We start from the raw sequence: 55,779 nt of genomic DNA on the forward strand, positions 1-55,779 counted from the left end.
TTGTGCTTTTCCCTCAGCCCGCCCATTGCAACGACTTTCGTGCAAAAATGGCGGTTTAAAGGTTCGGCGTTTCCTGATCGTCGACTGTAAACCTTTCATTGACACTATTTTCAAGAATAAGGCGGTCCGCATGGGACAGGTTGAAACTTCAGAATGGTTAAAAATGCTAAGACGTATGATCCGAGCGGCAGGCCGCCGGGTAGCCAACGCCGATGAACATGAACTGGCCGACTTGGTCAGCCTTCGCGATCAACTCGACCAATCAATCAAGCACGCCATTAAAGGGCAACGCTCCGCCGGTCGCTCCTGGGCGCACATTGGCCAAGCTCTCGGCCTGTCCCGCCAGGGTGCTTTTCAACGGTATGGCGACCTCGACAAAGAACAATGAAAACCAACATCTTCAAGACGCCGCGCCGTGGCTGGCTTGGCAACAAACCGCTCGGCGCTGACTACATGCCCTCCGTGAACGAACGCGCCCGCCGATTGAAAGCCGCCGTTCGCGAGCAGGACCAGCCCGCCGACAAACGGCAACCACGCTTGCCGGGATTTTGAAAGGATCGAAAAAATGAACTCCGAAATAATGACCCTGCAGGAAGTAAGTGAATATTTCCGAATTGATAAAAGGGTGTTGCGTCGGTATGGTCTCGAAAGGCTTGGAGGGGTACGCCTGGGGCCGCGTTCATGGAGATTTCCACGAAATGAGGTTATGAAGCATGGCGTACAAGAATTCGAACAAAAACAAGGACAAATTCCCGTGGATGGGTCAACGATTCATCGGGAAAAAGAAGGTAAGGAAGTGCTTCGAGACGAAGAAAGAGGCGCTGTTGTGGGAGTCGGAGCGGCTACCGTCACCTGCCGAGCAAAAGACCCTTACGGTCTCCTTGCTTGAATGGGCAACGGAATATTTGAAGCACGCCGAGCAGAATTTCACACGAAAGACCTTTGACGAGAAAAGGATAGCCTTCCGTCAGTTTTTTTCGTGCCTCGGTATCCGTCCCACAGGATCGGTTCATTTATTGACGGCCTACCAAGCCCAAAAGGCTTTGCAGACTCAAACAACAGCACGATCCGGGAACGCCGCTAACAAAGACAGAAAAAATCTTTCCGCTGCCTGGTCCTGGGGAGTCAAGTTTCTCCAGCTTCCAGAGTTGAATCCTTTTTCAAAGGTGGAAAAATTTGCTTCCGAACGGCACGAAAGACATATTCCGACGCTTGATGATTTTTGGAAAGTCTTCCACACCGTTGAGGACGACCAGGACAAGTTGATGCTCTACTGCTATTTGCAGACCGGAGCCCGCCGAGATGAGGTTTTTCGTCTCACTTGGCCTGATGTCGATTTTTTCAGAAAGAGAATTCGCCTGTCTTGGCGAAAGAACAAAATCGGTGAATGGCGCTCTCAATGGGTCAGCGTCAAAGACGATCTGATTGAATGGCTTTTGCGGCACCGGAAGAAATCGAACGCTTCGCTTGACAACGTATTCGTCAGCTATCGAAGCCTGCCCTATGAATACCGCCAGCACTGGTTGAAAATTTTATGCGAGAAAGCAGGGGTTGAACCGTTTGGTTTCCACGGCATTCGGCACCTTTTCGCGTCAATTCTTGCCGCAGAAAATGTGCCGCTCGTTGAGATTCAATTCATGCTTCGTCATACCAGCTTGGCGACGACTCAACGGTATATTCACAGGCTAAAAAAAGAAAACCGGGAAGTGCTCGCGGCGCTTCCCGGTTTAACTGATTCCGAAAAAAGTACATCAGAAGTACATCAACAACCTTTTCGGAGTGTGGTACATTCAGCTAACTAGCTGAAATATTTGGCGTCCCCAACCGGATTTGAACCGGTGTTGCCGGCGTGAAAGGCCGGTGTCCTGGACCTGGCTAGACGATGGGGACAAGTCCTGATTGCTGTAATGGTGGGTCGTGCGCGATTCGAACGCGCGACTCTCTGCTTAAAAGGCAGATACTCTACCGGCTGAGTTAACGACCCTTTGTTTCGAGAGCCCTTCTCTACCATCCCCGACGTTGATCGTCAAGAGAAAATGTTAGCGCAAAGCATGTTTTTTAACAGAATCAGCGCCACTCATATGCCGCTCCTCCCGGCGACGCATGCCAATTTCTCTAAATTCCTTGTGGTCTGCAAGCGGGTTTGCTAGTACAATCCTTCCAAGTTTGATCTGTACAGGACGGATTCTCGTCCGATGAACATCTGCCAGTGTGTATATTATGGGTTTGTTGACGGGTTCGGCGTCATTGACGCGTTTTTCGGTTATCGGCGATCTTCCCGATTCTTTTTGGGATTTTGCCGCTCAGCGGGTTGCGGCGACAAGTTTCAAGGACATTGACGACACCATGGACGAATACTCCATTGGTTGGGTCTCGGTGGCCGATATGTTTGACGCGGGGTTTGCCTACAGTTCCTACGCCGCCGGCGATTACATCACCCTGACCATGCGCATTGACGAGCGCAAGGTGACGCCTTCGGTGTTGAAGAAATATGTCATGAAAGAAGAGGAACGGGTCAAACGGGAAAAGCAGATTCCACGTTTGAACCGGGCGGCGCGCCTGGAAATCAAGGAACGCGTTCGCGCCGAACTGATCCGTAAATCTCCGCCTGTCCCTTCCACCTATGACCTCTGTTGGAATCTTGCCGACAACACCCTGCTCTTTTTTTCCACCAGTAAAAAAGCGATGGCGCTTCTCGAGGATCTGTTCAAAGAGACCTTCAACCTGTCGCTGATCCTGCAAATTCCCTGGTTGACCGGGTTGCGCATGGCCGAAGGCGAAGCGTTGGAGAAGTATGAGGACATGCGCCCCGCCATTCTGCTGTAATCACACGTGGCAACGCCACTCACGCTGAAAACGATGGAGGAGAGATGAACGGCTCTTTGCTTGCGGCTCTCGTTGTGGTCGCTCTGGTTGTGGTTGTCCTGGCGCTGAAAAACCGGGCTTCGCAAAAGAAAATCAAGGAGCGCGAAACCGACGCCCCCCCTGCAAGCCCAGTGCTGCCGTCGCAGGAACTCCAGCCGGAGGCGGTCGAAGAGCCGGTCGTCGTTGCAGAGGAAGCCGCGACTGCGGAGGCGAGCATTGCGGCCAGCGCCCTGGAAACCGAGCTTGCGCCGGAGGTTGAGGAAAAGGAAATTGCCGAAGAAGCGCCCCCGCAATTTGAACTGGAGTTGGAGCAGGAGCCTGAGACCCAACCGGAGATAATTGCCGCGGAGGAGTTGACATCGGCGGATCTCGAACTGGAACCAGCCCCCCTTGTTGGCGAGGAGCCTTTGGAGATTGTCGAACTGGAAACAGTTGACGTCGAAATCCTGGAGGCTGACACGCTTGAGGTTGCCGAAGAAAGTCTGGTTGCTGCGGAGGAAGCGGAACCAGCTTTTTTTGAGAAGGCAGAAGAGCAAGAGGCGGTGGAGTTCATCTCGGTCGCCGAGGAGGAGGAACCGCTCGCCATTGCGGAGCCAGAGCCGGAGGAGGCGGAAGACGCACCTCTTGCAAAGCATCCCCTGGAGCCGGAACAATCCGAATCGCTGGAGTCTCTGCTTGATGTTTCCGACCTCCTGGCCGAACCGACGCCGGCGGAAGCCGATTTACGCTTGGTCCGCTTGACCCTGGAAGACTATGCGACCCGGTTGAACCAACTGGAAGAGCAGCAGCGAGCCGCCTTGAGCCAGGCAGTTGCGCGGCGAGACGACAAATTGCGGGATCAGTTGCAACGTGAGTTGGTCATCATGAATGATCGACTGGCGCTGCTGGCCGACAGTTATGTGGAGGAAATGGCCTGTTATCAACAGGTGTCGGACGCGCTCACCCAAGTGCGGGCCAAAGTCGGCGGATCGGACATGGATGCGGCCCTTGAGCAGCTCCAACATGGCGAGCCCCAGACGGCTGAAAAATTGCTGGCCGGTTTGAGCGAGCAGGCGCACCCCTTTGCCGCTCAGGCCGCCTATTTGAGCGGCCAGTTAGCCGAATGCCGGGTCGATCTGCAACAGGCCATGGCGCTGTACCGGTCGGCGGTGGAGCGCGAGCCGGAAAATCCGCTCTATCTCCGGGCCGCTGGCCGAACCGCGCGCAGCCTTTATAACTATAAAGAATCGCTGCCGTGGCTGGAATCCTTCGTGCGCCTCTCCCGAGCCGCACAGACGCCCGAACCGCTGGCGCTGGCCTTGGCCCAACGGGAACTGGCGTACACCTATGTGTTGAGCGGCCAGTATCAGAAGGCCGGCCCCCTGTATAAGGAGTCCATGACCGTTCTTGCCCAGCGGCTGGGCCAGGACCATCCGGAGATGGCGACCAGTTGGCGACAGATCGGCGAATTGCAGGAGACCATGGGCGAATACGACAAGGCGGTTTCCCTCTACCAAAAGGCCCTGCACATCCTGGAGAAAAAACGGGGCGCGGATCATCCGGCGCTGGCCGGCATCCTCGACAAGCTGGCGGCCCTGTGCATGGAACTGGAGATGGAGAAACAGGCGGTGCCGCTCTACGAACGGCTGGTGCGCATCCGGGAAAAATCTCTGCGCCCGACCCATCCGCAACTGGCGCTCAGCCTCAACAATCTGGCGGAATCGTATCGCCTCCAGGGGCAGTACGCCGAGGCCGAGGCCTGCTACCAGAAATCGCTCGCCATCAACGAAGCCCTGCACGGCGCCGAACACCCCAGTGTTGCCGCCATCCTTCAGGAACTGGCCAAGCTGTGCCTCAGTCAGCGCAAGCCGGAGGAGGCCAAGCACTATCAGGAGCGGGCCACCGCCATTTTTCAACAGAGCGTCGAGGCCTCGGAAAGGAAATCCGGGGCGGAAGCCTTAACGCTGGAACTTTAATCCTTGCGGCCTCGCGGCCTGTAAGTGAACGGATTACTTCATGGATCTTGTCGATCTCATTCAGGAAAAAAAATTTCTCGGTCAGGAGTTCCTTGCCTGGCTGTGGTTTAAATCGGAAGAACGCGGCGGCTATGTCGCCGTGCCCGGACGGGGCGACGTCCTGGTGGTTTTTGAGAAGCACATGTTGTTGGAATACGGTGAGGGTGACGCCAGCGAAAAGGTAATCTGTCGCGGTCTGCAGACCGAACTGAAAGAAGCCCGCGCCGGCCTGGGTCTGGCCAAAAAGCCGGAACAGGCCCGTCTCCGTCTGGCCTACGGCGATTATGAATTCGGCGTGACCCTGGCGGCCGCGATCTTCGAGTTTCGTAACGTACGTCTGCCCAAAACCGTGGATTCCGCCGACGAGGGCAAAAACGCCGAAAGCATGGAGGGCCGCATCCTGGAGCGGATTGCCCTCTTTGAACAGTTGACCCAGCTGGTGGGCGATCTGTTCCGCATGTTCATCAACATCAGGGCCTCGCACCTCTGGAACGAGGAACTGGTCAAGATTCGCGCCTGGATCGAATCCGGCGCCCATCAGGGATAAATCTTTAACACTACGCTGCACTATGGAATTTGAAACCGTGATCGGGCTGGAAATCCATGCCCAGATGAAGACCAAGAGCAAGATTTTTTGCGGCTGTTCCACCGAATTCGGCGCGCCGCCTAACACCCACACCTGCCCGGTCTGCCTGGGCATGCCGGGTTCGCTGCCGGTGCTCAACCGCAAGGTGGTGGAATCGGCGATCAAGCTGGGGCTGTCCACCGACTCCACCCTCAACCGGGAAAATCGGTTTGCCCGCAAGAATTATTTTTATCCCGACCTGCCCAAGGGCTACCAGATCTCCCAGTTCGATCTGCCCATCTGCGAGTACGGCCGGATCGAGATCGAGGTGGAAGGCCAGCCGGCCAGGACCATCGGCATCACCCGCATCCATATGGAAGAGGACGCCGGCAAACTGGTGCACGACGACCGCGAGCCAGTAAGCTATGTCGATCTCAACCGCACCGGCACGCCGCTTTTGGAAATCGTCAGCGAGCCCGATCTGCGCTCCCCGGCCGAGGCGGCGGCCTATCTGAAAAAGCTGCACGCCATTGTCCGCTACCTCGACATTTGCGACGGCAACATGCAGGAAGGCAGTTTTCGCTGCGACGCCAACATCTCGCTGCGCCCGGTGGGCCAGCAGGAATTCGGCACCCGCACCGAACTCAAGAACATGAACTCATTTCGCAACGTCCAACTGGCCCTGGAATACGAGGTGCGGCGGCAGCGCGACCTGCTGCTCGAAGGCGGCAAGGTGGTGCAGCAAACGCTCCTCTGGGATGCGGACAGGGGCCGCACCGAGTCGATGCGCGGCAAGGAGGAGGCCCATGACTACCGCTATTTTCCGGACCCGGACCTGATCCCGGTGGTGCTGGACGAAGCGTGGATTGAGGCGGTCCGCAAGCAGTTGCCGGAGCTGCCGGACAAACGCCGGCTGCGCTTTGTCCGCGATTTCGAGCTGAGCGACTATGACGCCGAGATTCTCACCGCCTCCCGCGAGTTGGCCGACTATTTCGAGGAGGCCTACCGGGCCTTTGGCAACGCCAAGAAACTGGCCAACTTCATCGGCACCGAACTGCTGCGCGACTACGGACCGGAACGGATCGGCGCCTGCCCGGTGCAGCCGGCGCAGCTGGCCCGCCTGCTGATGATGATCGACGAGGGCAAGATTTCCGGCAAGATCGCCAAGACCGTGTTTGCCGAGATGCTGGCCACCGGCCACGATCCGGAGCAGATCGTCCAGGACAAGGGCTTGACCCAAATGAGCGACGAGGGCGCGCTGGTCGCCTTGGTGCGCGAGATCATCAGCGCCAACCCCGAACAACTGCAGCAGTACCGCGAGGGCAAGACCAAGGTGATCGGCTTTTTCGTCGGCCAGCTGATGCAGAAGACCAAGGGCCAGGCCAACCCGCAGCTGGCCAACCAGCTGTTCCAGCAGGAGTTGAACGCGTAACTCGGCTGTGGACAAGAGCGAGTGGCAAGCAAAGGGCGAGGGCCATCGCCAGCGGCTCCGCGACAAGTTCCTTGCGCAGGGCATCGAGGCCTTCACCGACAGCGAAATCATTGAACTGCTGTTGACCTTTGGCACGCCGCGCGCCGACTGCAAGGAAGCGGCGCGCGCCGCCCTGGCTCAGTTCAAAACCCTGCCCGCCGTGCTCGACGCGGCCCCGGTGCAGTTGCAACAGATCAAGGGCATTGGTCCCAAGAACACCTTTGCCCTGCACTTCATCCAGGGGGTGGCGCGCCGCTACCTCCGGCAGCGCATTGTGGGCAAGCAGTATGTGCATTCCTCCCGCGAGGTGGCCGATTATCTGATCCACGCCATGCGCGGCCTGCAGCATGAGGTGCTGACCGTGGTCTTTCTCGACGCCGCCCATGGAATCATCGATTCCGTTGTGGCGGCCGAAGGCACGGTGACCGTCAACACCGTCTATCCGCGCGAACTGGTCAAGGCCGCCCTGGCCCACAACGCCAGCGCCCTGGTCATCGCCCACAACCACCCCTCCGGCGCCCTCGCCCCGTCCCGTCAGGACGAAGAACTGACCCGTTCGCTGCACCTGATCTGCTCGTTCATGCACATCAACCTGCTCGACCACCTGATCATCGGGGCCTCCGATCAGGTCTACAGCTTTGCCGACCAGGGAATCATGGCCAAGATCCGCGACGACTGCCGCCGCATCCTTGAGCGCGCCGGCTGATGGACCTCGCCGCCCAGGCCGGGCTGTATGTGCACGTTCCTTTCTGCCAGAAAAAATGCGAGTACTGCAGCTTTTACTCCTTCACCCCAAAGTCTGAAGACATTCGCCGTTACCTTGAGGCCGTTCGCCGGCAGATGCGGCAAATGGCGGCCTTGCCCGAGGTGCAGGGGCTCCGCTTTGCCACCGTGTTTTTTGGCGGCGGCACCCCTTCCGTCCTGCCGCCGGAAGTCCTGGCCAGCCTGCTTGCCGACTGCCGCGCCCTGTATGCCTTTGCCGCAGGCCAAACCGAAATCACCATCGAAGTCAATCCCGGAACCATTGATCCAGCCGGCCTGCGCCAGCTGCGCCGGGCCGGATTCAACCGCCTCTCCATCGGCGTGCAATCCCTTGACGACCAGGAATTGCATCAGCTCGGGCGCATCCACACCGGCGTCGATGCCCTGGCCGCTATTGAGTCCGCCCGTCAGGCCGGCTTTGCCCATTGCAGCTTTGATCTGATGTACGGCCTGCCCGGCCAGACCGCCTCCTCCTGGGGGCGCACCCTGGATCGGGCCATGGATTGCGCGCCCCAACATCTCTCGATGTACGAGCTGACCGTGGAAGAGGGCTCCCCGTTTTTCCTCCATCAGCAGCAGGGACGCTGGACGCTGCCCCACGAGGACGAGGTGCTGGCAATGATGGCGATGATCGAAAACCGCATCAGCCGCAGCCCGCTGGCCCGCTACGAAATCTCCAATTACGCGGCGCCCGGCCGGGAATGCCGCCACAACCTCAATTATTGGCGCAACGGCCTCTATCTTGGCCTGGGTCCGGGGGCGGTCTCGGCCATTGGCGGCCGGCGCCTGGCCACTCTGGCCGATTTCGACCGCTACTGCCGACGGTTGACGGCTGGCGAGTCCGCTGATCAGGAGGTGGAGCAATTGGAGGCCGAGGCCGCTTTCCGCGAGACCGTGGTCATGGGGCTGCGGCTGCTCGCCGGCGTTTCAATCAGCGGACTGCGTCGGCGATTTGGCCTGGATCTGCCCGCCTACTACGGCCCGGTGCTCGACCGGCTGCTGACCCAGGACCTGGTCAGGTTAGAGGCCGACTGTCTCCGGCTTTCTCCGACCGGCCTGCCGCTGGCCAATCTGGTCATGTCCCAACTGGTGTGAGCGCGATCTTCCAGGTCTGAAATTCCCTGTGCAGCCAGGACCGCCCCTGCCGCTTTTTGAGCAAATTCACCCATGAATTGCGCCAATTACCCGGATTTCCAGCCTTGCCTTTGTCGGCTTCGCAGGGTAAAAGATACGGTTGAACATTGGTCCGGCGCGCAATTGCCGCGACCAATGCGAGAATCCCGCAGGCGCGGCGGTTCTGGTGTGGAAGAATGATGAAAGCCCCGAGGCGGGTGGAAGGTGGAAACCTCCGCGCCATGGGGCGGCACAGCTGGCGAAGTGGTTGTTTGTCTGTCGGATGGTCGGCCCCATTGGCGCGGCCGGTCCCTATACGTCGTCTTTTCATTCAAACAAGGAGCAGCATTATGGCAGGTTTTGTGTATCAGGATCCCTTCCCTCTCGGCAAAGATGAGACCAAATTCCGATTGCTGGAGGGTTCCGGCAAGTATGTTTCCGTGGCGACCTTTGATGGCCAGGAAGTCCTCAAGGTGGCCCCCGAAGGGTTGAAAGTGATGGCCAACCAGGCGATGCGCGAGGTTTCGTTCCTCCTCCGTCCGGCGCACAATCAGCAGGTGGCGAAAATCTTTGACGATCCCGCGTCTTCCGACAACGACAAGGAAGTGGCGCTGGCCATGCTGCGCAACGCCGAGGTCTCCGCCAACTTCGTGCTGCCGGTCTGTCAGGACACCGGAACCGCCTGCGTAGTCGCCAAAAAGGGCCAGAACGTCTGGACCGGCTGCGACGACGCCGAGCAGATCTCCGCCGGCGTTTACACCACCTACACCGAAGAAAACCTGCGCTATTCCCAGAATGCGGCGCTGACCATGTACGAGGAGGTCAACACCAAGACCAACCTCCCGGCCCAGATCGACATATACGCCACCCAGGGCAGCGAGTACAAGTTCCTCTTTCTGGCCAAGGGCGGCGGCAGCGCCAATAAAACCTACCTCTATCAGGAGACCAAGGCCCTGCTCAATCCCACCACCTTGAAAAAATTCCTGGTGGACAAGATGAAAACCCTGGGCACGGCCGCCTGTCCGCCGTACCACATCGCCTTTGTCATCGGCGGCACCTCTGCCGAGACCTGTCTCAAAACCGTTAAGCTGGCGTCCGCTAAATACCTCGACGCCCTGCCCACCAGCGGCAACGAGATGGGCCGTGCCTTCCGCGACGTCGAGCTGGAGAAGGAACTGCTTGAAGCGGCCGGCAACCTTGGCCTGGGCGCTCAGTTCGGCGGCAAGTATTTTGCCCACGACATCCGCGTGGTCCGCCTGAGCCGTCACGGCGCCTCCTGCCCGGTGGGCATGGGCGTTTCCTGCTCGGCCGACCGCAACATCAAGGCCAAAATCAACAAAGACGGCCTGTGGATCGAGCAGATGGACAGCGATCCCGGCAAGCTGATCCCGGCCAAGTACCGCGACCGCAGTTCCGCCCAGGTGGTCAAGATTGATCTCAATCAGCCGCTGGACAAAGTGCGGGCCGAATTGACCAAACACCCGGTTTCGACGCCGCTTTCCCTGACCGGCACCATCATCGTTGGCCGCGACATTGCCCACGCCAAATGGAAAGAGATCCTCGACGCCGGCAAGCCGCTGCCCGATTATCTCAAACAACACCCGGTATATTACGCTGGTCCGGCCAAGACTCCGCCCGGCAAGCCGTCTGGATCGTTCGGACCGACCACCGCCGGCCGCATGGATTCCTATGTCGACCTGTTCCAGAGCAACGGCGGTTCCATGGTGATGATCGCCAAGGGCAACCGTTCGCAGCAGGTCACCGACGCCTGCAAAAAGCACGGCGGCTTCTACCTGGGCTCCATCGGCGGTCCGGCCGCTCTGCTGGCCGAGGAGAACATCAAAAAGGTGGAATGTCTGGATTATCCCGAACTGGGCATGGAAGCGGTCTGGAAGATCGAAGTGGTTGACTTCCCGGCGTTCATCCTGGTGGACGACAAGGGCAACGACTTCTTCAAAGGATTGCTGTAATCCGATGCCGGTTGCCGGCCGTTTGAGGCGGCAACCGGCCAACCCATCGACAACAGGCGGGGAGGGGCGACTCTCCCTGCCTTTCGCGTTTTGCTTTCCATGGATGACCTGAAAACTTCCGAGGCCTGGCGGGTCTTCCGCATCCAGGCCGAATTAATCGACAGCATCGAATCGCTCAACGATCTGGGCCCTGCGGTGTCCATATTCGGCGGCGCCCGGTTCGGCGAGGGTTCGCCGTACTACGTTGCGGCCCGCGAGACCGCGACCCTGCTGTGCAAACAAAACCTGGCGGTGCTGACCGGCGGCGGCCCAGGGATCATGGAAGCCGCCAGCCGCGGCTGTTATGAAGCGGGCGGCGTCTCGGTGGGTTTGAACATTGTCCTGCCCCGGGAACAGCACCCCAACCCGTATCAAAGCATCAGCCTGACGTTCCGGTATTTTTTTATCCGCAAGCTGATGTTTGTCCGCCACGCCATGGCCTATGTCATTTTCCCCGGCGGCTTTGGCACCATGGATGAATTTTTCGAGAGCCTGACCCTGATTCAGACCACCAAGATCCGGCGCTTTCCCATTGTGCTCTTTGGCGCGAGCTACTGGCAAGGCCTGCTCGACTGGATGCGCGCTGAGATGTTGCCGCATGGCTGCATTGCCGACGGCGACCTGGATTTGTTCCACCTGGCGGAAACGCCCCAGGCGGTGGCCGACATCATCGGCTGCCACCAGGAGCAATGCCGCCAATTTCCCAACGAGCAACGACGGACCACGTCCTGAACAAGCGGCTTTGGCGACAGGCTTTTTTGGCTCACCTTTACCCCAGGAGGACCGCATGAATCCCCAGCTCAACTTTATTTTTTCACGGCGCAGCATTCGGAAATTCACCCAGCGCGAGATCCCCGAAATCCTGCTGACCGATCTGCTGGAGGCGGCCATGGCGGCCCCCTCGGCGGTGGCCAAAGACCCCTGGCATTTTATTGTCCTCCGCAACCGCGCCTCCCTGGATCAACTGGCGACCATCCTGCCCAACGGCAAGATGCTGAGCGGGGCGGCCGCTGCACTGGTGGTCTGCGGCGACCTCAACCAGGCCCACGACCAGGAGCTCTCGTTTCTGCTCCAGGATCTGAGCGCCGCTGTGGAAAACATTCTCCTGGCCGCCAACGCCTTGGGCCTCGGGGCCTGCTGGCTGGGCATCCATCCCCGCGAGGAGCGGATTGCCGCCGTTGCCCAGCAATTCAGCCTGCCGGAAAACATCCTGCCAATGGCCGGCATCGCCCTGGGCTGGCCGGCGCAGGAAAGCCCGGCCCGCACCCGATACAATCCAGACTGCGTGCATCTGGAAGGCTGGTAAAATTTCCCAAGGCGTCTCAGATTTCGTCTCGACAACTGCAAACGTCGCTCCCCGGGGCAATCGCGCCGCGCCGGTTGTCCCTGTTTGATCGTGCAATCCCCAAGAATAAAATAGCGGTCTCCTGATACCGGTCGATAACGGCCCACCAGCAGAAATCTCCAGAGGTCTCATGCTGCATATCTTTGTCGCACATCACCATTATGGCCTACGCAACGATCTTGTTTTTTATAATTTTATCAATATGTTCCTCGCCTTTGACGCCAACCCCCGCAGGGGCGGCCACTCAGTCCATCCATGTGGAATGGGGGTACACTCCGCCGAGCGAACCTGCGGTGGCCGGGTTTAAGCTCTACCAGGAGGGCGTGTTTGCCTGCCAAACGATGACGCCCACGGCGACCTCTTTGGACTGCTCGGTCTCCTTGACCGGAGCGACCACCGAGTTCACCCTGACTGCGGTTTTTAACGACGGTTCTGAGAGCCCGCACTCCTCGACCTTTGCATTCACCACTGCGGCTCAAAGCACGACCGGCGCGACTGGCGCGATCAGCACGCCGCCGAAGGCCGTCATCTCATCAAGCGCCGCCGCAGGAGCAAGCCCCTTGCAGGTTTCCTTTGACGGCTCGGGCTCAACCGCCGCCAACAAAGGAACCATTGTCTCCTATTTGTGGAATTTTGGCGACGGCGGTTCAGCCACCGGCGCACAAACCACCCACACCTTTACCACGGCTGGAACCTACGCCGCCGTTTTGACCATAACGGACGGCAACAGGGTGCAGAGCACGGCGACAACCCCCATTGTGGTCACGACAGGCACGGCGGCAGCGGGCGCGTCCGCAACAACCATAAACCAGACCGCGTCGTCGTCGAACACCGCCTCCACGGACAGCAGCGGCACGCAAACCACCGCCCCGTTACTCGCCGCCCAGAAGAGCGCGCTCAATCTGGAAGCGGGCGAGGTCTCGGTCGCCGACGCCTGGGTGCGCGTCGCCTTTGCCTCCCGCTACACAAACCCCATTGTGGTGGCCGGTCCGCCGAAATTCAACAGCAGCGCACCCTGCGTCGTCCGCATCCGCAACGTCAATGCAACGGGTTTTGAAGTTCGCCTTGCAGAATGGACCTATCAGGACGGCAGCCATCCCGCTGAAACGATTGGCTACCTGGTTTTGGAAAAAGGCCGTGCGCAGCTTGTCGACGGCTCGTGGATTGAAGCAGGGAGTTTTACCGGAACAACCAGGCCGAGCGCCGTTGCCTTTGGCGCCGCTTTGAACAAAATTCCGGTGGTGTTGACCAGCATCGTTTCAGTGAACGAGGCGGACACCGTTGCCGGCCGGATAAGCGCTGTCGCGCGCAACGGATTTTCCTACGTTTTCAGGGAGCAGGAAAAAAATCCGCTCTACGGGCATGTCAACGAGACGGTCCATTATGTTGCCTGGGAACCCGGCGCCGGCATGATTGGCGGGGTGCAATTTGCAGCCGCCGCCGCGCCGTCAATCACCAGTTCCTGGAGCGCGGTCCGTTTTCTAGGCGCGTTCAAGCAACCGCCCATGGTCCTGGCTGATCTGCAAACCAACGCCAACACCGACACGGCAGCCCTGCGCCTGCGACAACAGGCGACAACCACTGGATTTGAGGTCAAGGTTGAGGAAGAACAGTCGCTTGATCTCGAGGTGGCGCATCCGGCGGAGCAGGTCGGCTACCTGGCCTTTTCCCAATCGGCAAGCCAACGGTTGGCCACCTTTTCCTGGGATTTTGACGAGGCGCTTGAAACCGCCATTGCCGGGTTCCAGATTTTGAGCAACGGCCAACCCGTCTGCGTCACCGACAATGTTGCGGCCCGACAATTGGCGTGCGAAATCTATCTGCCGGCGTCGGCCGCCGCGACGTTTGAGATCCAAACCATTGCCGCAGACGGCGCAGCCCAGGCGCGTTCAAACGCCGTCACCTACACGCCCTAAAAAGGGCGGCTTGATTACAGGCCGTATTTCTTGCTGTAGCCCCTTGGGGTGATCATCTTGTCCCGCCAGACAAAGGTCTGCGAATTGCCGATGAGGACAGTGGTCTGCATGCCGATTTCCTCGTCGAGCATGTGCTCCAGGGTGGTCAGGCGAACCGACTCGTGCTCGCGGGTGGCGCCGCTGACGATGCCCACCGGGGTGTCGGGGGAGCGGTGGGCGAGCATGATCTCGCGGGCGCGAACGATCTGATCGGTGCGTTTCTTGGACTTGGGGTTGTAGATCACCACCACGAAATCGGCCGGGGCCACAGCCTCAAGGCGGCGCTCGATCATCTCCCAGGGGGTCATCAGGTCGGACAGGCTGATGGCTGCAAAATCGTGCATCAGCGGCGCGCCGAGGATGGCGGCGCAGGAGTTGAGGGCCGCGATGCCGGGGATGACGTTAATCGGCGCCTTGGCGTCAATCGATTGGGCCAATTCAAAGACCAGCCCGGCCATGGCGTAGATGCCGGGATCGCCGCCGCACACCAGCGCCACCCGTTGCCCGGCTTCGGCCAGTTCCAGCGCCTTGCGGCAGCGGTCGATCTCCTGCATCATCGACGACGAAATCACCTCGCTGGCCGGATTGAGACAATCGCGAACCAGATCAAGATAGGTGCGATATCCGACCACCACCTCTGCCTGCTCCAAAGCGGCGCGCGCCCGGGGCGCCATGAGATCGATTGCGCCGGGGCCGAGGCCCACGACCGCGAGAGAGCCATTGGTGCTGTCCTGTCCTGTCGTCATTGTTTTGTGTTTCCTTGTCTTGTGATTGCGAAGGGATCGGCGATTTCCGCCACGGCGGTGGTCACGTCGGTCCATTTCATTTTGGCGACCAGCAGGACGCCGCCCGGCCCGGCGCTGAGCAGGGCCGCCGGTTCGGCCACGCCCTTGGCCCCGGTGGCGCGCAGCACCGCCTCGGAGGCGGCGCCGACGCCCTCAACCCGGTTGAGCTGGTCTTTGTCGTAAAAATCGATCGGCAGCCCCAGTTGCCGGGCGTATTCCAGCAAGCCTGCCTCGTCCTGTTTGAGATCGATGGAGGCCAACCGGACTACCGATTGGATCGCCAGACCATGCGCCCTGCAGGCGGCTTCCACGGCGCGGGCAATGGCCGCCGCCGTCGCGCCTCGGTTGCAGCCGACGCCCACGACCATAGCCCCAGGATGGAGCAGGGCGGCGTGGGCGGGCGCGTCGGTCCGGCTGTCGACGACCAGATCGGCCCGGTCGCGCTCCGCAATCGGAATCAGGTCCGGCGGCAGCTCCGGCTGGGCATAGCGGCTCCACAGGGTCAGCGATCCCTGATCCACCAGCCTCCCCATGGCACGGGTGAAGGCCGTCTTGTCGGCGGGCGTCAGTCCCAGGTCGCGGCACCAGAGGTCCAGGGCGGTGCGGCCCAGCACGTCCGAGGCGGTGGTGAGCACGGCCTGACCGCCGGTCTGGGCGGCCACCCGATGCGCCAGCGCGTTGCCGCCGCCGATGTGGCCGGAGAGCAGCGAAATCGCAAAGTTTCCTTTCTCGTCGCAGACCACCACCGCCGGGTCCTGGAGTTTGTCCCGCAACAGCGGCGCAACGATGCGGACCACGATGCCGGTGGCCATGATGCAGACGATTTCGGCGTAATCGCGCCACACCCGGGCCATGACCTCGGCCAGTCGTCCCTTGCAGGCAAAGAAATCGCCGCCCAGAGCCTCGGCCAGCCGCCCGCCCAGGTCGCAGCCGCCCCGGCTGATGGCCAGCACGGCCAGGCGGGGCCGCTCCCCTGCCGGCTCAGCCATCAGCGGTACTCGTGGGTGAAGGCCGCGTCATAGAGTTTGGAGGCGATCCGGCTGTCTTCGGCCAGGGCCGGGCCAACCACGATCATCGCCGTCTTTTTGATCTGCGAGGCCTCGATCTTGGCGGCAATGTCGGCCAGGACGCCGCGCACAATCTGCTGATCCGGCCAGCTGGCCCGCTCGACCACCGCAATCGGCGTGTGTGCCGGATAGCCGCCGGCGAGCAGATCCTCGACTACCCGGGCCATCATCGACACGCTGAGGAAGATGCACATGGTGGCCTGGACGCGCGCCAGATTGCGCAGCGATTCCGGCTCGGGCACCGGCGTGCGCCCCGCCTGACGGGTGAAGATCACCGTCTGGGTGACCTCGGGCACGGTCAGTTCTTTCTTCAGGGCGGCGCTGGCGGCAAAGGCCGAGCTGACCCCCGGCACCACCTCATAGGGGATGGCGACCGCGTCCAGCCACTGCATCTGCTCGCGGATCGCCCCGTAGATGGCCGGGTCGCCGGTGTGCAGCCGCACCACCCGCAATCCTTCGCGGTGCCCCTTGGCCAGCGTCTGCATGATGGCCTCCAGGTCCATGGCGGCGCTGTCGTAACAGACGGCCTTGATGCCGTCGAGCAGGGCGATGTTGACCAGGCTGCCGGCATAGACCACCACGTCGGCCGCGTCGAGCAGGCGGCGGCCCTTGAGGGTGATCAGTTCCGGGTCGCCGGGACCGGCGCCGAGAAAAACGACCGGATGGCGGGTTGCCCCGGCCTGCGCCTCAGAGAGCGATTGCGTGCGTTCCATTGGACACCTGTACCTTTTTTTTGCGGATCACCATGGTGGAAAAATAGTGCAGCTTACGGCCCCTGGCCTCGCGGATGTCGGTGTAGACCCGCTCGCCGTCCATGCCCGAGCGTTCGATCAGCACCGCGTGCGGCGTTAGTTCGAGTTCCTCAAGGATGTCGATAAGGGCGTCGATCCGTTTGTGCACCTTCATCAGCACCACTGAATCCAGGGTGGTGAGGATCTGGCGCAAGCGGTCGTCCTCGAAGGCGGCGGGCACCACGGCCAGGACGTCGTCGCCCAGGGCCAGCGGGCTGGACTGGGAGGCGGCGCAGGCGGCCATGGCGGTGATGCCGGGCACCACGGTCACAGGGACGTTCGGCCGCTGCTCCTGAATCATGGCCAGGAGATAGAAGGCGGTGGAGTAGAGGGTGGCGTCGCCCAGGGTGGGAAAGGCCACGTCCTCGCCCTGGTCAAGATGGCGGATCACCTCGTCGGCCGACTTGCGCCAGGCCATGAGCAGTTGATCGTCGGTTTCCTGGCCAAGGAAGACTTTTTTCATCGGAAAGCAGAGCGAAAGAATGGTCCGCCCCTTGTCGGCAATCATCTGGCCGGCGATCTGCTGGGCACTGCTGACGCCGTTTTCCCTGGCCGTGGGCACTGCCCAGATTTTGGCTTCGGTCAGGATGCGCACCGCCTTGTAGGTCATGAGTTCCGGATCGCCGGGGCCCACACCGACCAGATAGAGATGGCCGGTCCGGGTGGGAGAGTTGTCGCTGCTCATTTGTCGCCTGTGATAAGGGTTATGGGGTTGAAGACGCGGGATTCGCCGTCGGGATGGCGTCGCCGGGTCACGGCCAGGGTGCTGCTTTCCACGCGCAGGCCAAGTCGCTGCAAACAGGCCAGGGCAAGGGTTTCGGTTTGGGGGAGCACGGCGTTGATCACAATCCGGCCGCCTGGGCTGAGGCGGGCCGTTGCCGCTTCGATGATCGCCTCCAGCCGCCTGCCGCTGCCGCCGATGAAGACCCGGTCCGGCGCGGGCAGACCGTCCAGGGCTTCCGGGGCCTCGCCGCCGGTCAGACGGATGTTGTAGGCGCCGTAAGCGCGGATGTTGGCGCGGATGTTGGCCTGCTCCTCGGTTTTTTTCTCGATGGTGTGGACGGCGAGTTCCGGACAGAGCCGGGCCGCCTCCAGGGAGACGCTTCCCGAGCCGCCGCCGATGTCCCACAGCACGCCGCTTGCCGGCAACCGCAGCCGGTGCAGAGTGGCGGCGCGGACCTCGTCCTTGGTGATCAGGCCCCGCGAATGCTGGATCTCGGTTTCGGTGAGGCCGAAACGGATTATTTCCGGCTGCTGCGGCTGCGGCGGTTGCTCGATCAGGACCATGTTCAGCGGGCTGAACCGGGCGGCGGCAATCTCCTGGAGACTGCCGCTGGTCAGTCGTTCGTCGGCCAGGCCCAGGTTTTCCGCCACCCGGACGCGCACGGAGGCGATGCGTTCGGCGTCGCCGCAGGCGGCAAGCGCCTCCAGCAGACAGGCGGCGATCCGGTCCGGGCTGCTGTCGCCGTCGGTGAGCAGCATGGCCCGGGAGTGGCGAAGGATGCGGCCGGGGATGTCCTGGTTGGGACGTCCGTGCAAACTGACCAGGGCGAGATCGTCCCAGGAGGCGCGGAAGCGGGCGCAGGCCAGTTGCAGGGCCGACAGGGCCGGGTGGATGCTGATCCGCTCCGGGCCGAACTGCTTGATCAGGGTGCGGCCGACGCCAAAAAATAAGGGGTCGCCGCTGGCCAGCACGGCAACGTCGCCGGTGATCAGGGCCTCTTCCACCCTGGCGACCATGGCCGGAACCGGGGCAATGTCGATCAGCGGATGGAGCAAGCTGGCGACCAGCGGCCGGTGGCGGCGGGAGACGACAATGGCGGCGCAACGGCGCAGCAGCGGCCATTGCTCGGCGGTCAGGCCTTTGCCGCTGACCCCAATCAGTTCAATCCGTGACATGCACGACTCCCTCCTCGGAGGTGACCAGATAGACCCGCACCGGCAGGCCGGACCATTGCTCGGCCTGTTGTTTGGCCCGCTCGCAGACCGCCGCGATCAGGTCGTCGCGTTGCAGCGCCTTGAGCCGGTCGTATATTTCCCGCGCCGTATTGGCGGCGCGAAACTGCTCGGCCGTCGGTTGGTCCAGGCCCAGCTCGGCCAGCAGATCCGCCGCCTGCCGGGTTTCCAGTGCCCCGTTGCGCACATGGGTCTGGGGCACGGCCAGGGCGGCCTTGACCAGCTTGGCCCACATCCCGGCCAGATGGATGCGGCTGAACCCTTGGCGCTTGGCCGCCTCCAGCCCGTACAGCAGATAATCGCCCATCATCACCTGGGCCTCTTCCGGCAGGCCGAGCAAACGCTGCACCGCCGCCTCTGAGGTCCGGCCGGTGGCCAGAATCGCCGAAGTCAGTCCGGCGGCGCGGGCCACCTGCATCGAGGCCTCGATGGTGTCGGTCCAGGCCTTGGCCGAGATCGGGCGGACAATTCCGGTGGTGCCGAGGATCGACAAACCGCCGACGACGCCCAGCCGCCGGTTCAGGGTCTTTTCCGCCAGGGCCTCGCCGTCGCGGACAAAGATCTGCACCTCCAGGCGCGCGTGCGGGGGATCCCCTTCGCCGGGAGTCGCAGCCAGGGCTTCCGCAGCCGCGGTTCGGATCATCTGCCGGGGCACGGGGTTGATCGCTGGTTCGCCCACCGCCACCGGCAGGCCCGGTTTGGTCGCCCGACCAACGCCGAGGCCGTTCACCAGGACAATCCGCTCCTCGCCGTCTTGAGGGTTTTCCTCCAGCCAGCGGACCACCGCGCCGATCTCGGCCCCGTTGGTGACGTCCGGGTCGTCGCCCGCATCCTTGACCACCGTGGCCATGGCGCGATCATCTTCGGTTGGTCCAAACCGGCAGAGGGCAAAGCCGTGGCGCGAACCGTCGGGAAAGGGAATCTCCACCATGCCCGGATTGTCCTGCCCCAGCAGGCACAGCACCGCCGCCTTGGCCGCCGCAGCGGCGCAGGCCCCGGTGGTGTAGCCGCTGCGCAGCGGTTTGCGCTCCGATGGCCGGGTCATGGGGTGGTTACGCCAGCCGCAGCAGGGCGTTGACTGCGGCCACCGCGACCGGCGTGCCGCCTTTGCGTCCGAGTGCGGCGATGAAGGGGTAGTCTTTTTCGACCAGCAGCTGCTTGGACTCGGCCGCGTTGACAAAGCCCACCGGCACGCCGATCACCAGATCCGGGGCAAAGAGCCCCAACTCAATCAACGACATCACCTTGAGCAGGGCAGTGGGAGCGTTGCCGACGGCGACGATGCCGATGTTGTCGCCAATGCTCCTGGCCATGGCCGCATCGGAGCGGGTGGTTCCGTTGACCTTGGCCATGGCCGCGGTCTCCGGCTCGGCCACCCGGCAGATCACCCGTCCGCCGAAGCGGGCCAGCAGGGCAGCGGAGACGCCGCTGGCCGCCATGTTGACGTCCACCAGGATGTTTTTCCCCGCCCGGATGGCGGCCAATCCGGCCGCTATCGCCTGCGGGTGAAAACGCAGATTTTCGGCAAAGCTGAAGTCGCCGGTGGCGTGGATGGACCGGCGGACCACGGCGAATTCCTCGGGTGAAAATCCGGTGGGGCCAAGTTCGCGCTCGATAATGCGGAAACTCTCGGCTTCAATTTCCAGGGGGGCGATCTGCTGCAAGGTAACCATGATGTGCTCTCAGCGTGATTGTCGGCAGGCCTGAACAAAGCGGGCGGCAGCTTCAGGCGTGCGGCCCCAGTGCAGATGGATGTACCCTGCCAGGGTGTTGTCAAGGAGGTAGCCTTCCGGCCGCCCGTCTTCCAGACGATAGGCCGCGTCAACTCCGGCGCCGTCGTCGTCGATGGTTGAATAGTGGAACTCGTGGCCATGGAGGGTCACGCCGGCAGGCGCAAGCAGGCAGTCCCGCTCGGTGGTCGGCCTCCGGTAGCCCAGGCTGCGCAGCCGGGTCTGCATCCGCGCTCGAAAGGGGTAGAGGCCGACCATGGGGGCGATGCGGTCTTCCTGATCGCGGATCGATTGGCACAGGTACATAAACCCGCCGCACTCGGCGTAAACCGGCCGGCCGCTGGCGGCAAAGGCGCGGATCTGCTCGCGCAGGGCCACGTTTTCGCTCAACTGTTGGGCATGGAGTTCCGGATAGCCGCCGCCGAGATAGAGCCCGGCAAGATCCGGCGGCAGCGCCCCGTCCGCCAGCGGGCTGAAAAAAAACAACTCTGCTCCGGCCTCGCGCAACAAATCGAGGTTGTCCTCGTAGTAAAAACAGAAGGCCGCGTCCCTGGCCACGCCGAGGCGAACCGGCGTCCCGCCGGCAACCAGGGGCAGGGACGCTGCCGCCGCATCGTCGACTCCCCGACGCTCGCCGGCTATCCGCAGCAGCAGGTCCAGGTCGAGATGGGTCTCAATGAGCTGCGCCAGTTGCTCCAATCCCTCGCCCTGCAACGGATGCTCCTCGCCCATGTGCAGGCCGAGATGGCGGGAAGGGATGCTGATTGCTTCGCGACGCGGCAGAAAACCGATGACCGGCGCGCTGCAGTGGGCCCGGATGGCCTCGCCCACCATGGCTTGGTGTTTGTCCGAGCCGACCCGGTTGCAGATCACGCCGGCCAGGGGGAGTTCAGGGTCCAGGGTGGCAAAGCCGTGGGCCACGGCGGCCACGCTTTCCGCCGCCGAACGGACGTCGATCACCAGGAGCACCGGCAGGTTCAGGGTCTTGGCCAGGACCGCCGCCGAGCCTTCGCCGCCGTCAAACAGGCCCATCACCCCTTCAACCACCGAACAGCAGTGGGCCGGGCTGTTGCGGGCAAAACTGCGGCGGACGAACTCCGCCCCGCACATCCGGACGTCCAGGTTGCGCGACACCCGGCCGGTCACCATCCGGTGCAGGCTGGGGTCGATGAAGTCCGGGCCGCACTTGAAGGGCGCAACCGTTGTCCCGCGTCGGGCCAGGGCCGCCATCACCCCCAGGGTGACCGTGGTCTTGCCGCAGCCCGAATGGGTCCCGGCGATGAGCAGGGCCGGCCGGTTCATAGCCGGGCGACGCCTTCCTGGCCGTAATCGGGATAGAGCAACGAGCGAACAAAGGCAATGCCGTCGATCAGTCCCAGGGTCGGCCGGCTGATCATTTCCTCGTCTACCAGAAAAACCTGCCGCTCGCGCACCGCCTTGATCACCGAAAAACCGGGCTCCCGGATGATGTCGTCGACGCTCACCGGGTTCATCCGGCCGCTCTGGGCCAGGTACAGATCGATCTGGTCGGCCTTGGCGAGGATGCGTTCCTTGCCGTATGCGGCGATGTTGGTCTCGCGCATCTGCTCGGCGTCGGTGGCGATGTTGATCCCGCCGGCCGATTCCAGGGCAAACATGGCGATCGAACCCGGGGCAAAGGTCTTCATCTGTTTGTGGATGGCCTCAAAATAGACGTGTTTGCGTTTTTCCTGGGGAATCTCCTGGAGCGAGGCGGCAATTTTCGCCAGCCTCTTGCCAAAGGTTGCCACCATCTCCTTGGCCTGCGCCTCCCGGCCGGTGAGCTTGCCCAGGTCTTCCCAGTACGGAAACAGCTCCGAGGCCTCGGAAGGTTGCAGGGACACCACCCGGACGTTGTTTTTTTCGAGAATCCGCACCAGATTGGGGTATCCCCGGCTGATCATCGGCCGGATCAGCACCAGGTCGGGTTTGAGGGCCAGGATGCGTTCGGGATCGTCCTGGAATTGGACACGGGGCCGGTCCGGCAGTTGATTGTCGCTGGTGCCGCAGGCGATGATTTCCTTGTTCAGCCCGAGTTCGATCAGGTTGGTGGTGTGGGCCGGGTAGAGCGAAATGATCCGCTGAAAGGGTTGGGAAAAAACCAGGGTCCGTTTCTCGCTGTCGGTGATCGAGGCGGCGGAGGCCAGGGAGACAAGGAAAAGAACAAGACACTGGGCGAAAAAAAGAACGTTGATGCGCATGATTCCGTGGTGCAAAGGGTTAAGGGGCGACCGGCAGACGAAAACTCACCTGCCGGCTGTTGGTAAAGGCGCTGACGGTTACTTCCGCCTCGACGCCGTACACGGCCTCGATGGTTTCCGGGGTCAGCGTTTCCTCGGTGCGGCCCTGGCAAACCACCTGGCCCTGTTTGAGGAAAATCAGCCGGTCGCAGAAAAACGAGGCCAGATTGAGGTCGTGCATGACGGCCACCACCTGCATTCCCTGCTGTTCAAAGCGGTTGCGGATGAGGTGAAGAATCTCCAGGCTGTGGTGGATGTCGAGGTTGGAGGTGGCCTCGTCAAGGAGCAGCGCCGCCGGTCGCTGGGCCAGGGCGCGCGCCACCGCCACCCGCTGCTTTTCGCCGCCGGAGAGCCGGGTCACCGGGCGGTCGGCCAGGGCGGCAATGCCGGTGATCTCCAGGGCCTCGTCGACCAGGGCCTGATCCTGCTCGCTGGGCGCGGCAAAGCGATGCAGGTGCGGATGCAGCCCCATCTCCACCACTTCGCGCACCGAATAGCCGAAGCGGACCATGAAATCCTGGGGCACCAGGGCCAGTTGTCTGGCCAGCTGCTTTTTCGGCCAGGCGTCCAGCGGCCGGTTTTTGAACTCGACGGTTCCGGATTGCGGCGACTGCAGACCGCCCATCAGATCAAGCAGGGTGGTCTTGCCGCTGCCGTTGGGCCCGAGGATGCCGTAGCAGCACCCGCAGCGGAGCTCCAGGTTGACGTCGCGCAGCACCGGCGTGCCGTTGTAGCCGAAGTTGACTCCCCTGATCGACCAGAGCAGGTCGTCTGCCTGTTCAGAAATCGGTTTTGCCATCCCGCTGCCGTCGTTTGAAGAGGATGCAGAAAAAGGGTCCGCCGAGGAGCGCGGTGAGCACGCCGATCGGCACCTCGACCGGCAGCACCGCCCGGGTCAGGGTGTCGGCAATCAGCAGCAGCAGGCCGCCGGTGAAGAAGGAGAGCGGGATCAGCAGCCGGTTGTCCGGGCCGACGATATGGCGCAGCATGTGCGGCACGATCAATCCGACGAAGCCAATGATTCCGGACACCGACACCGCCAGCGCGGTCATCAGGGTGGAGACGGTGAGCAGGACGGTGCGGAGGCGAACGGTGTTGATCCCCAGCGAAGTCGCGGCCCGGTCGCCGGTGGCCATGATGTTGAGATCGCGGCTGTAGAACACCCCCACCAGGGTCCCGAACAGCGCTGTGGGGGCAAGGAGGAGGATGTTTGGCCAGGAGGCCCCGGCCAGGCTGCCCATCAGCCAGAAGATGATCAGCCCCACCTGCTCGTCGGCGAGGAATTTGAGAAACCCGATGGCTGCCGACAGGATGGCGGCGACAATGACCCCGGCCAGGATCAGGCTGGTCGAGGAGAGCCGCCGGTCGCCGGCGGCAAGGTACAGCACCACCGCCAAGGTGCCCACGCCGCCGATGAAGGCAAAGACCGGAATGGTTACTCCCGAGGGCAGGGCCAGGCCGAAAATTTGCAGCACGATCACCAGCGATGCTCCAAAGGCGGCGCCGGTGGAGATGCCCAGGGTGTAGGAGTCGGCCAGCGGGTTGAGCAGGATCGCCTGAAAGACCGCGCCGCTGACCCCCAGCAGCCCGCCCACCAGCACGGCGCCCAGGATGCGGGGCATGCGCACGTCGGCGACCACGGTGGCGGCCACCGGATCAATACCCGTTGGCTGGCCTTGGCCGCTGAGTTTGGCCCAGAGGATGATGAACACGTCGGGAATTGACACCTGCAGGAAGCCCAGGGTGGCCGACAGGGCCACCGCGAGAATCAGCACAGCGGTCAGCGGCAGCAGCAATGCGGCGGCGCGACCGTGCATCAGCGCAGTTCCATCCCGGCGTCGGCGGCGGCGTCGGCGGCGTGATCCACGAAGATCTGCGCCAGGGCCGGTTGTTCGCCCAGTCCCCGGATTGCCGGGATCACCTCAAACCCTTCGCGGCTGAGGATCGACAGCCAGGAATCCTCCTGCGGGCCGATCAGGTCGCGGGTGGCGTGCTCGCCGGCCACGATGAGCAAAGGCTTGAGCACCACCCGTTGCACGCCGTGCAACCGCAGGCTGGAGAGCACCTCGGCGAAATCGGGGAAACCCTCGACCGTGCCGATCAGGGTGAGGGTGTCGGGATAGAGACTCCGCATGCGGGCGGCGAATTCCAGGTAGAGGCCGCCGGAGGGAAAGTAGTGGTTGCCGTGCCCCATGTACACCAGGGCGGCGGAGTGGCTGTGGGCCAATGCGGCGTCGTCGGCCAGGGCGCGGGCGGCGATGAGAATGTCGTCGGCATAGGGACGCTCGGGGCTGTAGGCGCCAAGCAGCGGCCGGCCCAGGGCAATGGCTTTGAACGGCCGCCAGCGCGGCTTCATGGTGCGGATCGAGCTCAGGCCGCGCACGTAGGCGGCGAGATCGTGGAATTCTTCGGCAGGGGCAATGTGGGTCGGCTGCACAACCAGGGCGTCAAACCCCTGATCCTGGAGATTGGCGATGGCGGCGAGCACGCCCTGAACCTCAAGGATTTCCCGGGGAATATCCGGATGAGCGGCCTGGTAGGCCGGGTCGGCGGCGCGCTTGCGCCAGATGCGGCGGATCTGATTGGAGGTGAAGGCCAGACGCACCGGCGTCTGCGGATACGCGGCTTCCATGGCGGCTTTGATCGCCAGCAGTCCCTGCAGAGCCGGTTCCACCGTGGTCCCGAACATGGCCAGGACAATTGCCTTGCTCTGTTGCACCCTTGCTCCCCCGGTCGGTGGGAAAAGGCTGGACCATTGCTGCGAGGGCCGCCGTTTTCCCGAGGTTCCGGCCCGAAATAAAAAAATCCCGGACCAATAATCTTGATCCAGGATGTCCCTTTTTTACCGCTGGAGTCTGTAGCCCGCCTCTCTAGCCGGAAAGGTCGGGGTGGTACTGTTCAGGCAGGTCTTCTGACTTCCGGATCACTCGCCTTCCGCGCCTTCCCGTTCCGTCACGGAACAGTGGCCATTCTGCGGAATTTGTCCCCGGTTACAGCGGCGGGCCCGTTCCGGCATTGAACCGGATTCCCTTTTCATCCGTTGATACGGACACCTGAACCACAATGCGGCCCCATCGTACCTGCAGCCCCGGTTGAAGTCAAGCCGCGAATGGCGCTTTGCCTGGAAAAACCAGCCGCCGCAAGCCGTTGGCGAGTGGCCTACAGGGAACCGGCGCCAAACGGACCGCGCAATGGATCGACCACCAGAGCCGGCAACAGGGTTTGCACCTCCAGGATGGTCCATAGCGGCTGGCCGGACAGGGTGGCCACGTTGATCTGATTGAGCCCGCGCGCGATCTCTTCGTAACTCTTGCCTTTTTGCCGCAGACGGGCGATGGACGTCGAGAGTTGATCCCGGGAGAAGATTTTTTGGTTCGCAACCTGCTGCGACGTGGTTGACGCGGTCTGCGCCTCAAGCGTTGCCGAGTTTGCAGCAGTTGGGATCGGTTGGGGGATTTCGACCATCTCGTAGAGGTCATCGCTGGCTTGCCCGGAAAAACCAACGGAAACGGCGACCGGCCCCTGGATGGTCTCCGCGTCGGTGCGGGTCTCGACCGGCATGGGTTTGTATTCCAGTTGCAGGCCAACCATCAGCCGCATCAGATCGTCGATTTGGCGGTCGCGGCGCGCCAACTGCTCGCGCATGTCTTCCAACTGCTCGCGAAGCAGCTCAATCTGATCCTTGTAGGCAACCAGCAGGTCGTTGAGGAAACTGTTGCTCAACTCAGGCGGAGCTGCACTGCGGACGGAACCAACTGCTTTGGCATCGCTGGCCTGCTCGCCGTCGCGGGGGTAGGCCGCCAGCAACTGCCGGCCTTCGTCCCACCGCTCCAGATCGGCGTAGCGGAAGCGGACCTCCTGCTTACCGGTCACCGGATTGAGAATCAGTTTGTGCGGCAACCCTCGCTTGCGATATCGGCTGATGGATTTGGTGGAGACGTTGAGAAAGTCCGCCGCCTCTTTCTGGGTTACCGTGTATTCGTTGTCGCTCATGCCTGCCTCGTTGGTGATGCTTGGTTCCGGCTGCTCCTTTCAGCCAGCAGCTCTCGGCCGGTGTCGATCACGGCCTGGAAAAATGTGTCGATCTCGGGTGTTTCGACGTTGACGTTGGTAATCAAAAGCCGCAGCACCAGTTCGCCGTTGACGACGCCGGTGCCGACCAGGCTGCGGCCGGTGCGGTGCATGCGCTCGCGCAGCTCCCGGTTGAATTCCGCCGGCGGGATGGACGGGGGCGTGCGAAAGCGAAAACAGATGTTAAACGACTCCCGGGGCACGACCATCTCCAGCTCGTCCCGTTGGTTGACCTGGCTTTCTGCGTATTCGCACAACTCCAGATAGTGCTCCACCCGCGCCGCCAGCCCGGCCTGCCCGTAAAATTTCCAGTCGAGAAACCACTTGAGGCTGTCGACCCGGCGGCCGCATTGCAGCGATTGGGTGCCGAGATCGCGAATTTCGCCGTCTTCACCGTCGCGGAAGATGTAGCTCTCGTCGCCGGCGCTGCACACCTGGCGGAGGATGTCGGGCCGCTGGTTGAACAGCAGCACATTGCACATCAGGGCCGTGCCCAGCATCTTGTGGAAATCCAGGGTGAACGAGTCTGCCTGGGCCAGATCGGGCAGGTACTGACCACGCAGCCGGTCGCTGAAAATGACCGCCCCGCCCCAGGCCCCGTCCACATGGAGCCAGAAGTTGTAGCGCTCGCGCAGGGCCAGCAGCGGCGGCAGGGGGTCGTAGGAGCCCCGCACCGTGGTGCCGGCGGTGGCGGCGACAAAAAAAGGCGAGCCGCCGGCGGCGACCACCGTTGCCAGACGCTGCTCCAGCTGCGCCACGTCCATCCGGCCATGTTCGTCCACCGGGATTTTGATCAGATGATCCGCGCCCAGGCCAAGGATGTTGGCGGCCCTGTCCATGGAATAGTGGGCGTCGGCGTTGACAAAGGCAAACAATTCCGGGCGGCCGAACAGCCCGCTTTGCTTGACTGCGGGATCAACGCTGTTGCGGGCGGCCATCATCGCAATCATGTTGGCGTTGCTCGACCCCGTGGTCATCTGGCCGGAACCGTTGGCAAAACCGACCAGCTCCAGCATGGTGCGCAACAGGTATTTCTCCATCAGAGTGGAGACCGGCGCGGTTTCAAAGGTGCAGGCCGAGGTGTTGGTCGCGGCAGCCACCATTTCCCCGATCACCGAGGGCAGATTGGCCCCGGCCCACATCCGGTTGAGATAGCCGGGATGGTCGGTCTTGACCGCGTGCGCCAGGTATTTTTCCACCCAGTCGAACACCTGCTCCCAGTCGCCTCCGGGTCCGGCGTGGTCCAGGTCCAGCTGACGCCGGAGCTCGCCGGGATCAAGATAATCGACAAAGGTTCCGGCGGTCCGGTGGCTATAATGACGGCTGAGAAGCTGTAGCAGCCGCTCAAAGATTTTTTCCTGCTCCATACGTCCTGTGAATGCTCCCTGTGGTCAGTAAAGATTCAAAACAAACGCAACCTGAAGGCGCCCCGGCGGGGGTGACAAGTCGCCGAGGGGAAACTATCTATTCCTGCTGCTTTTGCAAGGCCGTTTCTGGGAAATTTTGGCCTGATCGGCGAGGCGTCGCCGATTTGTCGAAGACCCGAAAAATGTGCAAAAGCGATTGCTCTATACTACAAGGGAGGCGGATAATCGAATAGAAAGTAGAGAGAGGGCGCGACGAACACCAGCGTCAAATACAAGCGCCGGTCGCATTTTCCCAGCTTGTGGAGCACCATGGCCTTTTTGGCTCCTCGTCGTTTTGTGTGGATTTGATTTTCCGAGGGATCAAACCCACACAAAACGACAAAAATAACAACAAAACAGCTCGTGGGTTCAAGATGGCTGCAAATACAGCGAAAAGACCAATTCCCCAGGAGGCAGCCCTCTGCGCATTGCAAGAACAGAGAGATAGATAGCGCCGCTGAGATATTGCGCCTTGAGCGGCATCATAATCTCTGCCCATTCGGCCAGCCATTTCCTGGCAAATTCCACTCGAAATGTCGAGGAGCCGCCTTTTTCAGGTGCCTGCGCGCCGTCTTGCTGGTTTTATGAAATGGGGTTTGTGTTTTTGGATTTTGCGGAGCTGGCAATATTGAATATTCTATCCCGACCGGTTGCTTGGCTTTTACTCGAAAAAGGTCGATTTAGAAGTTGTCAAACCTCCGGTATTTTGCCGGAGGTTCCTTGATTTCCATACTTGTTTATGATAGCGTTTGAGTAACGTTGAAAAAGAATAGTTTTGCCATCTAATTCCTCTTAAACTACAAATGTTATTCAAAAAATTATGAATAAAATAAATGTGAAATCCATATCTTTCAAACTTGTCGCGGGTGGTTGCGTTGCTGTTATTCTTCCCTTGCTGATTGTTATGTACATCGCCACCGCGAAATCTTTCGATGCATTAGAAGCTATCTCCAAGACTAACGCATTGGGATTGGCAAAAAGTGTGGCGACCGCTGTTGACTCTAGTTTCGAATTTCAGACAAAGATCGTCAATGTTTTATCCTCAGACGAAATGATATCGGAAATTGCCCAGATTGTTAAAAATAAGGGAACCGGTGGGGCAATTGAAGATATAGACAGGTTGCGTTTGGTCATGAAGAAAAAAGTTGGGCAATTGGGAGACAAATACGATGGGGTATTTTTAGTCGACCAAAATGGTCTTTATGTGGCCGGAGCAAAGAGCAACGGGGAAGAGTATAAACCAATGGACCTTGGTGATCGCCAGTATTTTAAAGATGTCAAAACTACAGGGAAAACTGTTCTCAGTGATATTGTTCGCGCTAGAGATACCAATCAACTGGTATATGTTGCTTGTGCCCCAGTAAAAAATGCGCGAGGAGAATTCCTTGGTGCAATTCTTATAGGGGTCAAAGGCGCCAATCTTGTCGATATGGTTTTACAGGTAAAAACGGGAAAGACCGGTTATGCTTTTATGGTAAACCAAAAAGGTATTGTTAATGCTCACCCAGATGAGAAACTCATCTTAACTACAGACATAAATACTCTAAAAGGATTGGAGGCAATCTCAAAAACAATGCTAGGCGGCCAAGAGGGCGTGGAAGAGTATGTCTTTAATGGTGTTAGGAAAGTTGGTGGATTCGCACCCGTAAAGAGCAACGGAGGGAGCATTGTTTTTGCTCAGAATTATGATGAATTTATCGCAAGCAGCATCGAAACAAGAAACAAAATAGTAATTGTTTCCATTGTCGCCATGATCAGCATCAGCATATTTATATATTTTGCATCGCTTCGAATAACCAAACCAATAAATAGTGCAGTTGAAGGCCTTAAAGATATTGCCGAGGGTGAAGGTGACCTTACAAAACGGCTTGCAGTAGTTAGTAATGACGAAGTAGGTGAAATGGCAATGTGGCTTAATATTTTTATAGAAAAATTGCAAAAAATAATCAAAGAAATATCTGCCAATGCTGGCAATGTTAACGGAAGCTCATCGATGCTTTCAGAAATTTCTCACAATTTAATGACCGATGCAGAAGATACGTCCGGACTTGCCAATAACGTTGCAACCGCAGCGGAAGAGATGAGTGCAAATCTCAACAATGTTGCGGCATCCATGGAGCAGTCGTCTACCAACACGAACATGGTAGCCTCGGCAGCGGAAGAGATGAGTGCAACTATCAATGAGATAGCCGAAAATGCTGAAAAAGCAAGAAGTGTTTCCAGTGATGCTGTAGATCAAGCCATTCTGGCTTCAAGCAAGATGGAGGAACTTGGCCAAGCAGCGAATAAAATAGACAAAGTAACTGAGACTATCACCGAAATTTCCGAGCAAACCAACCTTTTGGCTCTTAATGCCACAATTGAGGCTGCTAGGGCTGGCGAAGCTGGTAAAGGGTTTGCCGTTGTAGCTAACGAAATCAAGGAACTGGCCAAACAGACGGCAACAGCCACCATGGACATAAAAAACTCATTGAAAATGTCCAGTCTACAACCACCACAGCTGGAGCCGTTATAGGAAAAATAACCTCAGTAATTGGCGGGGTCAACGATATCGTAACTATAATTGCCACTGCAGTGGAAGAACAGTCAGCAGCTACCAAGGAAATAGCCAATAATATCTCTCAGGTAAGCCAAGGACTGCAGGAGGTAAATGAAAACATTAACAATAGTTCCATTGTCGCAGAAGATATCTCTAAAAATATAGCAAAAGTTTCAGTTGCATCAGGAAATATATCTAATAGTAGCACGGGTGTTAAAAACAATTCCAATGATTTATTGGAGCAAGCAACTGCACTAAATCATATAGTTAGCAGGTTTAAGGTGTGATGGATTCTTACTCGAATCAGTGACGCTTCAAACTTTAGATGCATTGTTCGGGGTTAAGCAGGAAACATCACCATCCTCGGCGGGCGTTCGTGGACAGTTTCCCCAACTCAAACCCCAGCCAAGCTTCCCTTAGGACCCGGTTTTTGCGGTCGTAAAACGCGGCCGAGGGCTGTCTCCAGGTCGTCGATAAAGCTGTCGCTTCCCAGCGGCCGGCCGGTTCGTTCATGGCGTTGCATCGTTTCAACTTCCTCGGGCGAGGTCATCTGCAGGAAATCGGCCCAATTCGGAACCAGTTCAAGTAAGGGCTCCACTTTGACAAGCCGGTCGTCGACCCCGGCAAGATGCGCTCCGGCGCTGCTCCATGGGTAATCGCCAGGATGGCTCACCAGTTGCGCGGCCACGGGGTTCATTTCAATGTATCGGGCTGCGGCCAAAAGGTAGTTTTCATCCATGGGGCAGGAGGCAAACCGTTCCTGCCAGAGATGGCCGCGCCACTGCTCGCGGCTGTTGATGCGAAGCGTGTACCGCCGGTGGGCTTCGCCGATGGCTCGGGCAAGGCCGCTTTCATTGCTCGGCACGGCGATGAGGTGCACATGATTGGGCATCAGGCACCAAGCCCAGATGGCCACGCCATAGCGTTGGCACCATTCTGCCGTCAGGTCGATGTAGGCGTGGTAGTCGTCGTCGCAGAAAAACGTCTGCTGCCGACGATTGCCGCGCTGGGTGATGTGATGCGGATAGCCTGGGGCTATCACTCGTGCCATTCTTGCCATGATCAACAATCTATCAGGAGCCGCCGGCGGGCGTCAACATTTAATATACTGTCCCCAAATTTATTATGGTTGCGGCAACTTGCTGTTTTTATCCAATCGTCCTATAGTAAGCGCTTTGCGGCGAACCTGAAGGCCCTTACCTGTGAGAATGCGCTATGACCAAGACCTACGCGGAAATTAACGATAAAATTGCATCCGGCAAGGCCGTGGTGCTCACCGCCGAAGAGGTGATCGATTACGTCGACAAGCGCGGCCTGGAAGCCGCCGCCCAGGAGGTGGACGTGGTGACCACCGCCACCTTCGGGCCGATGTGCTCCTCCGGTTGCTTCCTCAATTTCGGCCACAGCACGCCCAAGATGCGCATCTCCGAGGCCTGGATCAACGACGTCATGGCCTATTGCGGCATTGCCGCGGTCGACGTGTACATGGGCGCCACCCAGCTGCGCCACAACGACCCGGCCAACATGTACCACCCCGGCGAATTCCGCTACGGCGGCGGCCATGTGATCGAGGATCTGGTGGCCGGCAAGAAGCTGCAGCTCTTTGGCCTCTCCTACGGCACCGACGATTATCCCCGCCGCGAGATCCGCACCCTGTTCGACATTCATGATCTCAACCAGGCGATCATGGTCAACCCGCGCAACTGCTACCAGAACTACAATGTGGCGGTCAACTGCTCGGACAAACGGATTTACACCTACCTAGGCATCCTCCGCGCCAAGATGCGCAACATGACCTACTGCTCGGCCGGGCAGTTGTCGCCGCTGCTCAACGACCCGCTGTACGAGACCATCGGCGTGGGCACGGCCATCTGGCTGGCCGGGGCGCGCGGCATTGTCTATTCGCAGGGCACCCAGCACTGTTCGCTGGCGGAGCGCGGCGACAACGACGTGCCGGTGGAAGGCGCAGGCACCCTGGCGCTGACCGGCAACATGAAGGAGATGCTGCCCGAGTTCGTGCGCGGGACCAGCTTCAAGGGCTACGGGGTGTCGCTGGCTCTGGGCGTCGGCATTCCGATCCCGATTCTGAACCACGAAATCCTCCGCCGCGCCACGGTGCGCGACCGCGACATCCAGGCCTGCGTCATCGATTATTCCACGGACTATCCGCAGAAGACCGGCAAGGTCCTGGCCCGCTACAACTACGAGCAGCTGCGCTCCGGCGAGGTTGAGCTGAACGGCAAAAAGATCCCGGTCACCTCGCTCTCCTCGTACAACAAGGCGCTCAAGATCTGCAACCTGCTCAAGGCCGAAATCGAGGCGGGCCGTTTCCTGCTCGCCGAACCCAGCCAGCGCCTGCCCCTGAATCAGGGCATGCAATCATTGAACATCACAGGACCGGCGCGATGATCACCAAAAAAATCTATCTCTATTTTCCCAAGAGCGAAACCGAGAAACCGATCGTCTATCAGCTGGTCAAACAGTTCGACCTGATCGTCAACATCTTCCGCGCCAAGGTGACCTCCGAGGAGGAGGGCTATCTCAGCCTTGAGGTGACCGGAACCCAGGAAAACATCGACCGGGCCTTTGGCTTTCTGGGCACCTTTGACGTGGACATCCACGCCGGCAACAAGGGGATGCTCTGGGATGCGGGCCGCTGCGGCCAGTGCGGGGCCTGTGTGGTCCACTGTCCCACCGGGGCGCTGTCGATCATCGACCGGGCCACCCGCACCATCGGCTTTTGCGAGGAAAACTGCATCGAGTGCCTGGCCTGCGTGGCCGCCTGTCCCTTTGGCGCCTGCTCCTCAAACTTCTGAGGCAGGGCGCGGCGACGCCTGATCTCCGATGCGCGTCTATCGCTCCTTTTCCTGGAAGGACACCAACCTTCGGGTCGCCTGCCCGGCCTTTGAGCTGGTCACCCGAACCGTGGTCGAGCACCGCCGACAGCTCGAACGCTACATCAGCCGTCACCCCGAGTTCCTGACCGCGCTGGTTCCGGTTGTCCTCCTCGAGGACGCGCCCGAGGCGGCGTTGCGCATGGCCGCAGCCAGCGCGCTCACCGGGCTTGGCCCCATGGCCTCGGTGGCCGGGACGCTCGCCCAGCTGGGCGTTGAAGCGGCCCTGGCGGCGGGTTGCCGCGAGGCCATTGTCGAAAACGGCGGCGACATCTTTATCCACTCCGACCAACCGGTCGTCATCGGCATCTACGCCGGCGACAACGCCATTGCCGGCAAACTGGCCTTCCGCATCGATCCGCAGGACCTTCCCCTCGCCCTCTGTTCCTCCTCCAGCAAAATGGGCCATTCCTTGAGTTTCGGCAGGTGCGATCTGGCCACCGTGACCGCCAAGGACGGCGCGCTGGCCGATTCCGCCGTCACCCTGGTCTGCAATCGCATCCAATCGGAACACGATTTGACCCCGGTGCTGGACGACGTCGGCGCCATCCCCGGCGTTGACGGCGTCTTCGCGGTCAAAAACGGCAAAATCGGCATGTGGGGCAAGCTGCCGCAATTGGTTCGCAACGACGACGCCGGGGCGCAGGCAAAAATCACCCGCGATCTGCGGTCCGACTTTCAGGGATAATTCCATTTCCAAATCAAGCGAAACATCTTGCACAGCGCAAAACATCGCCGACGAAAGTCTGTCATATAAAGGCGAGATCTCTCCCTCTGGTCGAGATGACAAAAAGCGAAGCTATTCGTGGGGTTCGGAGACGCGGCCCAACGCAGCCCTTGTCGGAATGAGGGCGCTGGAGCGCCCAGGACTGCATTCCCACGCTGGAGCGTGGGAACGATCACACCAGGGGAGATCGTCGTGAATGCGACAGACTTCCTTTGCCCCGGAGATTTCTCGCTGCGCCCGAAATGACCAAGGGCAGGCGCATAGCCGTGGATTTTGGAGCAAATGCCTTCCGCGTCGGTCATTTCGAATGAAGTGAGAAATCTCGCGCCATAATGAAATAGCTCATCGCTGTGCTCGTCGATGACGAAGCAGCGTGCTTCACTTTTGAAAGAGAAATGGAATAAAACGGGCGAGGCGGGCACCTGGCGGGCAGGCGGGCGGAAAAAGGTTCGGGATCGTCCACGGCCGTTCAACCGGCGCGGACGATCCCGAAAAAACGAGGCGGTCTGAAAACTGCTTATTCGGCGGCCGGAGTTGGCGTCGGCGCGTCGTTGTCCACCGGCATGCCCAGCGCCAAACGCAGTTTGCGCTCGATGTCGGCAAGGGTTTCCGGGTGTTCCTTGAGGAATTTCTTGGCGTTTTCCCGACCCTGGCCGATGCGCTCGTCCTGATAGGAGTACCAGGCGCCGCTCTTGTCGACAATCTCGTTGGCCACGCCAAGATCCAGCACGTCGCCGGTCCGGGACACGCCCTCGCCATAGATGATGTCCACATCCGCCTGTTTGAAGGGCGGGGCCACCTTGTTTTTGACGATTTTGATCTTGGTCAGGTTGCCGATGACGTCCTGGCCTTCCTTGATCTGGGTGGTTTTGCGGATGTCGATGCGGATCGAGCTGTAGAACTTCAGGGCATTGCCGCCGGTTGTGGTCTCGGGGTTGCCGAACATCACCCCGATTTTCATTCGGATCTGGTTGATGAAAATAAGCACGGTGTTGGTGCGGCTGAGCACGCCGGTGAATTTGCGCATCGCATGCGACATCAGCCGGGCCTGGAGGCCGACGTGCTGATCGCCGACGTTGCCGTCGATCTCAGCCCGGGGCACCAGCGCCGCCACCGAGTCGACCACCACGACGTCAATGCCGCCGCTGCGGATCAGAATTTCGGCGATCTCCAGGGCCTGTTCGCCGAAATCCGGCTGGGAAATCAGCAGGTTGTCGGTGTCCACTCCCAACCGCTCGGCGTAGTTGGTGTCCAGGGCATGCTCGGCGTCGATAAAGGCCACGTTGCCGCCCCGGCGCTGCGCCTCGGCAATCACGTGCAGGGCCAGGGTGGTTTTGCCCGAGGACTCCGGGCCGTAGATCTCGGTTACCCGGCCGCGCGGCAAACCGCCGACGCCCAGGGCCAGATCGACCGAAAGAATGCCGGTGGGTATGACCGGGATCAACTCCCGCTCCGTGGTTCCCAGCCGCATAATCGAGCCCTTGCCGAACTGGCGGTGGATCTGGGTGATGGCGTTGTCGACGCTTTTTAAACGGCCTTCACTGATATCATTGGACACTGTCATCGAATTCTCCTTATCTGACCTGTATTAACTCGCAAGTAACGCCCGGCGCACCATGTCCACTGCCGTTTGCGCGGTTTTTTCCTGAATTTGTCGGCGAGAGCCGTTGAATCGGCACAACCGGTCAACCACCGTGTTGTGATATGAAAGCCCGAGGTAGACCGTGCCCACCGGCTTTTCCGCTGTGCCGCCGCCGGGCCCGGCAATGCCGGTGGCCGAGACGGCGATGTCGCAGCCGAGGCGCTGCGCCGCCCCGCTGGCCATGGCCCGGGCGGTTTCGCCGCTCACCGCGCCGTATTGGGCAAGCAGATCGGCCTCAATGCCAAGCAAGCCCTCTTTCAAGGCGTTGGAATAGACAATCACCCCGCCCTTGAACCATCGTGAACTGCCCGCCGCCTCGGTGATCAACCCCCCGATCAGGCCGCCGGTGCAGGATTCGGCCACCCCGAGCATCAATCCCCGCTCCTGCAGCAGTCGGCCCGTTGCCGAGGCTAGGGTCTCCTGATCAACGCCGTAGATGTTCTCCCCCAGGGCCTCGCGAATGACCGCGTCCGCCGTCCGGAACCCGGGATCGTCGACGCCGCGCTCGAGGTTGCGGGCGGTCAGGCTGACATGGACCTCGGCCCCGACCGGGTAATACCCGATCTGCACCCCATTCTGCTCCAGGGCGTGCAGCCGTTTGTTGATCTCGATTTCAAACAGACCACAGGTGCGGTAAACCCGCTGGCTCACCGGCACGGCGCGCGAAGCGTCAAAGGTTTGCATGCCGGGCAGCACCTTGTCGCGCAGCAGCATTTCCATCTGCGGCGGCACGCCGGGCAGGAAATAGATGGGCTTGCCCTGATAACGGAGCAGGTAGCCGGCCATCCGGCAGTCGTCGTCCAGCACCTCGGCCCCTTCGGGCAGTTGCGCCAGCTTGGCCAGCGACACCGCCGCCTTGCCGTCGTCTTTGCCCATGCGCGACTCGATGTTGGCCTGCACGCAGGGATGGGTGGCAACCTTCAGCTCCAGGGCTTGGATCACCGCCTCGTTGGTCAGGTCGTCGGTGGTGGCGCCCAGGCCGCCGGTCACCAGGACAAAATCGGAACGCGTGATCGCCGCCTTGAGGGTCGAGCCGATCAGCTCCGGGTCGTCGCCGATGGTGTGCATGGCCTGGACGGCATGGCCCAGCAGAAACAGTTGCCGGGCCGCATAGCCGCTGGTGGTGTTGCTGATGCGGCCCGAGGTCAGCTCGTCGCCAATCGCAATTATTTCTCCAATCATTCCGTCGTCCTCACAGGTCACAGGCCAAGGTTGAAGCGCCAGCTTACCTGTTTTGGCGACTTTCCTCAAGCAGGTCCTCGGCCAGCAGACCCATCGGTTGCCCGTCCTCAACTGCGACCAGCCGCACCGGAACCACCTTGCGGATCAGCCCGGAGCCGCCAGGAAACAGGATCGGCAGATAATTTTCGGAAAAACCCTGCAACAGCCCGGTCTTGCTCTGCCGCCGCTCCACCAGCACCTGATGAACCCGGCCAATATTGTTTGCGTACATGGCCTGTCGTTTTTCCGCATCCAGCGCCCGCAATCGCCGCACCCGCGCCTCTTTCACCGGGCCGGGCAGTTGCTCTCGCATGGAGGCGGCCAGGGTGGAAGGTCGGCGGGAATAGGGAAAGACATGGAGATAACTGACTGGCAGATCGGCCAGCAAACGGTAAGTGTTCTCCGCCTCCTCCTCGGTTTCGCCGGGAAAACCGCCAAGCACGTCGCAACCGATGGCGGCGGCGGGCAGGGTGTGCCGCACCCGATGGATGACCTCGGCAAATTCGGCGCGGTCGTAGCGTCGGTTCATCCGCGCCAGCACCTGGTCGTCGCCGCTCTGCAGCGGGATGTGCAGATGGGGCATGAAATTGGCGTGCCGGCCCATCAGCTCCAGCAAATGCTCGTTGACCTCGGTCGGTTCGATCGAACTGAGCCGCAGGCGGAGACCGGGAAAGTCGCGGCAGAGCCGGTCGAGCAGGCTGTAGATGGTCTCGCCCTCGCTCAGATCCAGGCCGTACTTGCCGACGTTGATGCCGGTGATCACCAACTCGCGGTAGCCCTGCTCGCTGAAAACCGCCGCCTGCTCAAGCACCCCGGCCATGGGCAGGCTGCGGCTGCGGCCTCTGGTGTAGGGCACGATGCAGTAGGAGCAAAAGTTATCGCAGCCGTCCTGAATGCGGAGATAGGCGCGGGTGCGGCCCCGAAAGCGTTTAACCGGCAGGTCGCAGATCTCCTTTTTTTCGCGGATCTTGCCCATCAGCATGACCAGATCGCGCGCGTGCTCGGACAGGGCCGCCTCCACCAGCAGATGCTTGTTGCCGTTGCCGACGATGGTCACCGGAGCCGCCGGTTGTTCGGCCAGATTGAGCACGGATTCCGGGTCCATCTGGGCGTAGCAGCCGGTGACCACGACCCGGGCGTCGGGATGCTCGTGGAGCACCCGGCGGATCAGTTGCCGCGACTGCTGGCCGGCCTTGGCCGTGACTGTGCAGGTGTTGATAACGTACACGTCCGCAGCGGCCTGGAAAGGGACCATTTCGCAGCCCAGGTCCTCAAAGCGGCTGGCGAAAGCGGCGGACTCGAACTGGTTGACCTTGCAGCCCAGGGTGGTGATGGCGATCCGTTTCATGCCTGCTCCTCTGCGGTTGGGCCGGCGGCGATCACCGCGCTGCCGAGAACCCGGTCGTCCGCATAGAACACCGCGAACTGGCCGGGGGTGACTGCGCGCTGCGGAGCGTCAAAGACCAGCCGCCATTGCTCGGGCCCGGTCCGGGTCAATTCGGCCGTGGCCGGGGTGTGGCGCGAGCGCAACTGCACCAGGCCGCGCCAGGGCAGGGTGGGCGGCGTCTGCGTCCAGGCAAGCGATTGCAGGGTGCAATCAACGCGCAGGAGGTCCTGATTTTTGCCGACAATCAGCCGGTTGCCGGCGCCGTCCAACTCCACCACATACCAGGGTGTGGAGTCGGGCAACCCCAGACCGCGGCGCTGACCAATGGTGTAATGCCACACGCCCTGGTGCTCACCGATCTGCCGGCCGTCGCGGGTCAGCACCGGGCCGACGGCATCGCCTAGGCCCTGTCCGGCAAGAAAAGCCGGCAGTCCCTGGTCGAGAAAGCAGACGTCCTGGCTCTCCTCGCCGCCGAACTGAAAGCCCAGCGCGGCGGCCCGCTCGCGGACCTGCGCCTTGGTCCAGTCGCCCAGGGGAAACAGCAGGGGGCGCAACTGTGCGGCGGAAAGCCGGGCTAGGAAATAGGATTGATCCTTGCCGGGGTCAGCGCCGCGGCCCACCCATTGCTGCGCGCCGTCAGAGTGGATGCGGGCGTAATGGCCGGTGGCGACGCGTTCCATCCCCGCCGCCAGCATGGCCTCGGCCAGCAGGCCGAACTTAACGGCGCGATTGCAGCGGATGCAGGGATTGGGCGTCAAACCGGTGTGATAGCTCTGGGTGAAATACCCGATGACCTGCTCGGTGAACGGCTGGCGTAGATCGATCAGGGTCAGCGGCAGCGACAGTCGCTCGGCCGCTTCCCGGACCCGATGCTGCTGGGCTTCCAGATCGGCCAACGGCAAGATCATGAAAAATCCGTGGACCATGTGGCCTTGCTCCTGCAACAGCGAGGCGGCCATGGTGGAATCGACCCCGCCGCTCATGGCGACGCCGACCTTGAGTGCAGTCATGCGCACTGATCCTGGGGAGAGACGAAACGGTACCGGCGGCGCCAACAGCCAAAGGCGGCGCCCGGCAAACAGGCAGGCAGACTCACAGCAGCGACGTCAACACCTCGCAGTCGCGGCAGATTTCCATCTTTTCCTTCCAATTTTTGTCCGCCGCGCACTCGCAACGGGTGCCGCTGAGGAACCAGCAAAGATGGCCCGCCTGAAATTCCCAGGCCGGACATTCCTTTTTCCGGTCGCATTTTTTGATTGTCCAACAGTCCTTGCGCTTGGCCTGGTCGTCGCCCCGCTGATTGACTGCCAGAAAATAAAGCTGGCGTTCCACGTGAATGGGAATGGCGCGCCAGCCCTGTTCGTAACTCTGCACGGCTTTGAGAGAAACTCCGAGCAATCCGGCCAGCGCTTTTTGGGTTTTCCCCAGTTTTGCCCGTAAATGAGAGAATGTTTCACGATTCATAATTCCGCCCAGGATAAAAGAATGCCTAAGCCAAGAGATACCACAAGGTGCGGAGGCCGGCAATCCATTTTCCCGGTCGCCGGGCATCCGGCGATGGTTGCGGGCGGCACGGCAGGGAGACGGAAAAGTCCCTGGAAAAGTGGAAAATAATAGTGTATTTTCCGTCATACAGAAAGGATTGGCGGCGTTTTCCGCGCCGTCCTTGCACGAGACACGATTTGACTACCCAACCGGGACAAGAGAGCGGCACACATGACCGAACAGCAGAAATTGAACGGCACCGGAATATCGAGATTGAAACGGGCAATAACCTGCTCGTCTGCGGGCATGTCCGCCGCCTTTCGCAATGAGGAGGCCTTTCGTCAGGAGGTGCTACTGTGCTTGGTGCTGCTGCCCCTGGCCTGCTGGCTCGGCGCCGACAATGTGGAACGGGCACTGCTCGCCGGCAGCGTGCTCCTGGTGCTGATTGTCGAACTGATCAACACCGCCGTTGAAGTGGTGGTCAACCGCATCAGCATCGACCGGCACGAACTGTCCGGCCTGGCCAAGGACCTCGGCTCGGCCGCCGTCACCATGGCAATCCTCACCACCACCGTCATCTGGGGCTTGGTGCTGTTCACCTGAAGGGTGGGCACGGCAGCATCGCGCCCACCAACAACACTCATTCATTACGATTTTTTTTTAACCGTCTGGTTGCAATCTCCACCCTCCGTCTCCCTACGGGAGGGGCATTCTTTTGCTTGCCCAAAGAAAAGAAGCAAAAGAAAGGGCCGCCCTGCCGCTGAGACGACCCCGGTCGCCCACCGTGGCCACCAGAGCCAGTTCGCAGCAGTTCACCACGCCGCCGCCCCGCCCCTTCTTCCCATTATTTCCGTTTAATTTCAGCCAATTAAAAAAACTTTCACCCTCCTTGGCAGGGTGTCGTTTGCAACGCAACCGTTCTCTCCCTCTCGATGATTTTCTGTTTGACACACAGAAAATGATTTTGTAACACTTCCCATTGCCAGATATTACTGACGCAAAATTTGTATTACTTCGTTGTCCATGCTTTCGCGCTCTGGATGAAACGATAGACTACGATGCAGCATCGTAACAAGGAGGAACCTTCATGCACATGGCTGACGCGCTTCTTTCACCCGCCGTTGGCGGCGTCATGTGGGCAACCACCGCCGCAACCATCGCCTTTTGCGCCAGGAAAACGCAACGGGATCTTGACGACCGCAAAGTCCCCCTGATGGGCGTGCTTGGCGCGTTTATCTTTGCCGCCCAGATGATCAACTTCACCATCCCGGCCACCGGTTCCTCCGGTCACCTCGGCGGCGGCATGATCCTGGCCATCCTGCTTGGCCCCTATGCGGCCCTCCTGGTGATTGCCTCGGTGCTGACCGTGCAGGCCCTGTTTTTTGCCGACGGCGGCTTGCTGGCCTTGGGCTGCAACATCTTCAACCTCGGCGTCTTTCCCTGTTTTATCGCCTATCCCTTGATCTACAAGCCCGTCGCCGGCGACGGCTCAAGCCCGAAGCGCCTGGCCTTCGGGGCCACGCTCGCCGCGATTGTCAGCCTCCAACTGGGGGCGCTGGGGGTGGTGCTTGAAACCGTTGCCTCCGGGATTTCGGCCTTGCCGCTGGGCGACTTCCTCGCCGCCATGCTGCCGATCCATTTCGCCATCGGGCTAGTGGAGGGTCTGGTCACTACGGCGGTGATTTCCTTTGTCTGGAAGGCGCGCCCCGAAATCCTTGCGTACAGCGCCGTCTCCCGCCCCTTGGGCAACCTGTCCATCGCCAAGGTGCTGGTCGGGCTGGGCCTTGCGGCGATTGTCACCGGCGGGGCGCTGTCCTGGTTTGCCTCCTCGTTCCCCGACGGCCTGGAATGGTCCATGGCCAAAACCTCGGGACAGGAAGAACTCGAAGCCCCGCACCAGGGAATTCACCATTTGCTCGCCGGCATCCAGGAAAAAACCGCGTTTCTGCCAGATTACGCCTTCCAGAGCAACGAACCCCAAGCGAGCGCCCCGGAAGCGTCGGCGCCGTCCTGGCCGGCGGTGGACGCAGGCACAACCACCTCAGGCCTGGTGGGCGGCGGGCTCACCCTGTTCCTAGCCGTTGCCGTCGGTTTTCTGTTGCGACGACGAACGCAGTTCCGATAACCCTTTTTCCTGCTGCAGCGTGCGTTGTTCAAGCAGCGGTGGTTTCGCGCCATCGCTGCTTTTTTTCATGTGTCGAGGCTGCGCCCGGAGGCGCGTGCATGGCCAACATCGAATCCGCTTTTGTTGATCTGGGGATTCTGGACGCGCTTGCCGCCCGGGATTCGATCGTCCACCGGCTCGATCCCCGGGTCAAGGTGCTGACCGCGGCAGTATTTGTGCTCTGCGTGGTTTCCTTCGACAAGTACGTTATTGCCGCGATGCTGCCGTTTGCCCTGTTTCTGAGCCTGATCCTGGGGCTGGCCGGCATCCCGGCCCGGTTTGTCCTCAAACGCCTGGTCCTGGTTGCGCCCTTTGCCGTGCTGCTTGGCCTGTTCAATCCATTTTTTGACCGACAGATCCTGCTGCACCTCGGTCCTGTCGCCGTTTCCGGCGGCTGGTTGTCGTTTCTTTCCATCCTGTTGCGCTTTGGCCTGACTGTCGGCGCCATGCTGACCCTGATTGCGGTCACCGGCTTCAACGGTGTCTGCATGGCCATGGAAAAAATGGGCATGCCCAAAATCTTTGCGGTGCAGTTGCTGCTGCTCTATCGCTATATTTTTGTGTTGGCGGACGAAGGCCAGCGGATGCACCGGGCCAGGGCGCTGCGTTCGTTTGACGGCCGGGGAACGGGAATCACGACCTATGGCCATCTGATCGGCGGCCTGCTGCTGCGCACCCTGGATCGGGCCCAGCGCATCCATCTGGCCATGCTCTGCCGTGGTTTTGACGGCACGATCCGCACCAGCCGGCCGCCCCGGCTGGTCGCCCGCGACGTCCTGCTGTTCGCCCTCTCCTGTCTGCTCCTCATCGCCATGCGCCGCTACGATTGCTCGTTGCTGCTGGGGCAGTTTCTCACCGGACTTGTCCCATGAGCCGCGTTCCATGAGTCATCACATCGTTGAAGTCCAGGATCTGAGCTACACCTATCCCGACGGCGCCGCCGCGGTGCGCGGCATCTCCTTTCGCATCCACCACGGCGAGTCGGTGGCCGTGGTCGGGGCCAACGGGGCCGGCAAATCGACCCTGTTGCTCCATCTCAACGGCGCGCTCACGCCCCAGCGCGGCACAGTGCGCATCGGCGATTTTCCCCTCACTAAGGCAACCCTCAGGGACATCCGCCGCACGGTTGGGATGATTTTCCAGGACCCGGACGACCAATTATTCATGCCAACGGTGTTTGAGGACGTCGCCTTTGGTCCGCTCAACCTTGGCCTTCCGCCCGAAGAGGTGGAGCAGCGGGTGCTCGCCTCCCTTGCTCGGGTCGGGGTGGAACATCTCCGCGACCGGCCGCCCTATAAGTTGTCCGGCGGCGAAAAACGGGCGGTCTCCATTGCCGCGGTGCTGGCGATGTCGCCCGACATCCTGGTCATGGACGAGCCCTCCGCCAACCTGGACCCGCGCGCCCGCAGAACCCTGATCGAACTCCTGGCCGGTTTTCACCACACCAAGATCATCGCCACCCATGACCTCGACCTGGTGCTCGATCTCTGCCCGCGCACCATCGTCATCCGGGAAGGCCAGATCATGGCCGACGGACCCACCCGTGATATTTTCACCAACGACCGGCTGCTTGAAGAAAGCCATCTGGAAAAACCGTTGCGGATGCAGGCCTGTCCGGTCTGCAGTGGGAGTATGGCGCGGAAGACGGAGGACGCCGGCTCAGTTCACGAGCACTGAGCGCAGCCCGGCCCGACCAGCCGGCTGCAGCCGCCGGGTCCCGGCAGCACCTGGATGCGGAGGTCGATGCGGTCCTTGAGCATCGGCACGTGGGAAATGACCCCGATCAGCTTGCCGTCCTGCTGCAGTTCGGCCAGGGTCTGGAGGGCGACGTCCAGGGCCTCTTCGTCGAGGGCGCCAAACCCCTCGTCAAGGAACAGGGAATCGACCCGGACATTGTGGCTGGCCATGGCCGACAGCCCCAACGCGAGGGCCAGACTGACCAGAAAGCTCTCGCCGCCGGAGAGATTGCGGGTCGAGCGGATCTCGCCGGCCTGGTAGTTGTCGATCACCAGCAGGGCCAGAGGCTCCTTGGGATCGCGGAGCAGGATGTAGCGGTCGCTCATCTTGCGCAACTGGCGGTTGGCATGGCTGATCATCACCTCAAAGGTCAGCCCTTGGGCAAACACCCGGAATTTCTTGCCGTCGGCCGAGCCGATCAGCAGGTGCAGCAGTTCCCACCGCTCCAGCTCCTTCTCCTGGGCGGCCAGGGCCAACCGCTGGGTTTCAAACTGGATCGCGTGGCGACGGTTGACCGCCAGTCGTTCCCGGTCGGCGCCGATCCGCTGCTGCAGGGTTTCCAATTCCTGGGCGCGCGCCGCCTGCTCAATCAGCAATTCCGGCTGCTCCTGCTCGCCCTGACGCTGCTCCTCTTCCCGGGCCAGCGCCGCCTGGGCTTCCGCCCTGCGGGCGATGAGCACCGCCTGTTCCTGTTCCAGCCCCTGCTTGATTGCATCCAGTTCCGCCATAGTCTCAGGGGGCAACAGGGCCGTGCAAAAAGCGCCCAGGTTGTCAAATCCGGCCGCAGGCAGACGACCGAGCAATGCCGCCTCCAGGTCCCGGCTTTGCGGCAGCAGAATTGCGGTTTCCTCGGCCCCGACCCGCAGCTGTTCGCTCTGGGCGTGCAGGGTTTTGTCGATAACGGCGAGGCGGGTGCGGACGGCCAGCTCCCGCTTTTCCGCTTGCTGCACCAGGGTTTTGAGCTTCTGTTCTTCGAGATTGGGGTCCCGGTCGCCGTAGAGCTCAAACCGCTCTCCCCGCAAGCGGCCCTCTTCCCGGCGCGCCTCCTCAAGCTCGGTGGCCTGGCGGGCCAGGGTCGTGTCGATGGCGGCCAGCAGCAGGTCGGCCTTGTCCTGTTCCGCCTGCAACTGGACCTGGAGCCGCAGTAATTCCTCTCGCTGCTGCTGTTGGGCCTTCCAGACCTGCTGCCGGGCTTCCAACTGATTCAACAATTGCCCGGCCTGCTGCGACGGGCAATCACCAATCCCAAGCGGTTGCAACTGGGCCAGCAGTTCGGCGCGACCGGCGGCGATCAGCCCGCGTTCCTCCTCGGCCTGCCCCGCCAGTCGGCCCATCTCGTGTTCAATCGCCTCGCCGGCGTGACGGGCCGCCTCCGCCTGCCGAAGCACATCAGCGTGGCGGGCTGCGGCCTGCTCCAGCGCGGCGGCCACGGCCTGCAGGCTGCCTTCCGCCGCTTCGACGGCCTGGATGCGTTGCCGCAGGGCCGCCGTCTCCCCTCCTTGCTTGTGTCTGGCCTCCAGCAACTCGGCCGGCGAATCCGCACCAGCGGCGTCTCCCAACAGCTCGCGCATTGCGGTCAGCTGTTCGGCAACCTCCCCGAGTCGCAGCCGTCCGGCTTCGATGCTGCGCCGGGCGTGTTCGCTGTCCTTGTTGAGGCCAACCAGCGATTCGCGCTGCTCGGCAATCAGCAACTGGGTCCGTGCCAGCTCGGCCTGGGCCTGGGCAAGGGGCTCGTCCGTGCCTGCGGCGATAGGCCGCTCAACAGCCCAGGGGTGTTCAATCGCGCCGCACAGGGGGCAGGGATCGCCCTCGGCCAGCCGGGCGCGCTCCTCCTCGTAGCTGCGGATGCGCAACGCCAGGAGATGGTTGCGCTCGCACTGCGCCGCCAGTTGCTGCTGGAGTTGCCGTTTGTCCTCCAAAACCTGCAAGGCGCTGGTGTGTTGCCGCGTGGTCTCCTGCAAGACGGCAAGCCCGCCGGCCAACCCGGCCAGCTCCTCTTCCAGGGCCTTGCCCCGGGTCAGGAGTTCGCCGGCCTGTTCCAGCCGCCGCAGCCGTTGTTCTCCCTGCTCGATCCGGCCCCGCCAGAACGAAGCGGGCTGGCCCTCCAGAAGGTTCTGGATGTGCGCCTGCGCTTCCTGCCGCCGTTGTTGCAACTCCGCCGCCGCCTGGGCCGCCTGCGCCTCGGCCTGACTGAGGCGAGCGACAGTCGAAGCCGCCTCTTTGCGGGCGACCTGCTGGTGCGCGTGGCTCTGCGTCAACCGAACCAGCTCGTTTTCCCGTGTCCCGAGCTGCTGGAGTTGCTGACGAAAACCGGCCAAATGCTCCACCAGCAGCCCGTCGGCGGCATGGTCGCGCAAAAAGGCGTCGACCAGATGCAGGCGGCCGGCGGTCTCGGCAGCGGCCTGCGCCTGCTCCCGTCGGCGAAGCAGCGCCTGTTCGCGTTCCTGCCCGGTTTGCCGCTGACTAGCGCTCACCTGGGCAATGATCTTTTTCTTCTCGTGAATATGAAGATCCAGCGCCCGCACGATTTTGATTGTTTCATGCTCCCGGCCCTGAAGCGCCGCCGCCTCCTGCACCTGTTCGCAGGCTCGGACATGCTCCTCGGCCACCTGGCGGTGCTCCTGCTGCATCCGGTCGCTCGCTGCGCGCAACTCTTCGCCCCGGACGCGCAAAGCGCTCATCCGCTCCTGCACCTGGGTCAGCCGGGCGTACTCGGCAAACAGCGTCTGGGCGCGCTGGCCCAGGTCCAGTCTGGCCAGATCAGGCCCGGCCAACTGGCGGCGCTGCTCCAGATCGAGCAGCTGCCCGTCAATGGTCGCCAGCTGCGTCTTGAGCGCCTTGATGGCGGCAAGCCGGTGCAAGGACTGGCCGATCCGGGCCAACTGCTCTTGCAGGCCGGTCGCCGCCGCGGCGCCTTCATTGATCGCGGTCACAAGCGCCTGTTCCTGCTCCTCGTCGAGCAGCGCGACATTGCCCATCGCCTCCTGCAGCAGGCCGACCTTGCGCCGTTCCTCGCTGGTGCGCTCATGCACCGCCACGGAGATGCGCGAGTACACCGACGAGCCGGTGATCTGCTCCAGGATCGGGGCGCGCTGATCGGCGTCGGCTTCGAGAAAGGCGGCGAAGTCGCCCTGGGCCAGGAGGATCGAGCGGGTGAACCGGTCGTAATCCATGCCGGTCGTCTGCTCCACCAGCCGGCCGACCTCTCGGCTTCGGCTCTCCAGCACCTTGCCGCTCGCGGCGTCGACCATCTCGTGCCGGGGCGGTTGCAGATCGCCCTCTGGACTGCGGCGGGCGCGGTGCTGACCCCAGTGGCAGCGGTAGCGCCCCTGGCGGGTTTCGAATTCCACCTCGGCAAAGCAGTCGCCGGCCCGGCGGGACATAATCTCGTTGCTGCCCTTGCTGATGTGACCCAGGCGCGGCGTGCGCGCAAACAGGGCCAGACAGATGGCGTCGAGGATGGTGGATTTGCCGGCGCCGGTAGGGCCGGTGATCGCGAAGATACCCGAAGCCGCGTACTCGGGCGCGGTGAAGTCGATGGCCCAGGAACCGGCCAGCGAATTGAGGTTGCGCAGCCGGACGGCAAGAATTCTCATACCCCGCCCTCCGCCTCGTTGTCTTGTTGGGCTAAAGCCTCGGTGATCTCACAAAAGGCGCCGCGCAGCAGGCGCCGCTGGCCCTCTTCGATCTGCTCGCCCTCCAGACGGCGTTCAAAGACTTGGTCGACGGTGAGATCATCAAGCGATTCCGCCTCCTGGCCCTGCTGCAGCGCATAATCGTAGATGCGGTTGTTGCGGATGCGCAGCACCACCAGCTCCGAGCCTTCAACCGCCGCCAGCATCTGTTCCCGCAGATTGGCAACAACCGCCTCGCCGTCGTAATGGAGTTCAATCCAGGCGGTGGAGCCCTCGGCCTTGAGTTGCGCAAGGCCGGCCAGCAGCTGGTCCAGATCGCCGCGCAGGGTGGCCAGCGCCTGAAAGGCGGGTACAACGACGGGCTCGGCCGCAATGTCCCGACCCTCGGCAACGAGGAGAAGCACCGCCTTGCCCTGACCGGCCTCGGCAAAGCTCATCGGCAGCGGCGCGCCGCTGTAGCGCCGGGTTGTGGAGCCGGCGACCAACTGGCCGATGTGCAGATGGCCCAGGGCCAGATAATCGATGCAGTCCGGGAAGCTGGCCCCTTCGATCCGGTCCAGGCCGCCGATGCTCAGCTCGCGCACGCCGTCGCCGTCCCTGGTTTGCCCGCCGGCGACAAACAGATGCCCCAGGGCGATCAGCGGCAGGTCGGGATCGATCTCCCGGCGCAGCAGGTCGGCCTCGGCGCAGACCTGCTGGTAATGGGCCCGGACGCCCTCGCGCAGCTGCCGCCCTTTTTCCTCCAGGGTTTCGCCGGCCGCAGCAAGGCGGATGTCCCGGTCGCGGAGAAAAGGCACGGCGCAGACCACAAGCTCAGGCGTTCCATGGCGGTCCCGCAGCAGCAGGATCTCCTTGTCGGGCTGATCGCCGGCCATGCCCACCACATGGATGTCGAGCTGGCGCAGCAGTTCGCGCGGGGCCTCCAGCAGGGCGGGCGAGTCGTGGTTGCCGCCAATCACCACCACATGGCGGCAGGCCGACCCGGCCAGTCGATGGAGGAACCGGTAATAGAGCGACTGGGCGCGGCTGCCCGGCGCGGTGGTGTCAAAGACGTCGCCCGCCACCAGCAGCGCGTCAATCCCCTGCGCCTCAATCAGCCCGGCCAGCCAGTCGAGAAACCGGCCCTGCTCTTCGTGGCGCCGTCGACCGTGGAACCGATGGCCCAGGTGCCAGTCCGAGGTGTGGATCAAACGCATGGGCATGGGCAAATGCAGTTCAATGCGGTTAATAAGCGCTGATCTTGACGTCCATGGTGAAGACCTCGCCTTCCACCTCTTTGACCAGGGCCTGGCCGGCGATCACCGTCTTGCCGTCATAGGTCAGGGTGGGGCCGCCGTGGAGCTGCCAGCCGCGGTTGAGCTTGTCGGAAACGCGCTTGCAGAAGGTTTCGTCGTCGGGTCCGGTAATACAGCTGTACAGTTGCATGTTCTCGCCTTATGAAATGAATGATGTGAAGGAAGGCGCGCCGCTCCCCGGTGCGGGGCGTGGACGCGCGCGCACTATACTAGATCGGACCGGAGATCGACAAATGATTCATCGCCCTTTTGATCCGTTCCGCGACCGACTGAGCCGGGACATCCGCAACCAGCTGTCCGAATCCCTGCTGGTCTGTTTGCGCGAGCGTCGACTCGCCCCCGCCCAAGAGTAGAGAAACAGGATAATGAAACGGGTGGAATCGGGATAAAACGGGGGCAAACGGGATCGAATGGGAATGGAAAGGTAGATGAATTTGGCGAAAATCAAAAACCATCTTGACTGTGTCAAAATGGTTTTTTTGGTGAAAAAACTTGAACGGTGAGACTCAGACCACTTGCTTACCTCACAGGGAAGAATCTTGAGAGACGGATTGTCTTTTCATTCCCTGTAAAAATCTTCCAATAGCGCTCTTTGATGGTGCCCGGTTTTTGCCGAATTTTTTTACAAGCTCTTCGTGCCACTCTTTAAGCGATAGGTACCGGTCAATCCCGAGGATGTAGGCTTTTATCTCTTGGTCCTTGTTGATTGTACTTATGCCTCCTCGCCGTCGACGAATCAAATTCGAATTGAACCCGAGGCATGAATGATCAATAACGTCTTCCGGTGGATTATGCCCTGAAGCGATGATATAAATTCCTGCCGAAAGAATTGCTACGGCATCGTTCTTATGTAACCCTATCAGGCCTTGTACGATGGCCTCAGCCTGCTGGACGATCTGATCTGGATTCCAGGCCTTGTCCTGGTTGGATGAGGTATCTTTGGTCATGCTATTCCCCCTGCTGCGCCTGTAGCGCGCGGTTCATTTTTCTTGTTGCCACCATTACGCTTCCGGCTGGCAACCCGTCCTTTCAAAACCTCGATCAAGTGATGCGCCATATCAGCGGTCATCCATTGCCAAGAGGCCACTTTCACCTCTGGGCCGCCCCGACCATTCTCCAGGAAATGATTCAAGGTGGCTTCCATCTGCTTGTCGGCTCCTTTCGACCATTCATCCCGGAGAGACCACCAGAGCCCGAAAATGAACTCAAGCTGGCCCATGCTGGGGCGGCCTTTCCTTGCCGCCACCTTGCCGGCCCTGGCCAGGAGTTGGGCGCCTTCTGGAAGATCTTCCCACCTCCAAGCAGCAACGCTCTTCCGGACCTTCTTTTCAGCCTTGTCGGCAAGGTTGCACAGATGGCCGATAACGGCTTGAATCTGGCGCGGGCTGCGGAGATCCTTGCAACTGTTGACACCGGCCCGGTTCCGCAGAATATCGCGGTACGTGTCGTCATCCAGACCGCAAACCCGCTGCAAGGTCTTTATTCTCTTGATCTCGGTGTTGGTGATCATAACGGCGCTCTCAACCTGCGGCCGCCCGCTGCAGCTCTTCCTCTTGGCTCAGCAAATCGCGCAAAGACGTTTTCCCGGCCTTCGCCGTCTGTTCCTGTTGTAGGGGCGTCTTTGTCGCGACGGCCGCCCTTGCCTTGCCGTGCTGCTTTCCCTGCTTCTCGTGCTCAGAGGGAAACAGCGCCTCAACATCATCAAGCAGCACCTGCCGCCGTCCGGAAAGCAAAGCCTGTTCCATCAGGCAGAATAGCATATTCTTGAGATCTTCGAAATTATGGCTCCCGGGAAGGCCCGCTATCACCTTCACGGCATCAGCGGCCACACTGGATTTCATCGCCCTTGTGACAAAGTACTCAACCTCATCGGGTGATAACCCCTTCATCTGCACAGCATCAGCACGGAGCTTGACTTCAGAAACGCCCGGTTTGTTCATCGGATCTGACTGACCAACCAGAATGACAGAGAACAACTCTGATTTTCCCATCCAGTCCATTTCCCTGATTCTCTTCAAGGAACGAAGCGTCATGCCGTGCAGGTGGTGCGCCTCTTCAATGATCAGGACAACATCCGTTCCGGTTGAGGCTTCTCCAAGTATGCGCCGAAGCTGCCGAGCGCGGATCTCCCTGCCTCGCTTCGGCTTCTCATTGCTCAGATCAAGGATCAGCGCCTGCTCGATATCGCCGATGAGCAACTTGTGGATGTCGTTTGCCAGCGCCGCAGCCCGCCGGACATTCTTCAGTTTGTCCAGCGCGGACCGGACTGCATTGCTTTTGCCAATTCCCCGCTCGCCGATCACGGCCACCATTGATCGGCTCTTGACGGCCATGCTCACGACTTTCCCTATTTTGACATGATCCTGGCTCTTGATGCCGACCTGTTTGAAGGGATCATTCGAGAAACCAAATTCGGCCAAAAGCTCCAGCTTTGAAACCTTAACCATGTGCATACCTCCTTTTTTCTTGCTCCCTTTTATCAAGGATCTTCCCCGTAAGTTCTTCAACAAATGCTCGACTCAGCCCGTGTTCCGTGAATTGCTGCTCAAGCCATGTCCAATCCTCGTCTCCTTTCTTGGGATATTCCCCCGTTCTCTCCATGAAGCAGCCCATGGCCTCTTCCAGGGAGCCAAAGGTATCCGTCCTGGTGATGAATACTCGGTCAAACGGCCGTTCTTCCTGCGCCTTGACAGGAAAGTTGATGATCTTCTCATCCACATTTTTTTCCTGGAACAGGGTTGCCGTGATCTGCAAATCTTGGCCAGCCTTGACGTTCTTCTGGTGTTCAGTATGGGGGTGGGCTGTAAAGGTGCCGACAGGGTTGGGCTTGAACGGGATAACCTCATATTTCTGCCCGGTTTTTACATCCTGGACGATGATGTCATCGGTGTGTGCGCCTTTGATTACCCACACCCAAGCGTCGTGCAGGCCCTTGACTTCAAAGAGTTCTGTATCGAGCCTAAATGTGCCGTCACGTTCAACCTTTCTCTTTTCCCGTGTGTTGATCGTTGCAATGGCACCGGCTGGCAACGGTCGAACGCCGCCGAACTGGGAAAGGCCTATCCTTTTCCACATCTGTTCACGGGTCACCCTTTTTTCATAGCGGTGGTCCCTGCGGTTGTATTCTGTGTCCAGAAAAATCAAAAACTGTCTGTTGAGTTCGCTGAGAGTGATTTCAAATTTTTTCCGGTCATCAACCACCAAGAACTGTTTCTCGAAGCGCTGCCAAAGAGTACGCCAAGGTCGTTCTATCTTACCGTGGGCATCCTTGGCTCCGGGCTCGCTGGGGTCTATGGCTACATCCAGGCGTGCAAAAAAATCTTCGGCCATCTTGCCCCGCATCATCGGCCCCTTGTCGCCTTTGATGCTCTCCGGCAGGCCGTGGAACGTTTTATCTTCCGTTTTACTCCAGGCCCATACCAGGAATTCCAGATTTTCAGCTGCTGTTTCACCGGTAGCCGCCATATACCGCGCCGCCAAACAGCCGGAGTAGTCATCGACAACTCCGTATATCCAGAGCTTCATCTTGATTGGAAGAGGTTTGTTCTTGTAATTCTGGGACGATCCTTCATGCAGTTTCAACAGGTAGTCGCCATCCGGAAGGGCTTTGACCACATGGAGGAATTGTGAGGTTGAGGCGTCGACATGGTGCAGCTGGTTCGGCCGTTCAGCCTGGAAACGCTGTAGCCGGCGGCGGGTCTTGTTGAGCTGGAGTTCCCGTGCGCACCGGTTGAGACTGCCAACAGTAAATAGTGGCGCGTCCTCCGGCAGCAGGTTGTTTTTGCGGGCCACGGCATAGGCCTGATCTGTTGAGAGTGGCGTGGTGCTGTCGGGCACCCTGAATTTAACCTGGTAGACGATCCTGGTGATATCCTCCAAAGAGGAATTGCCGCTCTTTCCCCGCACCCTGTCCGTTTGCTGAAGTGCCCAAATTTTCTTAACAGAGCACTCCAGCACCGACGCCCACCTGGTGATAATAGCCGTTTTGGTCCCTCTCGGCGCCCGCTGCAATTCCGCCTTGATCTGCAGTTCTATCTCAGGGGTGAATGCCATGCTCTCATATCTCCGGGTTAAAGGCGTCAATCCATTCCCGGTAAAATTTGTCGAGCGTATTTCGGGCCAAATTGATATTGCCGTCGATTTTGTTCCGTGTGACCATATCGCAGTTGAGTCTTTCATCATTCAAGAACTGTTGAGCCAAGGAGACCACAACCAAAGTCGCTTTGGTGAGTTCTGTAACTTGGCTTAACGCCCATTCTGGGGTGGCGTCATCGACCGGAGCGAATTTTTGCAGGTCTTTGCATTGTTTCACCAGGGCGGCATTCTCAGCCTTCAATCCTTTGGTTTCCTCGGCAATGATTTTGTCCCGGTTCTTCTTCTCCTTTGCGAGATCGGCCGCCAATTCCTTGGCGCTCTTGAGCTGCCAATCTTCCAACGGCGTGCCGTAGATGGTGCCCTCCTCCTTGAACTCCTCAAGATCATCTTCTGGCAGATCGAGCAGACAAAGCGCTTTGGTGATGCCGCCCTTGGCCAAGGCCTGGAGCTTCGGATCACTCTCCAGTCTCAGGGCAACCTTCATGAATTTTCTGGCCTGTTGGGCGGATAATGGAAAATTTGCCTCCAGCCATTTTGTGAAATTCCCATGTCCTTCGACTTCCTTGATGATTAGGAGCTTGCGACCAATCTCAATATAGGCCGTGGTGATAAACCCAACTTGCACTTGAATTTCTGCCGTAAGTCGTTGAATATCGTATTCCTGGCCACCGAGATACTTTTCCACCATCTTCAGGGCTGTCTCCCTGATCGCTTCATCGGCATTGTGCTGGTCGATCACCTGGAGGTCGTTTCGAAGCTTCCGATGCCCTTCGCCGATCTGCACTTCAGCGTCATCGGTAACCGCTTTTGCATGTCCTGTTTCTTCCGTCATGAATCTCACCTCTATCATTGAGCTTGAAGCAGATTTGATGCTTGCATAAGGCCTTCGTTTACCTGTTCGAGAATCCGCGACAATCCTTCGAACCCATCTATTGTCACATCTTCTTTAATAGAAGGGGAACCCGTCACATCGCGAAGAAATGCCACAATCTCCCGCTGGCTCCCTATAATATCTACGGCCATTATCACCTTGTTCCGTTCAGCCATTTGCTTTTCCTCTTCAATGTTCAGTTTGATGCCTTCGGCTGCAAATTGGCCTCGCAACAACTCGATATTTTACCCAGTTCATCGAAAACGCTGCGCAGGATAAAGGTCAGCCCGATTTCACCCTCTGGCGAGATACCCAACCCATTGTCACGGCTGAAAGCCCCTGTGCAGCCAACATCGATCAGAAACGCGATTACCCCTTTCATCATTTCGATGTCTTCGACGACATCATTGACATTTATAGGGCGCTGATCCTTTACTTGAGCAACAAGGCTTGTTCTTGGCGCTGCGGTCTCCATTTTTCCTTTCCCCCGGGTCTCGTTTTGGTTGAATGAATCAATCAGCCAAGATATTCACGCTCTTGGGCTTCTATTTCTGCTCGTTTTTGTGCAACATTGCGTCTGTAGCCGTCTGCTATCCTGACAATGCCGGGAGAGCACTCCCACCGTTCGCCCACCTTCCGGACCATGTTCTTGTGCTCCAGAGTTTTGAGATAGCGGTAGACCTTGTCCGCCTTGAATCCTGATTCGGTTTCAATCTCTTTTGCGGTTAATCCCCTGAAAATAGGATCACAAAGGGAAAAAAAGAGAGAGAGGCATTCGCACGTTCCCCGATTGATGTATTTCTCTTCCGGCATGGCAATTCCTATTTTTTGATGCCTTTTTTCTTCAGCTCTCGCTTGAGCTGCTGCATTTCCGATATGTTCTTCTCCAATTTTCCCAGGGCCAGCATGGCGAGATCCTCTTTTGTGGTCACCTCGGCCCCCTCGGCTGCCACAATAGCCCGCGCCGGCTCCAGGGATTGGGTGATACGGTGGATGGCAAAGAGGAAATAGGCCTTGACCGGGTACTCCACCGGCTTAGAGAGGTAGTGATTGAACATCTCATACGAGAGCGGCCGCTGGCACTGGCCGTTCTTGTGCCCATCTTCAGTACGGCCCCAGTAGGTGTTCATGGCGTCGCAGACCTGCTCACGACTCAGACCGGATTCGCGAATGCTCCGTTTGATGGCTGCCGCGATTTCAATGCAGTCCTCGGCCTCGCTGGCCGATTCGCGGGTAACTTGCGGTTGCGATGAGCTGCACTGTTCGGCAATCTCTTCCTTAGCTGCTGTGTAGGTGGCAAGAGCATCAAAGATGTTCAATTGCCCGGCTTCTGCAGCTTTTTTTGACTTGTTTGAACGTGGTGTCATGCGTCTATTCCTTGTTCGTATTTAGACGGTGACGACTCGCACCCGATATGCTACTTTCTCTACAAAAGCCTTGTTGATGGATATTTTCCTAACCATCATCAGCTCTGAGGGTGACGAATATTGCGGGAAGATGAACGCTGCCGCTTTCTCAGCGGTTGGTGAAACTCATCGTACCGGGAGGGCCAGATCACCCACGGTTCAACACCGATAATATTGGCGATGATTCGTTCCATGGCTGGCCAGGATTTGCGGAGGGCGTCGAACGGGGAAACCTTATGGTAGCCGTTTTCCAACCCAACACGGGTCATGCTGTAGCCTTTCTTGCCCAAGGCAGCTTTGATGTCCCAGGGGTGCCAGTCACCTGGTGAAGGTGTTTGCATTGGCATGTATGTCCTCCTACCTCTTGATTTAGGACTGATTTTCGTCGACCTTGAAACCTGTCCTGGTTTTATGATTCACTTAGAAATAACACAATTGGGTTCGTAGTCAAGGGAAAATAAAACCCGATATGGTTCTTTTTTTGTTTGAATGGTCTCGGCGACAATGCTGAATGGGTGCCTAGCTGCGATAAACGGCC

Annotated in this window: 55 protein-coding genes, 2 tRNA genes and 1 riboswitch; of the genes, 22 read left to right on the forward strand and 35 right to left on the reverse strand. The window is 60.3% G+C overall.

The window, feature by feature from the left end; all coding sequences use genetic code 11:
* The 3 genes from RCH93_RS13270 to RCH93_RS13280 form a co-directional block, all read left to right on the forward strand.
* The coding region (locus tag RCH93_RS13270) for a hypothetical protein (RefSeq protein ID WP_306548899.1) at positions 1-388 on the forward strand (388 nt) is incomplete at its 5' end.
* Complete coding sequence (locus RCH93_RS13275) at positions 385-552, forward strand: hypothetical protein (protein WP_306548900.1); 168 nt, start codon at positions 385-387, stop codon at positions 550-552. The genes RCH93_RS13270 and RCH93_RS13275, both read left to right, overlap by 4 nt.
* A 161-nt stretch (positions 553-713) precedes the next feature.
* Positions 714-1,802, forward strand: coding sequence for an integrase (locus RCH93_RS13280; RefSeq protein WP_306548901.1), 1,089 nt, complete (start codon positions 714-716; stop codon positions 1,800-1,802).
* 10 nt (positions 1,803-1,812) lie between these two features.
* On the opposite strand, the gene RCH93_RS13285 is transcribed toward RCH93_RS13280, so the two are convergent.
* Positions 1,813-1,890: transfer RNA gene (locus tag RCH93_RS13285), tRNA-Glu, on the reverse strand.
* A gap of 18 nt (positions 1,891-1,908) precedes the next feature.
* Positions 1,909-1,984, reverse strand: a tRNA-Lys gene (locus RCH93_RS13290).
* 236 nt (positions 1,985-2,220) lie between these two features.
* On the opposite strand from RCH93_RS13290, the gene rdgC reads away from it, so the two are divergent.
* The 10 genes from rdgC to RCH93_RS13340 all read left to right on the forward strand — a co-directional run bounded on the left by rdgC (position 2,221) and on the right by RCH93_RS13340 (position 14,040).
* Positions 2,221-2,826 carry a recombination-associated protein RdgC gene (gene rdgC / locus RCH93_RS13295; protein ID WP_306548902.1) on the forward strand — a complete coding sequence of 202 codons (606 nt, stop codon included), beginning with the start codon at positions 2,221-2,223 and terminating at the stop codon, positions 2,824-2,826.
* A 44-nt stretch (positions 2,827-2,870) separates the two neighbouring features.
* Positions 2,871-4,820: a tetratricopeptide repeat protein gene (locus RCH93_RS13300; protein WP_306548903.1), complete on the forward strand. Its 1,950-nt coding sequence runs from the start codon at positions 2,871-2,873 to the stop codon at positions 4,818-4,820.
* A gap of 40 nt (positions 4,821-4,860) precedes the next feature.
* Positions 4,861-5,406 carry a hypothetical protein gene (locus tag RCH93_RS13305; protein ID WP_306548904.1) on the forward strand — a complete coding sequence of 182 codons (546 nt, stop codon included), beginning with the start codon at positions 4,861-4,863 and terminating at the stop codon, positions 5,404-5,406.
* Between the two features lie 22 nt (positions 5,407-5,428).
* Positions 5,429-6,856 carry an Asp-tRNA(Asn)/Glu-tRNA(Gln) amidotransferase subunit GatB gene (gene gatB, locus RCH93_RS13310; RefSeq protein WP_306548905.1) on the forward strand — a complete coding sequence of 476 codons (1,428 nt, stop codon included), beginning with the start codon at positions 5,429-5,431 and terminating at the stop codon, positions 6,854-6,856.
* Between the two features lie 7 nt (positions 6,857-6,863).
* The gene (radC, locus tag RCH93_RS13315; RefSeq protein WP_306548906.1) at positions 6,864-7,601 is read left to right on the forward strand and encodes a DNA repair protein RadC; all 738 of its coding nucleotides are present in this window, start codon (positions 6,864-6,866) and stop codon (positions 7,599-7,601) included.
* Entirely contained in the window at positions 7,601-8,752 is a 1,152-nt protein-coding gene (gene hemW, locus RCH93_RS13320; protein WP_306548907.1) for a radical SAM family heme chaperone HemW, read from the forward strand. The genes radC and hemW overlap by 1 nt, the downstream gene beginning before the upstream one ends.
* Positions 8,753-9,120: 368 nt before the next feature.
* A complete protein-coding gene (locus tag RCH93_RS13325) occupies positions 9,121-10,740 on the forward strand; it encodes a fumarate hydratase (RefSeq protein ID WP_306548908.1) in 1,620 nt (539 codons plus the stop codon).
* A gap of 99 nt (positions 10,741-10,839) precedes the next feature.
* Positions 10,840-11,511 carry a TIGR00730 family Rossman fold protein gene (locus RCH93_RS13330; protein ID WP_306548909.1) on the forward strand — a complete coding sequence of 224 codons (672 nt, stop codon included), beginning with the start codon at positions 10,840-10,842 and terminating at the stop codon, positions 11,509-11,511.
* Between the two features lie 55 nt (positions 11,512-11,566).
* Entirely contained in the window at positions 11,567-12,085 is a 519-nt protein-coding gene (locus tag RCH93_RS13335; protein WP_306548910.1) for a nitroreductase family protein, read from the forward strand.
* Positions 12,086-12,339: 254 nt separating this feature from the next.
* Complete coding sequence (locus RCH93_RS13340; RefSeq protein WP_306548911.1) at positions 12,340-14,040, forward strand: PKD domain-containing protein; 1,701 nt, start codon at positions 12,340-12,342, stop codon at positions 14,038-14,040.
* A 14-nt stretch (positions 14,041-14,054) separates the two neighbouring features.
* Here RCH93_RS13340 and cobJ read toward each other — a convergent pair whose 3' ends face one another.
* From cobJ to RCH93_RS13410, 14 genes are all read right to left on the reverse strand, one after another.
* A complete protein-coding gene (gene cobJ / locus RCH93_RS13345) occupies positions 14,055-14,825 on the reverse strand; it encodes a precorrin-3B C(17)-methyltransferase (RefSeq protein WP_306548912.1) in 771 nt (256 codons plus the stop codon).
* Complete coding sequence (locus RCH93_RS13350) at positions 14,822-15,853, reverse strand: cobalt-precorrin 5A hydrolase (RefSeq protein ID WP_306548913.1); 1,032 nt, start codon at positions 15,851-15,853, stop codon at positions 14,822-14,824. The genes cobJ and RCH93_RS13350 overlap by 4 nt, the downstream gene beginning before the upstream one ends.
* Positions 15,853-16,644, reverse strand: coding sequence for a precorrin-4 C(11)-methyltransferase (cobM, locus tag RCH93_RS13355; protein WP_306548914.1), 792 nt, complete (start codon positions 16,642-16,644; stop codon positions 15,853-15,855). The genes RCH93_RS13350 and cobM overlap by 1 nt, the downstream gene beginning before the upstream one ends.
* Entirely contained in the window at positions 16,619-17,407 is a 789-nt protein-coding gene (gene cobI, locus RCH93_RS13360) for a precorrin-2 C(20)-methyltransferase (protein ID WP_306548915.1), read from the reverse strand. Before cobI ends, cobM begins: the two co-directional genes overlap by 26 nt.
* The gene (cbiE, locus tag RCH93_RS13365; RefSeq protein ID WP_306548916.1) at positions 17,404-18,621 is read right to left on the reverse strand and encodes a precorrin-6y C5,15-methyltransferase (decarboxylating) subunit CbiE; all 1,218 of its coding nucleotides are present in this window, start codon (positions 18,619-18,621) and stop codon (positions 17,404-17,406) included. Before cbiE ends, cobI begins: the two co-directional genes overlap by 4 nt.
* On the reverse strand, positions 18,608-19,723 hold the full coding sequence (gene cbiD / locus RCH93_RS13370; RefSeq protein WP_306548917.1) for a cobalt-precorrin-5B (C(1))-methyltransferase CbiD: 1,116 nt from the start codon (positions 19,721-19,723) through the stop codon (positions 18,608-18,610). The genes cbiE and cbiD overlap by 14 nt, the downstream gene beginning before the upstream one ends.
* A gap of 7 nt (positions 19,724-19,730) precedes the next feature.
* Entirely contained in the window at positions 19,731-20,351 is a 621-nt protein-coding gene (locus RCH93_RS13375; RefSeq protein ID WP_306548918.1) for a precorrin-8X methylmutase, read from the reverse strand.
* Between the two features lie 9 nt (positions 20,352-20,360).
* The gene (locus RCH93_RS13380; RefSeq protein WP_306548919.1) at positions 20,361-21,710 is read right to left on the reverse strand and encodes a cobyrinate a,c-diamide synthase; all 1,350 of its coding nucleotides are present in this window, start codon (positions 21,708-21,710) and stop codon (positions 20,361-20,363) included.
* Positions 21,707-22,627, reverse strand: a complete 921-nt coding sequence (locus RCH93_RS13385) for an ABC transporter substrate-binding protein (protein ID WP_306548920.1) — start codon at positions 22,625-22,627, stop codon at positions 21,707-21,709. Before RCH93_RS13385 ends, RCH93_RS13380 begins: the two co-directional genes overlap by 4 nt.
* A gap of 19 nt (positions 22,628-22,646) precedes the next feature.
* Positions 22,647-23,465, reverse strand: a complete 819-nt coding sequence (locus RCH93_RS13390; protein ID WP_306548921.1) for an ABC transporter ATP-binding protein — start codon at positions 23,463-23,465, stop codon at positions 22,647-22,649.
* On the reverse strand, positions 23,446-24,483 hold the full coding sequence (locus RCH93_RS13395) for an iron ABC transporter permease (RefSeq protein WP_306548922.1): 1,038 nt from the start codon (positions 24,481-24,483) through the stop codon (positions 23,446-23,448). Before RCH93_RS13395 ends, RCH93_RS13390 begins: the two co-directional genes overlap by 20 nt.
* Positions 24,483-25,385 carry a sirohydrochlorin cobaltochelatase gene (locus RCH93_RS13400; protein WP_306548923.1) on the reverse strand — a complete coding sequence of 301 codons (903 nt, stop codon included), beginning with the start codon at positions 25,383-25,385 and terminating at the stop codon, positions 24,483-24,485. Before RCH93_RS13400 ends, RCH93_RS13395 begins: the two co-directional genes overlap by 1 nt.
* 164 nt (positions 25,386-25,549) lie before the next feature.
* A riboswitch (cobalamin riboswitch) is annotated at positions 25,550-25,738 on the reverse strand.
* A gap of 87 nt (positions 25,739-25,825) precedes the next feature.
* Positions 25,826-26,659, reverse strand: a complete 834-nt coding sequence (locus RCH93_RS13405) for a helix-turn-helix domain-containing protein (RefSeq protein ID WP_306548924.1) — start codon at positions 26,657-26,659, stop codon at positions 25,826-25,828.
* Entirely contained in the window at positions 26,656-28,104 is a 1,449-nt protein-coding gene (locus tag RCH93_RS13410; protein ID WP_306548925.1) for a pyridoxal-dependent decarboxylase, read from the reverse strand. Before RCH93_RS13410 ends, RCH93_RS13405 begins: the two co-directional genes overlap by 4 nt.
* Positions 28,105-28,963: 859 nt before the next feature.
* Between RCH93_RS13410 and RCH93_RS13415 the strand changes: the two genes are divergently transcribed.
* Both RCH93_RS13415 and RCH93_RS13420 read left to right on the forward strand, forming a co-directional pair.
* Positions 28,964-30,658 (forward strand): methyl-accepting chemotaxis protein, encoded by a 1,695-nt coding sequence (locus RCH93_RS13415; RefSeq protein WP_306548926.1) that lies wholly within the window; start codon positions 28,964-28,966, stop codon positions 30,656-30,658.
* 59 nt (positions 30,659-30,717) lie between these two features.
* Complete coding sequence (locus RCH93_RS13420; RefSeq protein WP_306548927.1) at positions 30,718-30,969, forward strand: hypothetical protein; 252 nt, start codon at positions 30,718-30,720, stop codon at positions 30,967-30,969.
* Positions 30,970-31,076: 107 nt separating this feature from the next.
* Here RCH93_RS13420 and RCH93_RS13425 read toward each other — a convergent pair whose 3' ends face one another.
* On the reverse strand, positions 31,077-31,742 hold the full coding sequence (locus RCH93_RS13425) for a transposase (RefSeq protein ID WP_373693297.1): 666 nt from the start codon (positions 31,740-31,742) through the stop codon (positions 31,077-31,079).
* Between the two features lie 155 nt (positions 31,743-31,897).
* Here RCH93_RS13425 and RCH93_RS13430 point away from each other — a divergent pair, with 155 nt between their 5' ends.
* From RCH93_RS13430 to RCH93_RS13440, 3 genes are read left to right on the forward strand one after another with little or no spacing between them, the layout of a single operon-like run.
* Positions 31,898-33,091, forward strand: a complete 1,194-nt coding sequence (locus RCH93_RS13430; RefSeq protein WP_306548929.1) for a homocysteine biosynthesis protein — start codon at positions 31,898-31,900, stop codon at positions 33,089-33,091.
* The gene (locus RCH93_RS13435) at positions 33,088-33,498 is read left to right on the forward strand and encodes an NIL domain-containing protein (RefSeq protein ID WP_306548930.1); all 411 of its coding nucleotides are present in this window, start codon (positions 33,088-33,090) and stop codon (positions 33,496-33,498) included. Before RCH93_RS13430 ends, RCH93_RS13435 begins: the two co-directional genes overlap by 4 nt.
* 28 nt (positions 33,499-33,526) lie before the next feature.
* The gene (locus tag RCH93_RS13440) at positions 33,527-34,264 is read left to right on the forward strand and encodes a UPF0280 family protein (protein WP_306548931.1); all 738 of its coding nucleotides are present in this window, start codon (positions 33,527-33,529) and stop codon (positions 34,262-34,264) included.
* A 556-nt stretch (positions 34,265-34,820) separates the two neighbouring features.
* On the opposite strand, the gene recA is transcribed toward RCH93_RS13440, so the two are convergent.
* The 5 genes from recA to RCH93_RS13465 form a co-directional block, all read right to left on the reverse strand.
* The gene (recA, locus tag RCH93_RS13445; protein WP_306548932.1) at positions 34,821-35,867 is read right to left on the reverse strand and encodes a recombinase RecA; all 1,047 of its coding nucleotides are present in this window, start codon (positions 35,865-35,867) and stop codon (positions 34,821-34,823) included.
* Between the two features lie 24 nt (positions 35,868-35,891).
* Entirely contained in the window at positions 35,892-37,127 is a 1,236-nt protein-coding gene (locus tag RCH93_RS13450; RefSeq protein WP_306548933.1) for a CinA family nicotinamide mononucleotide deamidase-related protein, read from the reverse strand.
* 43 nt (positions 37,128-37,170) lie between these two features.
* Complete coding sequence (gene mtaB, locus RCH93_RS13455) at positions 37,171-38,514, reverse strand: tRNA (N(6)-L-threonylcarbamoyladenosine(37)-C(2))-methylthiotransferase MtaB (protein WP_306548934.1); 1,344 nt, start codon at positions 38,512-38,514, stop codon at positions 37,171-37,173.
* Positions 38,511-39,563: a tRNA 2-thiouridine(34) synthase MnmA gene (mnmA, locus tag RCH93_RS13460; protein ID WP_306548935.1), complete on the reverse strand. Its 1,053-nt coding sequence runs from the start codon at positions 39,561-39,563 to the stop codon at positions 38,511-38,513. The genes mtaB and mnmA overlap by 4 nt, the downstream gene beginning before the upstream one ends.
* Before the next feature lie 82 nt (positions 39,564-39,645).
* Positions 39,646-40,017, reverse strand: a complete 372-nt coding sequence (locus RCH93_RS13465; protein ID WP_306548936.1) for a DNA-binding transcriptional regulator — start codon at positions 40,015-40,017, stop codon at positions 39,646-39,648.
* Between the two features lie 252 nt (positions 40,018-40,269).
* On the opposite strand from RCH93_RS13465, the gene RCH93_RS13470 reads away from it, so the two are divergent.
* The 4 genes from RCH93_RS13470 to RCH93_RS13485 all read left to right on the forward strand — a co-directional run bounded on the left by RCH93_RS13470 (position 40,270) and on the right by RCH93_RS13485 (position 43,879).
* Positions 40,270-40,641, forward strand: a complete 372-nt coding sequence (locus tag RCH93_RS13470) for a diacylglycerol kinase (RefSeq protein WP_306548937.1) — start codon at positions 40,270-40,272, stop codon at positions 40,639-40,641.
* 484 nt (positions 40,642-41,125) lie between these two features.
* Positions 41,126-42,163: an energy-coupling factor ABC transporter permease gene (locus tag RCH93_RS13475; RefSeq protein WP_306548938.1), complete on the forward strand. Its 1,038-nt coding sequence runs from the start codon at positions 41,126-41,128 to the stop codon at positions 42,161-42,163.
* 98 nt (positions 42,164-42,261) lie between these two features.
* Positions 42,262-43,074, forward strand: a complete 813-nt coding sequence (cbiQ, locus tag RCH93_RS13480; protein WP_306548939.1) for a cobalt ECF transporter T component CbiQ — start codon at positions 42,262-42,264, stop codon at positions 43,072-43,074.
* Between the two features lie 10 nt (positions 43,075-43,084).
* Positions 43,085-43,879 (forward strand): energy-coupling factor ABC transporter ATP-binding protein, encoded by a 795-nt coding sequence (locus RCH93_RS13485; RefSeq protein ID WP_306548940.1) that lies wholly within the window; start codon positions 43,085-43,087, stop codon positions 43,877-43,879.
* On the opposite strand, the gene RCH93_RS13490 is transcribed toward RCH93_RS13485, so the two are convergent.
* The 13 genes from RCH93_RS13490 to RCH93_RS13550 all read right to left on the reverse strand — a co-directional run bounded on the left by RCH93_RS13490 (position 43,867) and on the right by RCH93_RS13550 (position 55,588).
* On the reverse strand, positions 43,867-47,535 hold the full coding sequence (locus tag RCH93_RS13490; RefSeq protein WP_306548941.1) for an AAA family ATPase: 3,669 nt from the start codon (positions 47,533-47,535) through the stop codon (positions 43,867-43,869). The two genes, RCH93_RS13485 and RCH93_RS13490, sit on opposite strands and share 13 nt — an antisense overlap.
* Positions 47,532-48,776 (reverse strand): exonuclease SbcCD subunit D C-terminal domain-containing protein, encoded by a 1,245-nt coding sequence (locus RCH93_RS13495; RefSeq protein ID WP_306548942.1) that lies wholly within the window; start codon positions 48,774-48,776, stop codon positions 47,532-47,534. The genes RCH93_RS13490 and RCH93_RS13495 overlap by 4 nt, the downstream gene beginning before the upstream one ends.
* A 22-nt stretch (positions 48,777-48,798) precedes the next feature.
* Positions 48,799-48,999, reverse strand: a complete 201-nt coding sequence (locus RCH93_RS13500; protein WP_306548943.1) for a DUF1737 domain-containing protein — start codon at positions 48,997-48,999, stop codon at positions 48,799-48,801.
* A gap of 394 nt (positions 49,000-49,393) precedes the next feature.
* Entirely contained in the window at positions 49,394-49,816 is a 423-nt protein-coding gene (locus tag RCH93_RS13505; protein WP_306548944.1) for a hypothetical protein, read from the reverse strand.
* Entirely contained in the window at positions 49,813-50,379 is a 567-nt protein-coding gene (locus tag RCH93_RS13510; protein WP_306548945.1) for a phage protein GemA/Gp16 family protein, read from the reverse strand. The genes RCH93_RS13505 and RCH93_RS13510 overlap by 4 nt, the downstream gene beginning before the upstream one ends.
* A 10-nt stretch (positions 50,380-50,389) precedes the next feature.
* Positions 50,390-51,316, reverse strand: a complete 927-nt coding sequence (locus RCH93_RS13515) for an AAA family ATPase (protein ID WP_306548946.1) — start codon at positions 51,314-51,316, stop codon at positions 50,390-50,392.
* A complete protein-coding gene (locus tag RCH93_RS13520; protein ID WP_306548947.1) occupies positions 51,309-52,922 on the reverse strand; it encodes a hypothetical protein in 1,614 nt (537 codons plus the stop codon). The genes RCH93_RS13515 and RCH93_RS13520 overlap by 8 nt, the downstream gene beginning before the upstream one ends.
* Positions 52,923-52,926: 4 nt before the next feature.
* Entirely contained in the window at positions 52,927-53,796 is an 870-nt protein-coding gene (locus RCH93_RS13525; RefSeq protein WP_306548948.1) for a DUF3102 domain-containing protein, read from the reverse strand.
* A 14-nt stretch (positions 53,797-53,810) separates the two neighbouring features.
* Positions 53,811-54,011, reverse strand: a complete 201-nt coding sequence (locus RCH93_RS13530) for a hypothetical protein (protein ID WP_306548949.1) — start codon at positions 54,009-54,011, stop codon at positions 53,811-53,813.
* Between the two features lie 20 nt (positions 54,012-54,031).
* Positions 54,032-54,310 carry a hypothetical protein gene (locus RCH93_RS13535; protein ID WP_306548950.1) on the reverse strand — a complete coding sequence of 93 codons (279 nt, stop codon included), beginning with the start codon at positions 54,308-54,310 and terminating at the stop codon, positions 54,032-54,034.
* A 41-nt stretch (positions 54,311-54,351) separates the two neighbouring features.
* Positions 54,352-54,648 carry a helix-turn-helix domain-containing protein gene (locus tag RCH93_RS13540; protein ID WP_306548951.1) on the reverse strand — a complete coding sequence of 99 codons (297 nt, stop codon included), beginning with the start codon at positions 54,646-54,648 and terminating at the stop codon, positions 54,352-54,354.
* A gap of 8 nt (positions 54,649-54,656) precedes the next feature.
* Positions 54,657-55,202: a hypothetical protein gene (locus RCH93_RS13545; RefSeq protein WP_306548952.1), complete on the reverse strand. Its 546-nt coding sequence runs from the start codon at positions 55,200-55,202 to the stop codon at positions 54,657-54,659.
* 98 nt (positions 55,203-55,300) lie between these two features.
* Complete coding sequence (locus tag RCH93_RS13550) at positions 55,301-55,588, reverse strand: helix-turn-helix domain-containing protein (RefSeq protein WP_306548953.1); 288 nt, start codon at positions 55,586-55,588, stop codon at positions 55,301-55,303.
* Positions 55,589-55,779: the final 191 nt, after the last annotated feature.

This window comes from Desulfobulbus sp., from assembly GCF_030824455.1.
Lineage (GTDB): Bacteria > Desulfobacterota > Desulfobulbia > Desulfobulbales > Desulfobulbaceae > Desulfobulbus.

Excerpts from the sequence above, each read along its gene's own strand:
- cbiQ (WP_306548939.1), top strand. The coding sequence starts at position 42,262 with ATGGCCAACATCGAATCCGCTTTTGTTGATCTGGGGATTCTGGACGCG.
- mtaB (WP_306548934.1), bottom strand. The coding sequence starts at position 38,514 with ATGAAACGGATCGCCATCACCACCCTGGGCTGCAAGGTCAACCAGTTC.
- gatB (WP_306548905.1), top strand. The coding sequence starts at position 5,429 with ATGGAATTTGAAACCGTGATCGGGCTGGAAATCCATGCCCAGATGAAG.
- cbiE (WP_306548916.1), bottom strand. The coding sequence starts at position 18,621 with ATGTCACGGATTGAACTGATTGGGGTCAGCGGCAAAGGCCTGACCGCC.
- RCH93_RS13280 (WP_306548901.1), top strand. The coding sequence starts at position 714 with ATGGCGTACAAGAATTCGAACAAAAACAAGGACAAATTCCCGTGGATG.
- RCH93_RS13375 (WP_306548918.1), bottom strand. The coding sequence starts at position 20,351 with ATGGTTACCTTGCAGCAGATCGCCCCCCTGGAAATTGAAGCCGAGAGT.
- RCH93_RS13390 (WP_306548921.1), bottom strand. The coding sequence starts at position 23,465 with ATGGCAAAACCGATTTCTGAACAGGCAGACGACCTGCTCTGGTCGATC.
- RCH93_RS13425 (WP_373693297.1), bottom strand. The coding sequence starts at position 31,742 with ATGGCAAGAATGGCACGAGTGATAGCCCCAGGCTATCCGCATCACATC.
- RCH93_RS13415 (WP_306548926.1), top strand. The coding sequence starts at position 28,964 with ATGAATAAAATAAATGTGAAATCCATATCTTTCAAACTTGTCGCGGGT.
- RCH93_RS13530 (WP_306548949.1), bottom strand. The coding sequence starts at position 54,011 with ATGGCTGAACGGAACAAGGTGATAATGGCCGTAGATATTATAGGGAGC.
- RCH93_RS13485 (WP_306548940.1), top strand. The coding sequence starts at position 43,085 with ATGAGTCATCACATCGTTGAAGTCCAGGATCTGAGCTACACCTATCCC.
- RCH93_RS13545 (WP_306548952.1), bottom strand. The coding sequence starts at position 55,202 with ATGACACCACGTTCAAACAAGTCAAAAAAAGCTGCAGAAGCCGGGCAA.
- RCH93_RS13495 (WP_306548942.1), bottom strand. The coding sequence starts at position 48,776 with ATGCCCATGCGTTTGATCCACACCTCGGACTGGCACCTGGGCCATCGG.
- RCH93_RS13405 (WP_306548924.1), bottom strand. The coding sequence starts at position 26,659 with ATGAGCGACAACGAATACACGGTAACCCAGAAAGAGGCGGCGGACTTT.
- RCH93_RS13465 (WP_306548936.1), bottom strand. The coding sequence starts at position 40,017 with ATGAATCGTGAAACATTCTCTCATTTACGGGCAAAACTGGGGAAAACC.
- RCH93_RS13275 (WP_306548900.1), top strand. The coding sequence starts at position 385 with ATGAAAACCAACATCTTCAAGACGCCGCGCCGTGGCTGGCTTGGCAAC.
- RCH93_RS13440 (WP_306548931.1), top strand. The coding sequence starts at position 33,527 with ATGCGCGTCTATCGCTCCTTTTCCTGGAAGGACACCAACCTTCGGGTC.
- RCH93_RS13510 (WP_306548945.1), bottom strand. The coding sequence starts at position 50,379 with ATGATCACCAACACCGAGATCAAGAGAATAAAGACCTTGCAGCGGGTT.
- RCH93_RS13300 (WP_306548903.1), top strand. The coding sequence starts at position 2,871 with ATGAACGGCTCTTTGCTTGCGGCTCTCGTTGTGGTCGCTCTGGTTGTG.
- RCH93_RS13470 (WP_306548937.1), top strand. The coding sequence starts at position 40,270 with ATGACCGAACAGCAGAAATTGAACGGCACCGGAATATCGAGATTGAAA.
- RCH93_RS13550 (WP_306548953.1), bottom strand. The coding sequence starts at position 55,588 with ATGCCAATGCAAACACCTTCACCAGGTGACTGGCACCCCTGGGACATC.
- RCH93_RS13330 (WP_306548909.1), top strand. The coding sequence starts at position 10,840 with ATGGATGACCTGAAAACTTCCGAGGCCTGGCGGGTCTTCCGCATCCAG.
- recA (WP_306548932.1), bottom strand. The coding sequence starts at position 35,867 with ATGACAGTGTCCAATGATATCAGTGAAGGCCGTTTAAAAAGCGTCGAC.
- RCH93_RS13500 (WP_306548943.1), bottom strand. The coding sequence starts at position 48,999 with ATGCAACTGTACAGCTGTATTACCGGACCCGACGACGAAACCTTCTGC.
- rdgC (WP_306548902.1), top strand. The coding sequence starts at position 2,221 with ATGGGTTTGTTGACGGGTTCGGCGTCATTGACGCGTTTTTCGGTTATC.
- RCH93_RS13475 (WP_306548938.1), top strand. The coding sequence starts at position 41,126 with ATGCACATGGCTGACGCGCTTCTTTCACCCGCCGTTGGCGGCGTCATG.
- mnmA (WP_306548935.1), bottom strand. The coding sequence starts at position 39,563 with ATGACTGCACTCAAGGTCGGCGTCGCCATGAGCGGCGGGGTCGATTCC.
- RCH93_RS13505 (WP_306548944.1), bottom strand. The coding sequence starts at position 49,816 with ATGACCAAAGATACCTCATCCAACCAGGACAAGGCCTGGAATCCAGAT.
- RCH93_RS13395 (WP_306548922.1), bottom strand. The coding sequence starts at position 24,483 with ATGCACGGTCGCGCCGCCGCATTGCTGCTGCCGCTGACCGCTGTGCTG.
- cobJ (WP_306548912.1), bottom strand. The coding sequence starts at position 14,825 with ATGACGACAGGACAGGACAGCACCAATGGCTCTCTCGCGGTCGTGGGC.
- cbiD (WP_306548917.1), bottom strand. The coding sequence starts at position 19,723 with ATGACCCGGCCATCGGAGCGCAAACCGCTGCGCAGCGGCTACACCACC.
- RCH93_RS13490 (WP_306548941.1), bottom strand. The coding sequence starts at position 47,535 with ATGAGAATTCTTGCCGTCCGGCTGCGCAACCTCAATTCGCTGGCCGGT.
- RCH93_RS13435 (WP_306548930.1), top strand. The coding sequence starts at position 33,088 with ATGATCACCAAAAAAATCTATCTCTATTTTCCCAAGAGCGAAACCGAG.
- RCH93_RS13305 (WP_306548904.1), top strand. The coding sequence starts at position 4,861 with ATGGATCTTGTCGATCTCATTCAGGAAAAAAAATTTCTCGGTCAGGAG.
- RCH93_RS13520 (WP_306548947.1), bottom strand. The coding sequence starts at position 52,922 with ATGGCATTCACCCCTGAGATAGAACTGCAGATCAAGGCGGAATTGCAG.
- RCH93_RS13350 (WP_306548913.1), bottom strand. The coding sequence starts at position 15,853 with ATGGCTGAGCCGGCAGGGGAGCGGCCCCGCCTGGCCGTGCTGGCCATC.
- hemW (WP_306548907.1), top strand. The coding sequence starts at position 7,601 with ATGGACCTCGCCGCCCAGGCCGGGCTGTATGTGCACGTTCCTTTCTGC.
- RCH93_RS13385 (WP_306548920.1), bottom strand. The coding sequence starts at position 22,627 with ATGCGCATCAACGTTCTTTTTTTCGCCCAGTGTCTTGTTCTTTTCCTT.
- RCH93_RS13535 (WP_306548950.1), bottom strand. The coding sequence starts at position 54,310 with ATGGAGACCGCAGCGCCAAGAACAAGCCTTGTTGCTCAAGTAAAGGAT.
- RCH93_RS13525 (WP_306548948.1), bottom strand. The coding sequence starts at position 53,796 with ATGACGGAAGAAACAGGACATGCAAAAGCGGTTACCGATGACGCTGAA.
- cobI (WP_306548915.1), bottom strand. The coding sequence starts at position 17,407 with ATGAGCAGCGACAACTCTCCCACCCGGACCGGCCATCTCTATCTGGTC.
- cobM (WP_306548914.1), bottom strand. The coding sequence starts at position 16,644 with ATGGAACGCACGCAATCGCTCTCTGAGGCGCAGGCCGGGGCAACCCGC.
- RCH93_RS13515 (WP_306548946.1), bottom strand. The coding sequence starts at position 51,316 with ATGGTTAAGGTTTCAAAGCTGGAGCTTTTGGCCGAATTTGGTTTCTCG.
- RCH93_RS13410 (WP_306548925.1), bottom strand. The coding sequence starts at position 28,104 with ATGGAGCAGGAAAAAATCTTTGAGCGGCTGCTACAGCTTCTCAGCCGT.
- RCH93_RS13380 (WP_306548919.1), bottom strand. The coding sequence starts at position 21,710 with ATGAACCGGCCGGCCCTGCTCATCGCCGGGACCCATTCGGGCTGCGGC.
- RCH93_RS13450 (WP_306548933.1), bottom strand. The coding sequence starts at position 37,127 with ATGATTGGAGAAATAATTGCGATTGGCGACGAGCTGACCTCGGGCCGC.
- RCH93_RS13540 (WP_306548951.1), bottom strand. The coding sequence starts at position 54,648 with ATGCCGGAAGAGAAATACATCAATCGGGGAACGTGCGAATGCCTCTCT.
- RCH93_RS13430 (WP_306548929.1), top strand. The coding sequence starts at position 31,898 with ATGACCAAGACCTACGCGGAAATTAACGATAAAATTGCATCCGGCAAG.
- RCH93_RS13335 (WP_306548910.1), top strand. The coding sequence starts at position 11,567 with ATGAATCCCCAGCTCAACTTTATTTTTTCACGGCGCAGCATTCGGAAA.
- RCH93_RS13325 (WP_306548908.1), top strand. The coding sequence starts at position 9,121 with ATGGCAGGTTTTGTGTATCAGGATCCCTTCCCTCTCGGCAAAGATGAG.